This is a genomic window from Asticcacaulis solisilvae (assembly GCF_017875235.1).
Taxonomy (GTDB): Bacteria; Pseudomonadota; Alphaproteobacteria; order Caulobacterales; family Caulobacteraceae; genus Asticcacaulis; species Asticcacaulis solisilvae_A.
Genome location: NZ_JAGGMI010000020.1, coordinates 1 through 56583 on the forward strand (window position 1 = coordinate 1; position 56583 = coordinate 56583).

Genomic DNA, 56583 nt, shown 5'->3' on the forward strand with positions numbered 1-56583 from the left:
ATCGGTACTGGCCTCCTCCCAGCACCAAGTTTGAATCACTGTTCGGACGGAATGGGAATCCCCTATCGATTCAAACCGCTAGAAATCTGCTCTAGAAACCGTCCCATAGACGATTTTCCCGTGAAATTAATTGCACGGAACAATGCTCGAATCGTAGCCTGCACTTCAACTTAGAAGTCGAACTACGAAACTATCCGGGCTTTTTTCTTTTCAGAACGGCGTTTAGACCAACGGTGATTAGTACTGTCACTACGATTGCCGACAGTAACCACCCGCTTGAATCAATTAACAATCGCTCAGCCTCAGTTACATAGACGACCTCACCGCCCCGAGCCTTATATGCAAAAGCATATTCATGTATTGGAGACGCAGGTCGCTTGCTTATAATGTCGTTGACATAAAAAGTCGACCACATAATAAAAATCACTCCAATTACAGATACTGCATTGAAGAGATATTTTATATATCTGACCACGAAAACACCTCACTTTGTACACGCGTTTCCATGTTGGCAAGTCAATGGCACATTATTCAGTGCCCGATTCACCTCAGGATTATCGCGGGATTTTATTTCTGTCGTATTACTTGCACCAACACTTCCACCCGGTGTGCTTGGCGTGCCAACTCCAACCGTCACAGCCACGACGTTCTGTCCGTTACCGTTGGTGGCATGGGAAACGCCACCACTTGCTACACCAGCCCCGCCTTGAGCTACAGTAGCTTTCCCCATTTGGTCATCTACGCTTCCATTTGCAACAGACGCCACTACAGCGCCCTGTGCTCTAGCGCCCGTACTGTTTCCAACGGCGCCGGTTTTTGTTTCTAGAACCTTCACATTGCCCTTGCTATCTGCGGCAACGACGACTGTTTGCGAACCATTTACAGGTCCCGCATTTCCGCCGCCGGTCACGCCAACTGAAACTGTGGTGCCAGGTGCAAAGTTGTTCTTTTCTAAAGCTTTGTCTCCAGCTTCGCCGACGGCCTTTGCAGGCAATTTGTCATTAGACTTGTAGTCCTCTTTGTAAACAGCGCGCATGTTTTCCGTTCCCGTAGGATCGGTTCCATTGATCGGATCCCCACCAACATAGGCATACAGGTTCAGATCGTCCTCTGACCCAATCGGATCAGTCTGGAGGAACCGCCCATACGCGGGATCATAGGCCCGGGCCTTGTAGTAGTAGAGCTTGGCGTCAGGCAGGGTCACCTGGCCGGTGTAGCGGAAGCGCAAGCTGCTCCAGTTCTCGTTGTTGTTGACATCCTTCGGCTCGCCATATGGGCCGTACTTGAAGATCGTCCCCGGAGTGCCGGATTCTCCGGTGTAGGAGATCACGCTGCCCTGGTAGTTGGTGTAGAGCCAGCGCTTGTCGCTGGCGCCGGAGCCTTCGAACCACAGGAGCGGATTGTCGGTGCCCGTGCCATGGATATAGCGGCGCAGCGGCGTGGTGTTCGACCCCGCATATTCGGCGATCAGGTTGACGCCGTCATAGAGGAAGGTCGTCCAGGTCGAGCCGCCATCGGTGGAGTAGCGATAGAGCCGGCCTTCGGGATCGTAGTTCAGCCGCATGTTGGCGGTGGAACTGACCACGCTCAGCAGACGGTTCTCGAGGTCGTAGGTCATGGTCCGGCCGCCCGAGCCTTCATAGGTCAGGTTGCCCCGGGCATCATAGCCGCCGACAGAAACGATACCGGTATCGCGGTTCAGGCCGTCGTGGGTCTTGTTGACCGTGGAACTGGACAGTTCCTTGTAGTCATAGACCGTCGAGGTCGCGCTCGAGGTCTGGATCTGGCTTGCCGGATTGTAGCCGAAGGTCCAGGTCACATCGTAAGCGGTGCCGGCCAGATCGTTGGTCATCGAGGTCAGGCGGCCCACGCCGTCATAGCTGTAGGTCGTCGAGCCGCCGATCTTGCCGTGCCCCAGCAGACGGCCGAGGTTCTCATAGGATTGCGTCAACAGGCCCGAGGTCGCGTTCCAGCCAAGGGACGTCATGCGGTTGGCGTTATCCAGCCCATAGCCCACCGTGTTCAGGTCCGGATGGATCAGCGATATCCGTGCGCCAGCAGCATTATAGGCATAGCCCACCGTCCGGCCGTTCATGTCGGTCGTCGATACGATCCTTCCCAGGCCGTCATAGCTATAGGACACCTGACCGCCGCCGGTGAACGCCTTGGTGACCAGCCGTCCCAAGCCGTCGTAGGTCGTCGCCGTGTCGGCGATGGCGGAACCGCTGCGGGCAATCTGGCGGTTGAGGCTGTCATAGCCATAGTTGATGATGTTGCCGTCACGCCTGCGCCACGAAGTCTGGTTGCCGTTCGCGTCATACCAGTATTCCTCATAGTCGGTCGTGCTCGACTGCTCAACACCGACCGTCGTGACCGGGAAGCGCAGCTTCTTCAGCCGGTCGAAGCCATCATATTCGTAAGTCGTCTTGTTATGGTTGGCATCGATCTCGACCGTCTTCTGACCGTTCGGGCTATAGTCGTACCAGGCATATTGCCGGACGATCGGTGTGCCAACGGCCTGATAAACCGCCTTCAACCGGCCGACAGCGTCATAGATATTCTGAGTGATCCGGTCCGGTCCATGGGCGCCCTCCGTCCCAAGGGCGCAGGCATCAGTAGGCAGCCCGCCAAAGGCCGCCGGGTTCATGCGAGAAACAGTGCAAACGGGTTGGTCGCGGTAATTGTAGCTGACCTGCGTGACGCTGTGGACAGTCTCGGCGTGAGCTCCTGCTGCGCCCGTAAAGAACAGACCCACAATTGCCGTGGTAATTTTCAGTTTCGCTTTCATCTCCGCCCCCTTACGGCTGAACCTGTTCCGTCTTGATCAATCGGCCAAGCGTGTCGAAGGTCCGGCGCACGAAGCTTGTACGTGTCATTTCGTAACCTGGGCGGCAATCCGTCGTGCTCGATCCGAAGCCCGTATCGGTTTGGGCCTCCGTACTGTCAGGGTTGTAATTGTGCCTGATCATCGTCCGGACCAATGGACCAGCGCCATCGGGGTCGACTCCGATCTCACAGACCTTGCGGCGATCGGCGTCATAAGTTGCGTAAGAGACATCGACTGCCCCGGCTAAAGGCCCATCGACAGCAACGACGTTGCCGACATTGTCGTAAGTGTAAGCCGTAGTAGCTGAAAGACTTCCGGCGCCATCGGTTTGGGTGACACTAAACGGCAAAAAGGTTTTATAGGTCTTGGGCGCTGTGGTCGAATTACCGTAGTCGGTAACCGTTACCGACGTCGTTACGGCCGTCGGACACGCCGCCAAGCCAAGCTGACCTGAGTTAAGCCCGCAAGCCTCTGTACGTGTCAGACGATAGATGTAGCCGTTACCGGTATCAAACGGTGTATAGGTGTTGTAAGTTCGATGCCGCAGACCGTTCTGGTCGGCGGGAAGCGTGACTGTCAGCACGCCACCATGCGTAGGGTCGTAGACATAGTCCGTTTGATTGTTTTTTGCGTCCCTGGTCCAGTTCGGCTGGTTGCACATCTTCATGTTGGCGCAGGTTGCACTAAAGTCAGAAGCCGTAACGAGGGTCGCATCACCCGCCTTGTTCGTGTGCGTCTCGCTTACAACATTGAACCTGGCGTTATATCCGTATGTGATCTTGTTGCCCTCGGGTTTTGTGATCGTCCCGATCGCAAGCGCGCCGCCAACGTTGACATTTGTGTAAACCGTCAGTTGGTTCAGCTCGTTCTTCTCATTGCTGGGAAGCTGAGACGCCTTATGGAAGTTATAGACCCTGGCCGGCCCGCCACCGGGATTGGACGCTGTGGTCGTACGCCCGTCCGTGCTGTTGATCAGGTCCAGGTTCGTGTCTGAATAGCCATATCCCCACGTGCCCGCTGGCGTTGTCAGCGTCTTGATCCGGCCGAAATTGTCGTAGGTCGTCGTGAACTCCGCGCCAGTAGGCAGGCGAACATAGTTGAGAACGTCTATTTCTACATTTTCGAACGCGTTCAGAATGCCATACCGGTAGGTCCCGCCCGCTGGACGCGTGATGTCGACAACGAACATGTTGATGTGAGCGATGTTCAGTAAAGCGTCGTAGGACGAGCAGTTAAGCGGCGCGAATGTGCAGGTGGTCGTCGTGGTGTTGACTGCGTAGACTTTGCTGAGGTGGCGGCTATTAGAATACAGATATTCATACTTCAGGCCGTACCCCGTGTTGGTCACCACACTGTTGATGCGGTAGGGACAGCCGACCGTCAGGGCGCAAGAGCCCAACTCATCATAAGTAATGGTAATCTTGACGCCATTCGCGTTCTCGATTCGCTTCAAGCGCGCTATGGTTCCCGTATAGGGAGGATTAATGTTTCCCGTGAAAGCGTCAAAATAGAAAACGTCGCCGCTTGTGTTGGTGTAAATATACTCGCTGCCGGACTTAACCAGGGTAGAAGACCGGCTCAGCGAGTTTTTACAATCGGTCGAGCAGGCTCCACCGGTACCGCCGACTTTTAAAAACGAGTCCGAGCCCGACGAAACCGTGACCTTTGTCTTGCCGGAATCGACGTTGACGCTGTTGTCGAGCGTTATCTTGCCATTGTAAGTGTCGATAAACTCGGCGTCGCTTGTGTGTTGGCTGTAGCTCCAACGAAGTCCACCATTCGCGGCGTTTCCAATCGTAAGGTGTTCATCCGTTCGTGTGTAATGTCCGGATAGGAGGTCGACGTTATTCTGGTCAAGAATCGGACGCTCAATCGCGGTCTTGCTCATGCCGTCGATACCCTTCTTAGCAATGGCAAAAGCGGAACCAGCGGGCAAGGCCACGATTATCGCCGCGATCGACGCCGCATATGCAGCACGGCGCTTCGCCCCTGTCCGTTTGACCAAACCCTTCAATTTGACCTGTTGGTTTAGGCGTACCGAACGACTCATATTCCCCTCCCAGGTGCAAGACTGCCGCTGGGCAGACAATCATGGGATGCATTCGATGACAACGTGCCCCCGAACTTATCCACAGACATTGTTACGCGCGTCACTTGTGTTCGTATCCGGTTGGACTACGCTCGTGACTAAGCGAAGCGATGGGGAACGGCATGACGCACAAAAGCCTGACATCCAGATATATGGCCGCGGCCCTCAAGAGTGCTCTGATCATTGGAGCAGCGCTGTCCTTTGCGGGACAAGCGAATGCGGGCACGACGACGTATAAATACGATGCGCTTGGCCGGGTTGTAGAGGTTCTATATCCGGATGGCTCGAAGATCACCTACACCTATGACGCCGCCGGCAACCGTACCCAGGTCGTGCGCACCGCAGGGACCTGACCGGCGTCTCTTCACCCGGCAGCGGGACAATATGAATGACGCCTGACATGTTCATTAGTCCGGCCTCCGCAACCTTTGCGAGATTAGCCAAAATCGCACACTCTGCGTTTGGTGCGGCGCTGGCCTCGGCGTCCGCGTGTTTGAACCGCCTGCCCTTGCAGCGTCTGCCCAAACACCGGCGTCCCATCGCCATTGCGGTCTCTCTCGCGCTGCACGTTCTCTTTGCCGTAGCCCTCCTGCCCAACACCCCTTCCGGCTTTTCGACCGGCGGCCAGGGCGGCGCCTATCAGGGGGAAGACGAAGGCTTAAGCCTCGACCTGACGGCCATGGCCCTGCCGGAAGCCCAATCGCTAGAGATACGCGAACCCCAGCCCGAAAGCGTGTCGGAACTGGACGCGCTCGACGACCTGACGACTCTGGCCAGGACGGAAAGTTTCAGCGCCGCACTTCCCGCCATGCCCGCCGTGGAGGAGATGGACGCGGCCGAGACGACGGCCGCAAAATCCGCACTAAAGTCCGCCGCGCCCGAGGGCGGCGAAGGCCAAGGTGGAACCTCGTCCGGTGCATTGGACGACTTGTGGGCGGCCATTGCCCCGTGTTGGCGTCGCATTGCCGACACCAAAACCCTGCCGGTCAATCTGACCGTGACCTTCGCTGCAAATGGCATGCTGGCCAAGCCGCCGGAAATAGCGCGCAAGGCGGAGGACGCATCCAACCCCCAGGCCCTGCGTTCCGAAAGCCTGGCCATCACGGCGCTGGCCGAATGCGGCGCCTATCAGATGGCCGCCGGACGCGAGAGCGTGAACATCCACTTCCCGAAGCCGTGACGCGCCAGTCAATGCAATTAATTGCACTATAAACTCGAAATTAGCTGCCAGTCAGTCCAAACCTGTTTTGTTTGACCGTTTTCGTCGACCAGTATCAGTTGCTTGTATCCTGAGGCACTATCAACGCTGACAGCCTTCGTTCCCTCACTGACAAAGAAGCAGGACGTTTGGCTTTCAATCAAAGCACTATTTCCGTTCTGCCATAGCTGTATCGCCTTATCGACGTCCGTGAGGTAGGCGCAGACTGGGCCGCCATATGTAAAAACTGTGTCGTAATTTAGCGATTTCTCATCTGACACACACATTGCCGCTGCTTGATTTAACGTCAAAATCCCTTTCGGGTTGGTGCTTTTCGCGGCACTCATACATTTAAGTATTTCAGCTTCAGTCATTCTACTTTTGTCAGCTAGGGGCTGAACAAGACGTAAAATTGTCCCGTAACTATCTTCATTCAAAGGTTCTGCGAAGGCCGTGAGGGTCTCATTGACGATCTGCTCTGAGGCTTCGGGTGTCTCGGTACCACGAAAGGCCAACCTGATCTCTTTTAAAGCTGAAGGAGTGTCGTTCTTGGCTGCTTTAAGAGTTTCCTTCTCCGCCGCAGCCGCTGCCTGCGCTTTCGCAGCGGCCTTTGCGGCCCGTTCCTCGGCCCATCTGGCGCTATTCGCTGCCTTTTCTTCGGCCGGCGTGAAGACTTGGTATGCGATGGCCATTCCGACGAAGAGAACGAGCAAAAATGCGGGGACGCCAAGGACAATCCATAGCAGTGGCTTCAAGCCCGGATACTTCACTGGAGGCTTACCCGTAGAGTTACTTAAACCGCTATTGTCTACCCCAGCCATCACGTCCCCCCTGATATGTACGAGACTGAAGTCTACCAAGGGGCCGTCGTAAGGCAATATCCAATTTTTGAATATTTTGTCGTCGCCGCTAGCGGTTGGAAGCGTTCCTTTCCGACTGAGCAATGGCCAAAACCCTACATACACCTCAGCACAAGCGCATGGCCGACCTGCTGACCATTAGGCGGAAAGAGGCTGGTTTAACCCAGGTTCAGGTCGCGAGTGCCTTGGGTCGTCTACAGCCGTTTATCGCCAACATTGAGAACGGTGAGCGTCGCGTCGATTTGGTCGAATTGATTGCACTTTCAAAGATTATCGGCTTCGACCTTCATGAATTCGTAAGTGAAATCGAAAGCACGTTCTGACTGCACCGGCATCTGAATTAAAGAATGGCCCCTGCCGCATTGTTTATGAACAGGTCGCTGTCGCGGATATATCGCTCCAGCATCGCATCGGAAGCATGTCCTGTCTGGGCTCGGATTTTATGGCTCGCCACGCCTGATATAGCCGCGCTGGTTACGAAGCCCGCACGTAGGGAATGGCCGGAATATCCGTCCGATCTTCGGCCAATAGCGGTCAACCGCTCCCGGACGATTAATGAAACAGCTTCGCCCGACAGCCTGTCCCGAACATGGCCATGTCTGTTTATCGACCTGAAGATCGGCCCCTCGAGGTTACCCGCAAGATCGCACCAGTTCTCCAATGCCTTGACTGGACACCAACGGCCGCGCGCGAGCGGGATACCGATTTTTCGGCCCCTGGCCTCCTGATCGGTCTTTGACCGGCGCAAGGTCAAAACCACTCCCTCCCGAACGTGTTCAATATCGGAAATATCAAGACTGACCAATTCTGAACGCCGAAATCCACCTGCAAAACCGACTAGTAAAAGTGCTTTGTCGCGGACGTCTTTTGCCCCCTGCCCCATCGCGGCCAAAATTTCATACAGATCATCTCGCAGAAGGGGTTTGGCTTCCTGTTGCGCTGTCCCTTGCGTTCTTCGGATGCCCCGCACCGTAGCCTTGATGATTTCGGACTTCGTGGGATCGGGCCAGCCTTTCATGCGGTGCGCCTTGCCGATGGCACTTAGGCGGCGGGTTATGGTGGCTGGCTTATGCGTTTCGCTTAACGCTGCGAGGTACAAGGCCAGTTTGTCGGCGGTGGCTGGGATTGCCCCTCCAAATGCCTCATAATCAGCCAAATCCGCCTCGTAGGCGCGTTTGGTGGCGGTTGATATGGAATTGGATAGGAGATCGAGTAATTGGCTGGGAGGGCTTTGGCGGGGCGTGACGACAGCCGGAATATTGCAATTAATTGCACGGACGTCGTCGCCATTAAGCATGCAATTAATTGCAAAGGCTCCGTCTAAGTCGCTTGCGTCAAACAGGAACCTCTGAGCAGATTCCAATTCATTGCTCATGCTGCCCTCCGCTTGCCGTCGAACAGCTCTGCCCGAAGCGCGTTCAAGTGTTCCAATTGCTCATGAAAAACACGCAGCAAAGGACCGATCCCTCCACGATCGACACCAACAGACATTAGGTCAGCTTCAATACCTAAATTTTCTAAAGCCCCGTGTCCCTCCCAGGATATGCGCAGCGACACTGGCGAAGCATCAGTGTGAAAGGCTGCCATTGCGGCGGCTTCCAGTCCGCGATAGTCGGCAACATATTGCTCAAGACAGTCGCGGACGAGGCTGTTGTCTCTTGCAAGTCTACCAATCGCGGCTTTGCCGATGCGTGTGTGTTTATCAAAAGCATACGAAGGAACGCCCGAAGTAAACTGGGCGTCCGGCACCGCGCATCGTTCGGTTTTTGGAACGCCCTGCTTGTGCATCTCCTGCCATAGAAGCGGCACCATGACGCAAATTGGCTCTTTGGTCCGGTGTGCGGCTATGCGGGTGGCTACCAAAAGTTCATTGGGTACGCCGTCATTCTGGAAACGGTCGAGCAGCGCCCCTAAGTCACCTGAACCAATGCGACGCTCACCTCCCCATTCGATGCCCGAACAATACCAAGCTGCAACCGCACGCGTTGCGACCGGCACCGACATATCTCCCAGTATCCTGAGGCGGTCGTCCAGGCTCAGGCAACCCACCCGCTCCCTAATACTTTCGTATTCAGGGTGACTATGGGCGACGCAGATGAGGTGGTCCGGCGAGCGGTCTTTGGGCACATTTGCTAAGAAAGCGGCCAACATACACACGACGTCGAGGTCACTGCCCAACACCTTCCGCCACTGCGGGTCCAAGCCGGCACATGCAACTATCGCCAACGCGTCGAGAGACGCAACGCCGATGTCTTCAAACGCGATTACCATAAACCGGTGCCAAATGGCCCGCGGTCGCCACCGATAAAAAGTTGCGGCAGCACGCTGAGCAAGGCGGACTTCACCACGCCGGATCGCCTTTTGAAGTAGACTCGATGCCAACCAAGCATCGACTCTAGGCAATAGCTCAACGGGCACATCCCCGCTTGTATCGCCAAACAAAAGGCATTGAAGTTGAGTACGAAAAACCGGGTCGAACATTTGCTATAACCTGTCATGTGAAACATGCAGTTTATGTTAGCTTTTAGCGACCTAAATTACAGATTTAATTCAACTTTTTACTTCTTAAATTTCCGGCGCGTCGAGGGCATTCCGAAAGCCAATACTAACTTCCAAGTTCGTCGTCGTTGGCGTCGTTAGCGACATCGGTGCTCGTGCCCGTCGAAGTCAAAATTGTCACCAAATCAATTTCGAAAATCGCCTTGTCTATCGCATTCTTTTTCTGGCTTAAGCTTGGGCCTGAACCATAGGAGCCATGCACTGATTTATCACTATGCCCCATTATCGCACGGTTTATAGTTTCGGGAGTTTCAGCAGCCTCCATTGCATCTTTGAAACAATGGCGGAACGAATGGAACCTAGTCGAGCTATGATAAGCGCCAGTGATCTGAGTATAGCGAGTCCAGAATTTGGAAAAATTAGCACTATAGTATCCGTCTTTCGCACATTGGATTTCCTCGAAAAGCCTTTTGCGCTTACTCTTTTTTGCCTCTTCTAAATAAGCTTGAAATCCAAGTTTCATTAGAACGTCTGGAACAGGCACCTGCCGCTTACTTTCATCCGTTTTCAATCGCTTGTCTTTGTCCTCCGACGTGTTGATGTCGAAGTAAAGAATGCTCAGTTTCTCTCGCACGTCCGCAACGAGCAACTGGACGATTTCACCGAGTCTCATACCTGTCAGTAAGGCGATTATCGGTATCCAATAATATGCGTCCTTTAGAATTATTTTGCCTGGCCTGTTTCGTCTGGACGTCGAGAAGCTTCCTTGGAAAACCGGCGAAGTGAATATCTGGTGAAGTTGACCTTTGTTATAGGGATTGACGTCATTGCTAACGTTTTCCGCGCTGGACACGATAACCTTCAGATTTCCGCCTAGCTTTGCAGAAAGTAATTCCTCAGCATGGCACCAATTCAAAAATATATTGAAGAAATTTAGATATTTTTGCTGCGTGGCCGGCGATATTGGCATCGCATCATTGTTCGTCGCCAATACTTCGGAAAGCGACATTCCCTTAAATTGTTTGAGCTTTACCATCCCGTTGGGAACTTTTTCCAACGCGTCTCGAAAAGCCTTCACATCAACTTTTGTCAGGCTGGTCAACGGGCGTTCAGGCCCAACGATGTCAGCCACCCAGCCTAAAACTCGCCTAAAATCGGCCAGCGTCTTTTCAACAACGCCTGACTTAGCCTTGAATTCCAAAAACTGCTCAATGACAAAATCGAGACGTTTGCTGGTGGCTTCAACCTCCCCCTCCTCCTTAGTGTTGCTCACCTCCCACGGCTGAGAGTAGGGTTCATTAAAACCGGTCGGAAGCATGTTTACAAAGAGGGGATCGGAAACGACCATGCCTGCCGGATCGCCTGACAGAGACGCGATCAAATAGCGAATTTGGGCAAGTTTGGCCCTGACCACGCCGTCATAAGCTATGTCTCGAACGTCTAGGCCAATCTCCGTATCGGACGGCTTGAACGCTTCCAAGAGCCTGTTCACGTCCCCACGATCCCCGCTATCATAGGCCCGCGACACGAGCCTCTTACGGGTCGCAGCTTCAGCCGTTTTCAAACTCTCGATTTCATTTTCCAAATCGATTTGCGGATCTAGCGGGAGATCATGGGACAGCTCTAGAGCTTGGTTCAGACTGTGCTGGAAGTAGGTGCGCACGAAGCCGTGCACCTCGGGAACAGTTAGAAACTTCATTTGCCCAATTCGTGCAGATAGGACTTCAAAGGCGTTGCTTAGGCAACGGCACAGACGCTTAGCATACTGAAAATCTCCCGTCCTCAAGGAGATTTTCACCTCAGCTATCCCGAGAAAGCTATCACGAATTTCGGTCGGAACCCTGGCCCGGAAATAGTAGGCGGTTCCACGACGAACGAGGTGATTGACGGATATCCGACTCACAAAGGTGCCCCAGTGTACCAAGTTGGTGTACCACTCGGGCGATCCGCTAATTTGGGGGGACTCTTCGGGTCCTTATCCCGCAATGCTTTGCGAGATAAGGTGGCGGAGACGGTGGGATTCGAACCCACGGTACCCTTTTGGGGTACGCTCATTTAGCAAACGAGTACCTTCGGCCTCTCGGTCACGTCTCCGTTACGGGTTTGATTAGCCAATTCCGCTTTGAAACGCAACGCCGAAGGCAAAAATGTTCACAGACCCAATAGCTAACAGTACCCATCCCTAAGTCCCAAAGTCTCGCGGACACCGGTATGCCCCTGCGCGGCCGCCCAGACAAAGGCCACGACTTCATCGCGAATATCATCGGCATGACCGTCCGCGACACGATAGCGATCGACCTGCGCCTCAAAATAATCCGTCAGCCGGTCTTCGGCGTCGTCACCGAACAACTCTTCCGGCGCCAGGGCCAGAGTGATTCCGGTCAGCGCCTTGACGGCGTTCAGCCGGTCGATCGCCCCATGGCGATAGCGATCCAGAATACTATGGAGCGTCGGCGCGAAGGCCGGTTGGTCGTCCGTCCCGGTTGTGCTCATGAAAGCCCTGCGAAGCTGTTGACGTGAACGTAAGACTAGCCTCGCGATCATAAGAACGGCGTTCGGATCGCGGGTCATTTCCGAAAATTCCGTACCAAACCCCGGAAAAACCTTGTGCCGGCCATAAAAAAACCCGGCTGTTAACCGGCCCCTAAATGCATTCGGTTATGCTGGGCACAGGACAGAACGCCCTTAAGAGCAAAGCCAGAATGAACGCCGCCGTACCCCCCGACAGGCTCGCCCAAGCCATCCTCGCCGATTCCACCGCTGACGCCGTGCTGCCGAAGACCGGCCGCGACCGCCGCGGTCCCTTCCGTCCCGAAAAGCTTTTGTCGGCGCGTCAGCGCGGTGACGGCGACATGTATGTCCGCCTGTTCCGCGCCATTGATGGCCTGGCTGTGCTGGCCGCCACCGCCGTGTGCGCCGCAAGCGTTCTGCCCGAGGGTCTGCTGGCTGCGCCGCTCGGTAACGTCCTGCCGTTCGCAACGGGCGTGCTGGTCCTGGCCTGGGCCCTGCCGGCGCTCAGCCTCTATCGTTTCGGGCGTAAGGAAGGCTTGCCGGTCCACCTGGCGCGTCTGGCCGGCGCCTTCGCCGCCGCCTTTATCGCCGCATGGGTCGTCAGCTTTCTGGCGCCCGATCTGGGCCTGGCCGCTCTCCTGCCCGGCTGGGCCGGCCTGAGCCTGGCCGTCGTCGCCGGGCTGCACATCGTCTGGTGGAGCTTCATCCAGCGCTGGCGCCGTCTCGGCAAGCTCACGCCCTCCATCGTTATCGTCGGTGCGACCAAACATGCCCACAAGCTGATCGAAGCCGCCAAGGCCGAGGGTGACGTCAATGTGCTCGGCATCTTCGACGATCGCCTGGCGCGCAACCCGGATGCCGTGGCCGGCGTGCCGGTGCTGGGCGACGTTCAGTCGCTGCTCGGCCACAAGATCACCCCCTATGTCGACCAGATCGTGGTGGCGCTCGACACCACTGCCCGCACACGCGTCCGCGCCATCGTTGAAAAGCTGCGCGCCCTGCCCAACGAAGTCGCCCTCTTCGTTGACGTCGAGACCGAAAAGGACGTCAAGACCGCCTGGTCGCGCGTCGCCGACATGCCGTTGGCGCGCGTTTCCGGTGTCGCCAGCGACAGCCGCAAGGCCTTGGTCAAGCGCGCCGCCGACATCGTCATCGGCGCGCTGGCCCTCATCGCCTTCTCGCCGATCATGCTGGCGGTTGCCGTCATGATCAAACTCGACAGCCCCGGCCCGATCTTCTTCCGTCAGCGCCGCCACGGCTTCAACAACGAAGCCATCATGGTCTGGAAGTTCCGGTCGATGTACACCCACCTGACTGACCACACCGCTTCTCAGCAGGTGACCAAGGGCGACCCGCGCGTCACCAAAATCGGCCGCTTCATCCGCAAGACCTCGATCGACGAACTGCCGCAGCTGTTCAACGTGCTGATCGGCGAAATGTCGCTGGTCGGGCCCCGCCCCCACGCCATCGGCATGAAGACGGGTTCGGAGGAAAGCGCGCAACTGGTCGCCGAGTATGCCTGGCGCCACCGTATGAAGCCGGGCGTCACCGGCTGGGCCGCGATCCACGGCTCGCGCGGGCCGATGGACACGCCCGAAGACGTCAAGCGCCGCATCGCGCTGGATGTCGAATATATTGAGCGCCAGTCGCTGTGGCTTGACCTGCGCATCATGGCCATGACAATTCCCTGCCTGCTTGGCGACGCCAAGACGGTGCGCTGACCCCGTTGCAACCAGGAACCGCTTAGTACATGTTTTTCAGGGGTTTATGGGGATATCTTCCTGCGAATGTCCTGCAGGGTGTCGTCGGTTTCGCCACCCTCATGGTCTTTACGCGTCTGCTGACGCCTGAAGAGTATGGTCAGTATGCCCTCGCCTTCGGCATCACCACCCTGGCCCAGACCGTTTTCTTCACCTGGATCGAAGCCGCGATGGCGCGCTTCTACGTCGCGGAATCGCGCGACGATCCGGATGCCCCGCACCTCTATGGCACGCTGTGGCGACTCTATGCCTGGGTATTCGCGGGCTTCGCCGCGCTCTGCGCCGCCGGCCTGTGGCTGTGGCCGGGCAATGGCGCGCTCAAGGTCGCCATCGGCTTCGGCCTGGCGACGACCGTCTTCAAGTCCTTGATCAAGGCCGTGCAGGAACAACGCCGCGCCGAGGGCCGCGTCGGTCAGGCATCAATGATTGATATGGCGCAGACCGCTGGTGGTTTCGCCATCGGCGTCGTCTGCGCGCTTGCCGGCCTCGGCGGGGGTTCGCCGGTGCTCGGCGTCGGACTGATAGCGCTTTTGACCCTGCCGCTGTTCGCGCGCGAAGACCTGGGACGCGCTATCAAAGGCGTGTTCGATCCCGTCCGCGCCCGCGCCTACGCCCAGTACGGCATACCCGTGTCGTTGAGCCTGATCCTGACCCTGGCCCTTTATACCGTCGATCGCTTCCTGATCGCCGGCTTCCTCAACGAGGCCGAGGCTGGCGCCTATCACGCCGGCTACAGCCTGGCCTCGCGCATTCTCGACGTCCTGTTCATCTGGCTGGGCGCTGCCGGCGGCCCCGCCATGGTACATGCGTTAGAGACCGGCGGCACATCCGCGCTGCGCGACAATGCGCGGCAACAGTTCAAGACCATGGCCTTCATCATGTTCCCGGCCACAGCCGGCCTGATCATGGTCGCGCCGGCCTTCGGCACGCTGATGATCGGCGAAGCCCTGCGCCAGGACGCGCTCAGCGTCACTGCCCTGATCAGCCTCGGCGCCCTGTTCTCGGGGCTGAATACCTACTACTTCCTCCAGGCCTTTACTTTGGCCAAGACGACGCGCCTGCTGGTCGCGGCCATGGCCGTGCCGGCGGTCAGCAATATCGTGCTCAACCTGGCGCTCATACCGGCCATGGGGCTGACCGGCGCGGCCCTGGCCAGCACGCTCAGCTTCGCGCTCGGCATAGCGGCGTCGTGGCTGCTGGGCCGCAAGGCGCTGGCCCTGCCCATGCCTTGGCTCGACCTGTTCATGATGGCCGCCTGCGCCATCTTCATGATGGCCGTGGTTTCCCTGGTCCCCACCACCGGCCAGCCGATCGACCTGATTACCCAGGCCGCTTGCGGCGGCATCGTCTACGCGGGGCTGGCCTGGCTGCTTGATCTCAATGACGTTCGCGCCCTGACGGAACGCATCTATCAACGGTTGACAAAAAGGGTTGCGGCATGACCGAGGCTTTGCCCTTCCACAATCGTGCCTTCGAGACAGCGACGCCGCGGCTGTCGGTGCTGATCCCCTTCTACAACGAAAGTCCGCTTGCGCTGTTGCAAGCGCTCCGGACGCGCGATCCGCACGAGATCGAGGTCATACTGATCGATGACGGTTCGAACCGTCCGGACATCACGGCCGAGGTTCGCGCCTTCATCGCCGCCTCGCCGCTGGCCTGTGAACTGATCACGCTGATCCAGAACCAGGGCCGGTCGCGTGGCCGCAACCGCCTGACGGAAGCGGCGCGCGGGGCGCACTTTTTGTTCCTCGATTCGGACATGTTGCCAGATACGCCGGGCTTTCTCGACACCTGGCTGGCGACGGCCCGCAGAGACGCCGCCGTCGTGTTTGGCGGTTTCTCGCTCGATCAGGCGCCAGCCGATCCAGCCTTCGACGTCCATCGCGCACTTGCAGGCCATAGCGACTGCCTGAACGCCGCCGAGCGCAGCCTGATGCCTGAGAAATACGTCTTCACTTCCAACCTGCTGATCCGCCGCGACGTCTTCGCCGCTGAGGGGCTGGACCCGGAATTCACCGGCTGGGGCTGGGAGGACGTCGAATGGGCCATGCGCGTCGCCGCGCGCTTTTCCGTCGAGCATATCGACAATACCGCCACCCATATGGGGCTTGATCGTCCCGAAGCCCTGGCGCGCAAGTACGAACAGTCGGTCGGCAATTTTGCCCGCGTGATCCGGAAACATCCTCAAGTGGTTTCGCAATATGCAAGCTATAAAGCCGCGAAAGTACTTAAATTTGTGCCGCTGCTCTCAGTAGCGCGCGCGGTGCTGAAATCCGCCGCGCTCAATGCCGCCCTGCCCGCCCGCCTGCGCGCCGGGGCGCTTCGCATCTATCGCGCTGCCCTCTATGCCCAGGTGGTGTGATGGAACCCTATAGCGCCGACCGCTCGCTTTACGGCAAACTGCGCCGCCGCCTGGCCCGGCTGGTGGCGACCAAGCCCGCGCGCCTGTCCGGCCTGTCCCGCCCTCTTCTGACCATCAGTTTCGACGACGCGCCCGTGTCCGCCGCCCATGAGGGCGCAGCGATTCTGGAGCGCCATGGCGCGCGTGGCACCTATTTCATCTCGACAGGCCTCAGCGGCCAGGAAAGCCATCTTGGCCGCTATACAGACGCCGCCGACATCCGCGCGCTGCATGCCGCCGGCCACGAAATCGCCTGCCATACCTTGACGCATCTCGACTGCGGCCGCGCCAAAGGCACTGCGATCGCCGCCGAACTGGATGCGAATCACGACGCGCTAATCGCGCTCGGCGTCCCTGCTCCACGTACCTTTGCCTATCCGTACGGCGACGTGTCGCCGGCCTCCAAGGACGTGCTCAATACGCGGTTCACCGCATCGCGCGCCCTGCACCATGGCCTTGTCGTCACGGGCACCGACCTCAACCAGGCGCCGGCTGTCGGGATCGAAGGCGCCGACGGGGAAGATGTGGCGCGCCATTGGCTGGCGCGCGCGGCAGCGATGCCCGACAGCTGGCTGATTCTCTACACGCACGACGTCCGCGAAAAACCGTCGAGCTGGGGCTGCACGCCGCAGGTTCTGGAACGGCTGGTTTCTGAGGCGGTTGCAAAGGACTTTGAAATCGTCACCTTTGAAGACGGCACGCGCCGGGCCCTGGTCTCCGAGACGACCAAGGCCGCCTGACGGCCGGCGTTAAATACATTAGTATATGCACGTCGAAGTCGCGCGTAATATCGATTGCACCTCTGGCTACCCTTGTTAACATGGGGGCGAGTTGAGTTAGAGGGGGATTCCTCGCACATGGACAAACAGTCCGCCGTCGCGACACTATCAAAGCGTCAAAAGGAGATCCTGCGCCTGGCCGCCCGCCAGTACCAGGCGAAGGAAATCGCGCGCATCCTGAAAATCAGCGAGCATACCGTCAAGACGCACGTCGACGAAGCGCGGCGGCGGCTGAACGCGCCAAGCATGCGCGATGCCGCGCAAACCCTTGTGTCATATGAAGCTCAATTAGATCAGTCCCCTCAGGGGGGACCCCCGACGGAGGTGATAGCGGAGCCCGAAAAAACGGAGCAAATTCCGCCACATGACCGAGCAAACCTTATCGAACCAACACGTCATGATGATCAGCTGGAACCAACTGGAGACAGTCCTGAAAATGATGGCGGCCTCAGTAAAACAACCGCACGTGACGGACGCAGTCGCGGGGATACAGCACCATTACCGGACGGATGGACCCGAGAAGGCGCTGTTCAACCTCGTTACGGCCATAGCGTGGCTCACGGAAGATGGGACTGGGTCAGCAGACGGCTGAAAAGCCTGAGCGTTGTCCAATGCCTGGTTTTCATTTTGGGTGGCACCATTGCCTTAGGCTTCGCCGCCATCCTGATGATCCTCATGGCCATGACGATGGTCCAAGCCATTTACAATGTGACCGGCGAGCCCCTGGCCGTCGAGGAAAAGCGTTAGTCTACTTAAATCAGCAGGAAAGACAGACATGAAGCGAACGGAACTTGTGCTCCGCGGCGCGGAGCAACTGCGCGCAACCGAAAACATGATCGCCAGCGGCATCTGCGAGACCGCGAACCTGATGAGTATGCTCGAGCGAATGCGCATGGACTCGAAACTCTCGGCCGTGATAGGTCAGGAAGCAATGACCGAACTGGCGCAAACCCTGACAATTCTGGCCGGCGCGCGCGCATCCATTATCCGTGTGCACGGACATCTGGATGATGTTAAGACGCGCATCGGTTGCGGAACCTTCATGTCGGGGCAAACTGAGGAGAAACTCCCCCCCAAGCCCACCGGCCAGTTGCACGTTGTTGGGGACAATAAAGCGGCCTGATGGACTGGTACCTGGCGCATGTCATATGGGTAAACGCCGGCTGGCTGACGTTCGTCGCCTGCATGGTGCTGGCTATCTGGAAGGGCGGTCCTACCGAAAAGCGAGGCGCCGCCCTTATCGCCACCGGGTGCCTGCTTTCGCCAGTCCTCACCCGGTTCGACGGGCCGGGCCCCGGCCTGTATGTTCAGGCACTGGACACACTTCTTACTCTTGGCTTCGTCGCCCTTGCCTTGCAGTCGCGGCGCCTTTGGGTATTCGTCATCTGCATGTGCTCGCTGAACGGCCTCATCACCTATTTTGTAACGGGTTATGAGGCCTTCAGCATGTACGCCTTCGTCACAGCCACAGGGTTCTGGCTTGGCTATGCTTGGCAGCTCTGCCTGATCTTCGGCGTCATTGATTACCAGCGGACGTTAAGGCGCCAAAGCGATACGCCGAAACCTGCTTAGCGTTTCCGGCATATATCGGGCTCAATCCTGCTCCGGGAGCATCGAGCGTACCAGCGTGACCACGGCGCGGCGCCGGGCAGGCGTCAGCTTCGGAAACCACTGGGCCAGTTCGATGCCCTCGCCCGATTGCAGGAACTTGCCGACGCCGGCTTCCAGCGGACCGATATCCTCGGCCTCGGTCGCGACTTCCTCAAAGAAGTAGGCCGGCGGCATTTTGAGCGTCCGGGCAATTTCGAACAGCATCGATGCGCTGACGCGGTTGCTGCCCCGTTCGTATTTCTGCACCTGCTGGAATGTCAGGCCGATGGATTCGGCAAGATTTTGCTGGGTCAGGCCCATTTCCTTGCGACGCTTTCGGATATTGGCTCCGACCTTAATGTCCACAGGGTGGCTGTCTTCGGTACTCACACGCAACTCCTTCACTTATCGAGCGTTATAAATACGTCATATCTGGTCGTATTCCAAACGTTTGCAACCTCTGGCCGACATTTAACCAAACGTAACGTCAACCTTGGGTACTGTCCTTGTCTCCTGGCAATGAGAGTTTGACCAAAACCATCACGAACAGTGCCCAGCGCAGGTCGTTCCAGCCCAGCGCCATGCTTTCGGTGATGCTCGACAGGCTGTAGATGGCCAGCATGGGCAGGGCAAAATAGCCTGAGTCTCCCCGCCATGTCCGCCACAGGCCTTTCGCCCAGGCTTCGGCGAAGACGCAGGCCCACAGGACAAGCCCCACCCTGCCCAGGCCCAGCCAGACCTCGAACCAGCACGAGTGGGCGTGATAGGCCCTGAACCCCGCGACCTGGGTGATCTTGGCCAGCGGCGCATAGGCGCTCTCGTCCGTCCACACGACACCATAGCCGTAGCCCAGCAGGGGCCGCGCCCGGATCACGCGCTCTATGCCGTCCCAGATGAAGGTGCGCCCCGTGAGCGTCGGATCCTTGCCCAGCAAAAGGAATATCTTTTCCGGCGCGAACCACATGAATCCCGCCAGGCACAAAAGCACCGTCACCGCCAGCCAGGTCAGGAGGATGCCCAGCACGGGCCCGCGTTGGGTGAGATAGACGAAGACGATGCCCGCCCCGCCCAGCATCAGCGACACCAGCGCGGTCTTCGACTGCGACATGATCACCAGAAAGACCATGGCCGCGGCGATCCCCAACCAGAAGACGCGCCGCGACGGATTGTGCATCGACGCGGCCACCGAGGCACAAAAGCCGATGGCCATGATGGCGCCGAGATTGTTCTTTTCCAGCCAGACGCCGCGCCACGCCCCTGGAAACAGCTCCTGCATCCGGCCCATCTGCGGCACGAACACGGCCAGGAAATAGGACGCCGCCATGGCGATGGTGAAGGTGATGGCCAGGACTTCCGACAGGCGCTTCCAACTGAAGCGCGCGGCGATCGCATAGCCGCACAGGACGGTGACCAGCATGGCGACGCAGCGCCGGATGGTGCCCGACGGGTCGATCGACCACAATACCGAAACGCAGCACAGCGCCAGCAGCGTCATGAGCGTCGCCGTCCGCCAGGTGGCGTCGAGCAGCGGCCGCCAGCAGATGGCGCACAGGACAAAACCCAACAGGTAGAACGGGTAATAGAAATTGCGGATCAGCATCCCGGCTTCGGTATTGCCGGTCGTGTAGCCAAACAGGGGCGCCTGCCAGGCCTGGGAAAAGACGAGCAGGACGGCGACGGCGCAGAACAGCGACAACCAGTTGCCGCGCCAGTCGTCTATGAAACTCTTCACGACGCCCTTGCGCGGCTTGCCGGCCACGGCGGCGTCCAGCCCTTTTGGGGTCTGGCGCGGTTATAGACGATGCCCAGCACCTTGCCGCCGGCCTGTTCAAGATCGGCCTTGAGCGCCAGGCGGCTTTGCGTATCGCCCTCGCCTTCGCTGACCACCATGATCACGCCATCCATCAACCCGGCCAGTTGCAGGGCGTGCACCGAACGGTCCGCCGCCGGCGCATCGACGACGACGGTTCCGGCATGGCTCTTCAGCGCCGTCCAGTAGCCGGTCTGCTCGAACAGCTTGACCCTCTGGCCGGGCGCAAGCTTCTCGGCGCAGAAGCGCGTCACCCACAGGCGCTTGTCGAGGAAGGGCTGGGCCACCAGAAAGCGGTCGTCGCCGAGCGGCAGGCCCTGCGCATCGCGCGACGGCGGGACCAGGGTAAAAAAGGCCGATCCATCGGGCGACGCCTGGCTTAAAGGCCCCGGCGGCCCGAACCGTCCGGGCTCGCGGACCAGCGCGTCCATCTGCGACTGTTCGCGCAGGTCGGCGTCGATCAGCCAGACCGGCTTGGCGGCAAAGGCCGCCTCACAACGGGCATATTCGCGCGCGACCGTCGATACGCCTTCGCCGGACAGGGCCGACACGAACATCAGCGCGCGGCCCCGCCCCGCCGGCCGTCCCAGCGCCGACATCAGCTCAGCCATTTCGCGGGTCAGGTCGATCATCAGGCGGTCTTGTTCTCGGCGCGCGCCAGCACCGGCAGGCCCAAAGATCGCCCGGCCATGTCGGCATCGACAAAGCCCCGGCGCGTCACCGCGCGCAGCAGGCCGGCGCACAGGGCAGTGAAGGCGGCGAACAGGAAGGCCATGATCATGACGATGCGTTTCAGGCTCTTGGGCTTGTCGGGCAGGGACGCCATTTCGACGACGCGCACGGCTTCGTCGCTGTTCTTGGTCATCTGGCGCTGGGCTTCATTTTCCTGGATGCGTTGGGTAAAGTTGCGGATATTGGTCTGCAGCGCGTCGCGCTCGCTCGACAGGGTGGTGAAGCGCGCCTCGATGCCCGTCAGTTCCTGCATCTTGCGCGTCGCTTCGTCGGCCTGCGCCTGCAACTGGGCGGCGCGCGCCGACAGCGAGGCGGTTTCGGCGTCGAGGTTGAGGCGCTGGGTGACCAGGTCCTGGTAGATCGGGTTGACGCCGATGCGGTGATCCTTCTCGCCGACGCCGGCGCCCGACTTCATCAGGGCCTGCAGCGAGGCGATCTGCTGGTCGATGTCGCGGATCGGCTGCGATTCGGGCAGGTAGCGCGCCAGCATCTCCTGCCGCTGCTGCTGGAGCGCCAAAATGCGTGTCGGCACCGACAGGTCGAGATTGCGCTCGACGCTCATTTCGGGGCTCAGGCGTTTCAGGTTGGCGCTGACCTCGGCCAGCTTGGCGCGGTTGGTCGCCATCTGAGAGCGCGTGGCATAAAGGTCGCCGACCACCTGGTCGTAGATCTTGGACCAGGTCGCCTTTGCGGTGGCGAAATCGCCGACGCCGTGCTGGGTCAGAAAGTTCTGATAGGCCATGTCGGTATCGGCCAGCTTCTGGTCGAAGTCGGCCTTCTGTTTCTGCAAGGCCGGGCCGATGGTGTCCGGATAGACCTCAAGCCGGTAGACCTGGTACTCGTCAATGATCGCATTGAGGATCAGCGCCGCCGACATGGCGTCGGAATGCTTGAACAGCAGGCGGACGACGTTGTTGTCGGGCGCGGTCTGGGCTTCGAAGCCGCCCTGCAGGACCTTGAGCGCCGCGGCATCGGCGGCGCGGACCTGGGCGTCGCCCTTGGGCGTCCACATTTCCGGCGCCTCCGGCAGGACGGTGCGGTAGCCGACCTTGGCGATGACACGCTTTTTCAGTTCGTTGGAATTGAGGATTTCGACTTCGGACTGGACGACCTGGTCGATATCAGCGATGGCGCCGCGCGCCGCGTCGCCGGCCAGGGGGTCGTAGACATAGTCCTTGCTGACCTGCATCAAGAGGCTGGCGTTGGCGGTATAGGTCGACGGCATGGAAAAGGCGACGGCCAACCCCAGGCCTAACAGGACGATGAAAACAAGCAGCATCAGCCATACCTCGCGCCTCAGGCGCGGGAGGATATCGGCCGGTTCAAGCCGCAGCTGTCGCTTTACGCTCGCCATACGCTTCCTTGGGCCCTCCTCTCTTTTGTGAGATGCAGTGAGTCTGGGGCCTTGCCAATCGCTTCACCGTCGTTTCCGGCGGCATCGTTAACCTTATCTTGGCCGCGATTAATGAATCTTTACCACTTTACCGGTTTAGCATTCCGACCAAGCAATTTTGCTTTTCCGATCGAACAACTGGGATTAGCTTCCCGCCATGCTGACGCGCCGCACCCTTATGTCCTTCGTGACCGCCATGGCCTTGGCGCCGGCGGTGGCGCGCGCCGCTCAGCGCCAAGCCGAGGCGCCGTTGATCGAATTTTCGGAGTGGCAGGACGACGAGCCGCTCTATCTCTTCTTTCCCGGCGACAAGCTGGAGGTCAGCGTGACCTCGGCGCCGGAACTCAATCGCCAGACCCAGGTCGGCGCTGACGGGCGCATCACCCTGCCCCAGATCGGCCAGGTGATGGCGGCCTACAAGTCCGTACCGCAGCTTCAGGAAGAGATTTCGGGACGATACGCGCGGGTGCTACGCTATCCGGAGGTGACGGTGTTTCCGGGCGACACGGCGCCGACGCGCGTCCTGGTCGGCGGCGAGGTACGCACGCCCGGCTGGGTCGAAATCCAGGGCGACATGGACGCCCTGCAGGCCATCATGGCCGCGGGCGGTTTCCTGCCGTCGGCAAGGTCGAAGAAGGTGGTGATTATCCGGCGCGGCCATGATGGCCGGGCCATGCGCCGCACGATCGACCTGAAGTCGATCCTGTCCGGCGAGCGCAGCCAGATGACGGCGCTGCGCCGTTTCGATATCCTGTTCGTGCCGCGCAGCAGCATCGCCGAAGCCGGCCTGTTCGTCGACCAATGGGTCAACCAGCTGATTCCGGGCGGAATCCTGAACTATTTTATGTACCGCACGTTTAACTAGTTTTCCCGCGACATCGTGAGCTTTAACCACGGACAGACGACGAGCCCCAGCCTAAGTCCGGTCGCGCGCAGATAATTCAAGAGCTGCGCCTTGTGCTCCTGTACGATCGAAGGCGAAGCCTTCAATTCCAGTATGATCTTATCAAAGCAGACAAAGTCGGGCTTGTACGCCTGATCAAGACGCTCGCCCTTGTAGCTCAGGTTCAATGGCCTGTGCGCGGCATATGGAATCTTGGCTCTGTTAAATTCACGGGCCAGGCATTCCTGGTACACGGCTTCGAGAAAACCAGTCCCCATCTCACGATCGACTTCAAAGATCGCGCCTCGAATACGGAAGACTTCGTCTTCGTATAGCAGGTCCGCCATCTTCAGTGCCTTTCCGTGTCAACATTCGCGTCAGCGAATGTCTTTCCGTGACTTCCGTGGTCAAATCAACAGAAGCCGCACATTGGACCCTGGAATTAGGCAGCTAACCCGATACGGCCCGCGTCGATCCACTGGCGGGCGGCCTTCTGCGCTTCGGCGATGTCTTCGCGGTCCATTTCACGCGACAGTTCACGGCGATAGACGCTGGCTTCCATCGAGCCACGCATGGCCGCCAGGTTGAACATCATGTGCGCCGAGATCATGTCCAAAGGCGCGCCGCCCTGGCCGGTCGAGTACATCATGCCCAGACGGAAAAGCTCGTCGCCCGACATATCAGGGGTCGGCAGGGGAAGGGTCGTGACTTCAGTCGTATTCATCGTTTTGATGCCGCGCTGTTCTGGCGCGTCTCCACAAGAGTTGATAACGACGATTTCAACACCCGCTCGTGAAATTAAAGTTAATATCAAAATTTACGCTGAATTTTTTATGTAAACGACGAATTAATATTAAAAATCATGTTAACCAGTCCACCTATGTTCGTTATTTGTCTATAAATTTATAAGTATAATTTACTTATCAAACATCAATAATTTGGTTATTACACACACAACCCCTTCCAATCCAATTAAAACTGTCGTTAACAGTTCAGTTGAATCACTCCCGACATCAGCAGACCACCTGAAATCAACGCTTGTTTAACCGCCGAAAACCGGCCGCAATCCGTTCAGGTTCGGTTCACATCGAAAGAGTCATAAAAGTCCTCAAGACGATAATGGTTATCGCCCAGCGTCCCAGGTACGCGTATAACCGGCAAAAACCGGTGACCTGGCTGGACAATGAGGAAACCTATGAACGCTAAAAAGGCTAAACTGGCCGTGCCCGGACTGGCAGCCATCCTTTTGATGAGCCTGGCCGTCCCCCCATCCTACAGCTTCGCGCAGGAACGCGAACGCCGGCCGCATGGTGGACAGGGCTCCCCCCGACGCAGCGACAACACCGCACGATCCCAGCCATCGCAACCAGCGCAGCCCTCGCAGCCCAGTTCCAGCGGCAATTCCGGCGGACGGTGGAGCGGCGGCGACCGACCGTCGCGTGGCTCGGACTCAGGTAACCGCCCCTCGCGGGGCGACAATAGTGGCGGAAGCCGTGGCGGCTGGCAGGGCAATCGCGACGGCGGAGGCGGAGGTCGTGGCGGCGATAGTGGCGGCGGCTGGCGTGGCAATCGCGGCAACGACAATACTCCGCCGGTGGTTACGCCTGCGCCAGGCGGCAATACAGGCGCCAACAACAGCGGAGGCCGCGACCGCAACAATGACGGCCGTCCCGATGGTGGCTGGCGCGGCAATCGCGGCGACAACGACAACCGTGGCAATACTGGCGGCCGCGGAAACAATTATGGTGGCCGCGATCGTGACAATGACGGGCGCCCCGACGGTCGGCCCAATGGCGGCTGGCAAGGCAACCGCGGCGACAATGATGGCCGCGGGAACAATGACGGCCGTGGCAACAACGGCGGACGCGGCGACAACGACCGTGACCGGCGCGACAACGATGGCCGCCGCGACTATGACCGGGACCGGCGCGACAATGACGGCCGCCGCGGCAACGACGGCTGGAACCGCGACCGTGATCGCGGCGGCTGGAGTGGCGGCAACCGGGGCGGACGCCGCTTCGATTACCGCAACGACAATCGCTGGCGTTCGTACACCGGCATCCGCCTGGGCTTCTACTTCTTCCCGGGCCGTGGCTATTACCGCGTGCCGGACAGCTATTACAACTACCGCTGGGCGCGCGGCGAGGTCCTGCCGAGCTACTTCTACAGCTACCGCATCTATGACTGGGATCTCTATGGCCTTCCCGCCCCACCCTATGGCTGCGGATGGTTCTTCGTCGGCCAGGATGCCGTCCTGATCGACCTGAGGTCCGGCGAGATACTCGACATCATTTACGATGTCTGGTGATTGCCAAGCCCTTTAACACCCTTAAGCCCCGGCGTTACCAGCGCCGGGGCTTTTCTTTACCCGGATTTTGTCTCGTCCGCCGTGATGCGGCTTAACTCTTTATCCGCGACCGAACAGACTGCGACCACTCCTGCTGGCAAAGGCGGGCGGTGTAGAGTCCCGGCTGGCAAGCCGCCATCACGGGCAGATTGTGAGTTTTTCTTTTGTCGCGCAGCCCTCCCCTTGGGCGCCAATGTTCGCTGCGGCGTCCCGACTGCGCATAATAGAGGTAAGATCATGTTCAAGACCAAACTGATGACGGCCGCTGCCGTACTGACCCTGACCACCGGCTTTGCCGGCCTGGCCCACGCGCAAACCAGCACCAACAGCCTCGGCACCGCCGACCAGTCGGCGCCGCCGGCCGGCCAGGTCGTTGACGGCACCGCGCCGGGTACGGCGACGACGGCCGAAACCGATACCTCCGCCGCCGCCGAACCGGCCCAGGCGAATACCGGCATTACCTCGGTGGCCTCCGCCGATGAGCCGATGGCACCGGTGCGCAGCAAGGCGGAAAACAACCGCATGAGCCGCAAGGCCGAAAACAAGCTTACAGCCGAGTTGAACCAGCAACAGCTGCAAGGCCTGCCGTCGAGCAGCCTGGCCGCCTCGAGCGATACGGGCCTGCGCACGACCGACAACAGCTCGGTCGCCGCCGGCTCGGTCTCTTCGCCAACGCCGTCGACGGCTACGGGCGATACGGTCGCGCCGACCGACGATTCGACCATGCCGCCTTCGCAGACTGAAACCCCGACCCTGCCGAACAGCACGGTCGACTCGGTCCCCGAAGAAGGCAAGCCCGGTACGAACTCCAATCCGACCGACGCCGCCGACAAGCCGGAAGTCCAGTAGCTTCCAGCTTAGCGAGCCGAAAAGCCTCCCGCGCCCTGCGGGAGGCTTTTTTGTTGTAGCGGATCACGTCATCGATGTCATAGCATGGCGCTTTCTTCTTAGGTGTACCATGCTGCGCCCTGCCCTGACTGCCCTCCTGATCATCCTTGCGGCGGCGCCCGCCCAGGCCGCCAACCCCGCCTTGGAGGGCTGGTACGCCGATCCGGAAATCCGCATCTTCGCCGGCAAGTACTGGATTTATCCTACCTATTCCGATCATTCCGGCACGCCCCGCGCTTCGAAGTCACTGACCGCCGGCCAGAAATGGCAGCGGACCCAGGACATCTATCCGCCCTTCCTGCCCCAGACCTTTCTCGACGCCTTCTCAAGCGACGATCTCGTTCACTGGCGGCGCCACGATTTCGTACTGGATGTGAAGGACGTGTCGTGGGCGGCCTATGCCGTTTGGGCGCCGTCGGCCATCGCACATAACGGCAAGTACTATCTTTTCTTCGGCGCCAACGACATCAAGACCAACAACCAGTTGGGCGGTATCGGCGTGGCGGTCAGCGACACACCCGGCGGCCCGTTTAAAGATGCGTTGGGCCGGCCCTTGATCGGGCAGATCCACAACGGCGCCCAGCCGATCGATCAGATGGTCTTCAAGGACGACGACGGCGAAATCTACATGTATTACGGCGGCTGGAAGCACGCCAATGTCGTGCGCCTGGCGCCCGACCTGCTCAACGTCGTCCCGTTTCCCGACGGCGAAACCTATAAGGAAATCACGCCCGACCCGGCCTATGTCGAAGGCTCCTTTATGGTCAAGCGCAAGGGCATCTACTACTTCATGTGGTCGGAAGGCGAATGGACGGGGCCTGATTACAAGGTCGCCTACGCCATGAGCCCGTCACCATTCGGCCCGTTCAAGCGGATCGGTACAATCCTGGAGCAGGATACGCATATCGCCCGGGGCGCCGGCCATCACTCGGTCGTCAACATCCCCGGCACCGACGACTGGTACATCGCCTATCATCGCCGCCCACTTGGAACCGACAACGGCAACCACCGCGAAGTCGCGATCGAACACCTCTATTTCAACGCCGACGGCACGATCAAGCCGGTGGTGATGACAAAGGAAGGCGTCGCACCGAGGCCGTTCCCCCGGCACTAGATTGTTATGATTTCGTTTGAAGCATCGACTTTCTTCTGCCTCCCCAAATCTAATGGATTTGGGGAGGCAGAAAAACCATTACCGCTTCCGAATGAAATCTAGACCTCGCGCTTGCCCAGCCCCAGCAGGTTGCCCCACGACAGCTTGGCGCCCGACAGCGCACCGTGGCGGAAGGCGCGGCGGCCCATATTGATCATGAACAACCCGACGACGCCCATGCCGGCCAGCGTCGCGGCGATTTCCCACCACGGCAGGGGCTGGCTCAAGCGCAGCGGCATCAGGAAGGGCGTGAACAGCGGAAACCACGACATGTATTTCAGCATGGGCAGGTCCGGCGAGGTAAAGGCGACCTGCATCGTCATCATCGGAATCATCAGCACAATGGTCACTGGCCCGATGATCGCCTGGGCATCCTTCTGCGTCTCACAGAAGGCGCCGACGGCCGCGAAGAAGACACCGAACATCAGGTAGCCGCCACAGAAATAGGCCAGCAGCAGGGCGATGTGCGCCGGCGAGAACAAGCCAGTCAGCACCGCCTGGACCTCCTTCGCCGTTTCCGGCGGCATGACGCTGAACCCGTAGTAACTCAGTGTCGTCGCCGTCGCTGCCCACAGCGCCGCCACCGTCAGCATGACGCCGGCCACGCCCAGCACCTTGCCCAGCAGAATCGATTCGGCCGACGCCGACGACAACAGGACCTCGAGCACCTTGCTCGACTTTTCCTCGATGACCGAACCCAGCAGGATCATCGACGACGAAAAGATCGAAATCCAGGTGATGTAGCTGAAGGCAATACCGATGAACTTTCCGCCATTGTCACGGAAACCTTCGGCGAAACCATCCCGTTTGGGCTCGGCGGCGCTTTGCGGCGTCAGGCTGACCAATCCAGCGCGCGATTCGCGCATGTCATGCGCCAGCTTCGGATCGATGCCGTTCATCCGCGCCAGCTTGTAATATTGCAGGCCGTGCAGGTCCCATTGCAGCATGTCCTGAACGCTGCCCTTGCGGGCGCTGACCGACCAGATGCGGAAATCGAGCTTCCCACCATTGTCGGTGGCGATCATGACGGTGTCGGCGCGGCCCGACGCCAGGACCTGAGGCATCTTCGCTTCGGCTTCGGCAAGCGAGGTGACACCGTTCAGTTCCGGCGGCGTGGCGACCAGCTTGAGGCCGCCACTGTCGAACATGCCGCGGTCCTTGCCCTTAGGCGCGCGGGCGCGGATGAGGCTTTCCATGTCGCTGCGGATATTGTCGCCGCTCAGGTCGAGCACGGCCACGGTCTGCACCGGCTCGGACTGGCGCATCATCATCGGAATGAAGATGCTGGCGGCGAAGATGGTCGGCAGGGTGAACAGCGACAGCCAGAAGCCGACCGTGCGGACAAAGGCCAGGTATTCGCGCCGGGCGATCAGGAATGTCTTAGACATGGCTGCCTCCGGTCAAGACGATAAAGGCGTCGTGCAGGCTGGGTTCGCGCGCTTCGAAGCGGGTGATGTCGAGCCCTTTCTGGAAGGCGGCCTTCAGCGCCGCGTGGGGACTGGCCCCCGGTTCCAGTTCGCAGTGCCAGAGCGTGGCCCCCGCCTCGCCGGGTCCGGCGGCCTCGACGTGTTTGATACCAGGAAGCGCGCGGACATCCGCCTCCGTGACGTGACCTTCCAGCTCCAGCGACCGGGGCGCCGCCGCGCGCGCCTGTTTCAGCGTGCCGTCGAACACCTTGCGCCCCTTCGACAGCATGACGACGTCCTGGCACAGGCGCTCGGCGTGGGCCATGACGTGGGTGGAAAACAGCACCGTCCCACCGCGTTTGGCGATATCGCGGATGACGTCTTCCAGGCTTTGCTGGTTGACCGGATCCAGGCCCGAAAACGGCTCATCGAGGATGACCAGTTCGGGCTCGTGCACCAGGCATGAGATCAGTTGCACCTTTTGCGACATGCCCTTCGACAGGGCGCTGATCTTCTTGTTGATCGCGTCACCCAGGCCGTGCTGCGTCAGCATGTCCTTGCCGCGACGGCGCGCCACCGAAGCCTTGACGCCCTTCAGCCCCGCCAGAAAGACGATGACATCGATTGCGGTCATTTTCCGGTACAGGCCGCGTTCTTCCGGCAGGAAGCCGATGCGGTCGAGCATCTTTTCGCCTGATCCGCCGAGGACGGTGATCTTGCCGGCCGTCGGCGCCGACATGCCGAGAATCATCCGCACGCTGGACGTCTTGCCGGCGCCGTTCGGCCCCAGGAAACCGCAGATCGAACCTTTTCTGACGGAAAAGCTAAGGTCCCGTACGGCGTGAAAATCGCCATAGGCTTTCGAAACCCCTTCGAGCACGAGGGCCGCATCGCTGGACATGTACACTTCCCCCCTCAGCCGTCTGGTGGGGGCATCTTATCCGCCAACCCGCCCCAGGGGAATCGGAAAATAAGGCAAGGACGAAGCAAGCGATTAACGGGAAAACCGCGATTTGGCCGCGACGACAACACAAAACGGCCCCATTTCAGATAACACAGCTGTAGCGAATTGTATTAATAAGCAAAATTCAAATGTAAAAATGTAATTATGATTGTGCGATGCACCAAAAGCCGCCGCCTTTTGGCCTTCAAGCTTGTCGTTAATGGGAACGCGACTGCAGCGGTACATCTCCGGGCCGCTTAAGCCGCCAGTATCCCAGAGTATCCTGACTTATTCCTCCTCAACTCCATAGGGATTGCCAAATGAACAAGCGCTTTACCGAAATCGCCGTCACGGCCGCCGCTGTTGCTGCTATCGCAGCCGTTGCCGCCACGCCGGTTCTGTCTTCGGCTCTGGAAGACGCCAAGGCTCCGCAAACGGCTGAAGAGCTCGCCGTCGATGCGGGCGCCAGCGTCTCGGCTTCTGAATCGGTGTCGGCTTCTGCAGAGCCCGCCCCCGCCCAGTAAGCCTATCCAGACTGCCTGAAGCAAATGCCCCCGGACTTGCCTCCGGGGGCATTTGACTTATGCAAGTTTGCATGTGGTTTGTCCGGGGTTTTCCCCCGTGAGGCGTAAAGATCCGATGTGAAACGGCTTTCCAGCCACTTTTGCGCCCAGATCGGCGGCAGAATGGCCCACGCACCCAAAGCGATATGGCGAAAAGCGTGAAGCGGTTTTGCCTTAAATATCGCGACAAAGCAAAAACTTAGAATACCTCACGAAAGGATTTTGCCATGAAGCCCATCTTACCGATCGCCGCCGCTGCCGCTTTTGTATTTGCCGCTGCCGCCGCGCCTGTTCTGTCGCAGTCGACCACCGCCGAGACCGACGCTGAAATCTGCGTCGCCGCCGATACCCAGTCGTCCTGGGCCGCCGGCAATGCGTCTTCGCGCATCGCCCAGCCCAACAAGACGGTCGCTGACCAGCAGGCCTATTGCGCGGGCCTTAAGGCGGCCGCCGGCACGAATGCCGGCACAACCGCCACGACGGACAACCGTGGCTCGGTTGGCGACAATTCCGGCGCGACCGGCGCCAAGACGCCTGACGCGGCCGATACCGATACCGCCGCCGGCATGACCACGACGATGGACCCGAACGCCAAGCCGGGCGATTAAACCACGCTATCGTCCAACAAAAAGCCCCGCAGTCGCCTGCGGGGCTTTTTGTTTAATCCCCTCTCCCCGCTTGCGGGGAGAGGGTTAGGGTGAGGGGCATGCGTCGCCGCCGCAAGGGCGCTCTCTTACCGCTTAAACACCCAGCTTGCTCTTCAGCAGATCATTGACCGTCGCGGGATTGGCCTTGCCCTGGGTCGCCTTCATGACCTGGCCGACAAACCAGCCCAAGGCCTGCGGCTTGGCGGCCACTTCGGCAGCCTTGTCTGGATTGGCGGCGATAATCTCATCGACGGCCTTCTCGATAGCGCCCGTGTCAGTCACCTGCTTCAGGCCATGCTTCTCGACGATCTCGGCGGGGCTCAGTATGCCCTTCTCGTCCCACATATGCTCGAACACGGTCTTGGCGATCTTCGACGAGATGGTGCCGTTCTCGATCAGCTCGACCAGGCCCGAGATATGCTCGGGCGGAATCGGTGATTCATCGATCTCCTGGCCGTCCTTCGACAGGCGCGCCAGAAGTTCGTTGGTCACCCAGTTGGCGACGAGCTTGGCGTCACGGCCTTTCGCCGCCGCTTCATAATAGTCAGCGCGCGCCTGGTCGCTGATCAGCACCCCGGCGTCATAGGACGACAAACCGTAGGCGCTCTGGAAACGCGCCTTCTTGTCGTCGGGCAGTTCAACCAGGTGCTTACGGATATCCTCGATCCACGCCTCTTCGATCTCCAGCGGCAGCAGGTCGGGATCAGGGAAATAGCGATAGTCGTGCGCCTCTTCCTTGGAGCGCATGGAGCGCGTCTCAACCTTGACGGCGTCGAACAGGCGGGTCTCCTGCACGATCTTGCCGCCGTCCTCCAGAATCTCGATCTGGCGGCGCGCTTCGAACTCGATGGCCTGCTGCATGAAGCGGAACGAGTTGACGTTCTTGATCTCGCAGCGCGTGCCCAGAGGCTCGCCCGGACGGCGGACGCTGACGTTGCAGTCGGCGCGCATATTGCCCTTTTCCATGTCGCCGTCGCAGGTCCCCAGATAAACCAGGATGGTGCGCAGCTTCTTGAAATAGGCGACGGCCTCGTCGGACGAGCGAATGTCGGGCTTGGAGACGATCTCCATCAGCGCCGTGCCGGCGCGGTTCAGGTCGACATAGGTCGCATTGGGATCGAGGTCGTGGATCGACTTGCCGGCGTCCTGTTCCAAATGCAGGCGCTCGATGCGCACGACGATCGGGTCGGCGTCCTTGTCGGCCTCGACAAGCACCTCGCCCTCGCCCACGATGGGGTAGAAGAGCTGCGATATCTGATAGCCCTGCGGCAGGTCGGGATAGAAGTAGTTCTTGCGGTCGAAGCGCGAGAAGCGGTTGATGCGTGCTTTAAGGCCAAGTCCGGTCTTGACCGCCTGCTCGACGCAGAAACGGTTCAGCACGGGCAGCATGCCGGGCATGGCGGCATCGACGAGCGAGACCTGCTCGTTCGGCCCCGCGCCAAAGCCGACCTTGGCGCCGGAAAACAGCTTGGTGTTGGAAGCGACCTGGGCGTGGACTTCCAGCCCGATGATCAATTCCCACGGCCCGGTCCGGCCCTGGATAAATTTGGAAGGGTCGGCGGGGCGAATGTCGAGATCGTTTGTCATAGGGAGGGGTATAGCGGCGGCGGAGGCACGAGGAAAGGTCAAAACACTACCCAATACCACTACAATTACCCAACTTTCGAAGACTGAAATTTCTCGGCTATTTTTTCCATCAACTGTTTCCGCAAATCCGGCCCCTTAGCGAGCTGGTCACTAGAGCCCGAGGAACTCATTTCTTCATAGACTTTCCAGACTTCATCTGTTGCAGCTTCAACAGCGCTATCGTTAATATCAGTGACTTTAATGTTTGCAATATCATGCGCTTTAGGAGACGATTTGCCTGTTAACGCAGATGAAAGCCACAAGAGGACATAAAATCTCAGATTAGTACGGTCACGTGCTGTTAGCTCAGATCTATTCTTTAACACTCTATCAACTGTCCTAATCATAGTAGCAGCATATAGATACAAAGATATAGGATATGCCTCAGAAAAAACTTGAGAATAAACAGAATTCTCTTTAATAAGTGATGATGGCCTCGCTCTTGCGGTGTCAGGCTTTGACAATATCATAGACATAACGGCCTGAGCCATTAAAGGAATACTTATTATTTTGTCTGCCGGCTTTCCTTCATTTTTGTAAAAATTCTTTCTACGATCATAGAACAGGCCGGATACCTTCAAAGTCTCCTCTATATCCCGTTGTATTTTATCCGTAGCACGGAGTGTGGAAGGCTGTATTCCATTTTGACTATTTGTAGCCTTAATAATTTTATCTCTCGTTTCTTCATTTTCAGAAGAAACGATTTTCACCATAACATTTCTAGCGTCTTCCCCCTCTGCCCCTCCAAAATGACGAGCAATTTGTGTAGACGTCTGCAAACCATTTACGATCTGAGGGTTTTCAACAGTTATTAAATCACCATTTAGTGTGGCCCTGCTTGCCAGAATAGTTACGCCATTGTTCATCCACCAAAAATCAACAATCTTCTCATCTCGCAGAGTATTACCTATTTCATCGTTGACCGGCGTGCTGCCCTGAAAATCTCGAACATTTGACTCAAATAGCTGAGTCTTAACTTTACCATCCACACCTCTGAGAAATTTATTGTAATCTCCTAGTGAGGCTAAAATGATATACCCATTTTCGCCGCTCAAACTTTTCCGAACTTTTAGTTCATATGTAGTTTTTGGCCTACGCCTAGCGAGCTCCAATAGCTTTCTAGCTCCCAAAAACTCAACTTCGACATAAGCCTCAGGAAATAAAGCTAATCCTGCTTCCTTAAGTTCATTTGCCTTTAGCTGCAGATTATCGTGTATAGAAGAATCAGCCTTCTTAGATGCATAGTAATAACATATTTTCAACGTAGGAAATTTTGAAGCAAGCTTTCTATATATAGACCTAAAATTATCAACTGAATTTTTTACAGCAGAGTTATACTGAGGAAGAGCATCATAATCCGCATCCAACTTCAATAAATGTCTAGTTACAGATATAAGCTTATTTAAAGGAACCTCACTAAATCCTCCAGATGTTTTTGACTGGATGATGTGTAGTTCAATTTGGACATCTTTTTTAAAGGGAGAGGTATCAAAATCTTCGTATATTAGCTCACCATTGACAAACGCGTAGACAGAATCGACACCTCCGTCATGCTCCCCATCAACTATACCCGACTCTATCTCATCATATGAGAGGTCAAAATCCTTTAGGATTTGCTCTGCACAGAATATTTCGAAATAATCTTGGTCAGATACCTCCGGTACAAACTCTTGCCTTTGCTGAGCCAGAACATCATTTAATATCTGTTGAGAATTGTCGTTCATTGCGCACCCGCCTACGATTCGCCCTAGAGTGGAGACTATTCATATCTCGCGCCCATGCCAAGACAGATTTTGCATCCTCGTTTCTGGATAACCTTATCTAAGGGCGGCATACTTTTATACGCATTTTCAATAACTTATGCGCCAATTGTTTACTTAAGCCGCCTTCTCGTTCATTGCGTCGAGCAGCTTGAACACGGCGTCGTCGAGGCTCAGGTCGGCGTATTTGGCGCGCGTGAGGATGCATTCGACAAAGTCCGCGGCCCGCTGGGCGTTTTGCGGCGTCCAGAAGTCGGTGAAGCGCGAGAGAAGATCGGCCTTGGCCTCGGTCACCGACAGCTCACCGGCTATGAAACGCTCCAGTACACATCTGATCCAGTCCTGCATGGTCATGCCCTCGGATTATTTTGTTCACATTTTGTTCTTATTTTGAGTGAGAGTCAAGTAGGGGCTCCCTCCTCCCTGTTTGCGCAGCAAATGGGGAGGTGTCAGCGAGCGAAGCGAAGGTGACGGAGGGGGGCGACTCTGGCGGAAGGTCACCTGCAAAGTCCTGGGAATATTGGACTGCCTGCGCATTACCCCTCCACCGCCTATAGCGGCCCTCCTCCCCATCGCTACGCGACAGGGAGGAGATATGGAGCCCCTTCTCCCGCCCCAGAGAAAGCAATTTCGATCAAAAATAATCAATTTCAATCTGAAATCTCTTTTCTTTTGCGCGGTCGGGATTACAGATGAGAACAAGCCGTTTACAATAATTAATTTGTCTGACAATATGCATGAAACAGCCCAAAAAGGGCACATCTGCAGGGAACCCAACCATGTCCATCCGTCTTTCGGGCGTCGCCGCCGCCAGTGTCATCGCCCTCGCCTCAGCTTTCGGCGCCCATGCGCAAACCGCCGCCCAGCCGCCGGTCACACAACTGTCGATCGGCACCAAGTTCGTCGAAGGCTTCTGCCTCGATATCCGCCAGGCCGACGGCCAGGCCGTCATCAACAAGTGCAACGCACAAGCCTCCCAAGCCATCAATTACGACGAAAACACCGGCCAGATACTGCAGAACGGCAAGTGCGTCGCCGCCCCCACCAAGGGCCAGCCGCTGGCCTTGCGCGCCTGCGCCAACGGCAAGGATGAGTTGTGGACCTTCGAAGCCGACGGCACGCTGAAGACAGACACCGGCCTGTGCGCCGACGTGCTCAACTACCAACGCGATCCGGGTACGGCCGTCATCGCGTGGGACTGCACGGCGACCGACAACCAGAAATTCTTCCTGACCAATATCCGCAAAGCCGCCAGTTCGACCGCCGCGCCGCCGGAGGTCGCGGCCGCGCCGCTCAAGGGCCAGCCGGTCATTGCCTCCTACTTCGTCCATGGCCAGTGCCTGGCCGTGAAGGGTAATGGCGAGATCGAAACCGCCACGTGCGACCGCAAGGACGGGCAGACGCTCAACTTCGCGTCCGACAGCTCGGGCGCCATCGTCCAGGGCGGCAAGTGCCTGACCGCCAAGGAGAACGGCTCGGCCCTGGTCATGGCGGCCTGCGCCAAGACCCCGCAACAGGACTGGGCCTTCACCAGCGAAGGCACACTGCGCAACCGCGCAGGCTCTTGCGCCGACATCCTGAAATTCGATCCGCGCGCCGGTGCGCAGGTCATCGCCTGGGACTGTACGGCGACCGATAACCAGAAGTTCTACCCGGCGCTTGCCGTCCAGTCGGGCACGGCCAGCCTGGGGGCGCAACTGTCGGCCGCGCTGAAAACCGCCAATGTTACGACCCTGACCGTGCTGGCGGGCTATTCGCCGTTCAATGTCACAGCCTCGGCCGACGGCAAGCTGGGCGCCGACGACAAGGGCAATATCACCTCGACGACACACGACACGGTCGTTTTCGGCGGGGCGGGCGTCATGACCGTGAACTTCCCCAACGGCCTGGCCAGCGGCGAGATCAAGGCGCAGACCGGCAAGGTCAGCGTTTTGCCGACCGACTGGTCGTTCTTCTCGGGCGCAACCGCCGGTACGATGAAGCTGAAATAAGGAGACTAGGACTGAAGCCTGAGGATCGTCGGTTCCTCGGGCTCGGCCACCACGCCCAGATAGGCCCGTGTCGCCTCCCCGCTCATCGGCTTGGCGAAGTAATAGCCCTGCACGAAGGTCGCGCCGAGGCTGCTCAGCAGTTCGAGTTGCTCGCCGGTTTCCACGCCCTCGACGATGCAGGTCAGGCCCATGTCGGCGCATAGGGCGGTCAGCGACTTGACGATCTTGAAGCTGGCCGGATTGGTGCAGATATCGGTGACGAAGCTGCGGTCGATCTTCAGCTTGTCGAGCGGCAGGCTGTGCAGGTGGCTGAGCGACGAGAAACCGGTGCCGAAATCGTCGAGCGAAATACCGACGCCCAGGGCCTTGAAGGTGTCGACGGCGGCGCGCGCCGCTTCGGCGTCCTGCGACACGGCCGTTTCGGTGATTTCCAGGTCGATGCGGGCGGGCGCGACGCGGCTGCCGTTGATGGCCGCCAGGATCGAAATGACGCTTTCCGACGAGCTCAGGTCATAGGCCGACAGGTTGAACGACAGGCGCACCTCTTCCGGCCACAGCGCCGCTTCGGCCAATGCCTTGCGCAGCAGAGTGCGGGTCAGTGTGACGATCAGGCCGATGCGTTCGGCGGCCGGGATAAAGATGCCGGGCGACACGTGGCCGAGCGTCGGGCTATTCCAGCGCGCCAAGGCCTCCATGCCGACGACGCGCTGGCTGCCCAGTTCGACGATCGGCTGGAAGACGACTGACAGTTCGCGTTCGAAATCGGCGGCCTTCAGCGCCTGTTCGATGCTGCTGTCGTCGCGGATCTGGGCCTCGTGCTCGGCCGAGAACAGGACGGTGCCGCCGCGCTGGTGGCGTTTGGCGTAATATAGGGCGTAGTCGGCGCGTTCGAACAGCATGTCGGGCGTGCCGGCATTGTCGGGATAGAGGGCGAAGCCGATGGACGAGCCGATCTGGGCCTTCGCGGCGCCGATCTGGTACGGCAGGCGCAGGGTCGAAGCGATGCGGCGGCCGAGACTCTTCAGGCCATCCGTCGACACCTGACCCGTGACCAGGATGGCGAATTCGTCGCCGCCCAGGCGCGCCAGGCTGATGCCATCGCCGCAGATGCCCTGCAGGCGCTTGCCGACCTCGACCAGCAGGCGGTCGCCCGTGGCGTGACCATAGGTGTCGTTGACCGGCTTGAAGCCGTCCAGGTCGATAATGCCGACGGCCAGACGCGCTTCCTCGCCCCGGAAGAAGCCGGAATGGGCGCGCTGATGCAGGCTGGCCAGGGTGTCGAAGAACCAGCGGCGGTTGGGCAACTGGGTCAGTGTATCGAGATTGGCGATGCGGAAATTTTCGTCGGACAGCCGCCGCGTTTCGGTCTGCGACGCCACAAGCTTGGCGAAGTCACGGTTGTAAGTCAGCAGGACCACCACCATGGAAAACGACACGAGGGCGAGATTGGTCGCGAGCGCCCATAGAGTCTGTTCCGGCCGTGACAGAAAGTACGCGACAAACGGCACGTTGGCGATGAAAATGACCGACATGGCCGCGGCCCGCAAATGCATCAGGCAAACCGCGCCGCCGATGACATTCATGGAAATGAAAAACACCATCTGTCCACGGGCGTAAGGATCGCCATACTGGAAGAGGAATAGCCCCCAAAGCGTAAAGGACAGGGTCAGGAGCCCGCAGAGCTTTGTCGTAACGCGCATCAGGCGCACGACCTCCGCATCGCTGAACGTCTTGTTGCGGTTCCTGATAAACCAGACGGCGCGCACGACGCAGACGGCGCATATGGCCAGCGGCACCCAGACCGCTATCCACGCCGGCGCCTGTTGCGCGAACGTAAAAATGCCTGACAGGGTATTGGTAACGAGGATAAAGTACAGCAGCGGAATTTGCCGCGAAAAGGCGGCATACTGCGCGCGTACAAGCGTCATGTCCTCGGTATCAACCTTGAACAAATTCCAAAAACGCTGGAAGGCAGTAGGTAGCAAAGGGTTTTCCGCAGGCTTTGAGCGAATTCTATCGCAGGCCTGTCAGGCTAACCTTTTCCTCTGAATTTTTGGTTTAAACCGCTTACTTTTCCGGGACGTGCGCCCAAAACTCGATTTCCACCGTGGCGCCATAGGCCAGGCCGCTGACGCCTAAAGCCGTGCGGACCGGCAGGCGGCTGGGGTGGAAGTACGGCTTATAGAGGCGGTTGAAGTCGCTCCACTTCGACGCGTCGGTCAGCATGACCGTGGCCTTGAAGACGTGCTCCAGGCCTAAGCCGTAGCGCTTCAGGATTTCGGCCGTGTTGGTCATGATGTACTTGACTTCGTTGTCGAAGCCTTCGGCCAGCTTGCCGTTTTCATCGAGGCCGATCATGGCGGAGAGATAGAGGACGTTACCAACCTGGACCGCTTCGGAAAAGGGCGAACGCGGATGAGGGTGCAGGTAGTAGGTGATGCCTTCGGCGGGCATCGGCTTGATCTTGGGCAGGTCTTCGGTATTCGACATGGTCTTAAGTCCGGTGTGCTTGCGCTATGGCGCAGCTATTAAACCCGTTTGCGGCAAACGGAAAGACAGAGAATGGTGAGGAGCGCCGGTTCGCTTCAACAAAGCGAACCGGATGAAATCAGTACTAAATGTACTGATTTCCGCGACGAACGCCCGGAGCTATGCGAAGGGCTCGGGGCCCGGTACATATCAGCTTTCCGTCTCGACCTTTTTCGCCTGACCAGCGGCCCACAGGTACAGCCCGACAACAATAACCGTCGCCATGACAAAGGCGATGATCGTGCCGGCATGTTCCTCGACCGCCGGCATAAAGGCGAGCGGCGCATCCTTGCGCGTCACGACGATCAGCAGGGCGTGCAGGACGTTGAACAGGCTTTCGCCGACAATATAGCCCGACGCCACCAGGATACCGAGCCGCTTGGCGATCTCCCCCCACGACAGCTTGCCGACCGAACGGTCATAGAGCCAGCCGGCGACAGCCCCGACGATCACCGGCGCCGTCACGGCCGACGGCAGGTAGATGGCCAGGCTGACGCCCAGCGGCGGCAGGGTCAGCTTGCCCTTGCTGCCGCCCTTGATGATCATGTCGGCGATGATCAGGCCCGCGCCGATCAGACCGCCGATCCCCAGCAGATTCCAGTCGAGGTCGCCGCCGATCACGCCCTTGGCCAGGGTCGCGATCAGCGTCGCCTGCGGCGCGTTCAACGGCTGGTCGGTAATCGCCACGCGGTTCGGATCGTCCGGGAAGCCATAGGCCTGGTTGAGCAGGTCCAGAACCGGCGGAATGACGATCGAGCCGGCCAGCACACCGACAACCAGCGCCACCTGCTGCTTCCACGGCGTCGCGCCAACCAGTTGGCCTGTCTTGAGGTCCTGGAGGTTGTCGTTACCTACCACCGCCACAGCCATGACGATGGTCGTAACAAACAGGATAAAGGCGATCAGGGCCTGCTGCTCATTCGGGCCCGTCAGGCCGCGGCCGATAATACCGACCAGCAGCGAGGCCGAGAGGACGGTCAAAATACCAAGACCCGACACGGGCGAGTTGGACGACCCGATCAGGCCGGCCATGTAACCACAGACTGCCGCGGCAATCAGGCCGGCGATCAGGACGAACAGGATACCCGCGCCAACCAGCGGCAGGGTCAGGGCGCCCAGGACACCGCCGGCAGTAATAAAGTGCGCCAGAAGCCAGCCGACCGGCACCATGCAGAGCAGGATGACGATCCCGACGGTATTGACGGGCAGGTCGCGGTCGGTGCGGGCGATCTCGCCCTCCCCGCGCCTGGCGGCCGCGTTCGATTCCAGCGCCGACATCAGCCCCATCCACACCGGCACGATCAGCTTGCCCAGCGTCCACAGCGCGGCGACGGCAATGGCACCCGCGCCCAACAGGCGCACTTTACTGCGGAAAACGGCGCCGGCGTGTTCGGCCACCGTGGCGTCCGGCATAGGCGTGATCGAGGTCAGGATCGGCAGGGCAATGCCCGATGAGATAAACAGACCGACCGCCATGGCGATACCAACCGTAATCCCCATCAGGTGACCCGCGCCGACCAGGGCCAGCGAACTGCCGCCGATGATGCTGGTCGCCCCGATCTGGCCGTTCAGCGCCTTGACCTTGAAGAAGCCCGCGACCTCGCCTGGTATAACCTTGATGGCCGCCATAAGCGCGACAAAGGCCGAGGCCAGCGTGCCCCAGATCACCGCCCACAGGCCGGCCTTGCCCTCCTTGGCGCCTTCGCGCGTCGAGGTCCCAACCTTCAGCACCTCAGCGGCAGCGACGCCTTCCGGGTAAGGCAGGCTGGATTGCACGACCAGGGCGCGGCGCAGAGGCATGGTGTACATGACGCCCAAGGTCCCGCCGACCGCACAGGCAGCAAAGGTCAGCAGGAACGGCACATTCGACCACCAGCCGATGATGATCAGGCCCGGTAGGACAAAGATGACCGAAGCCAGGGTCCCGGCCGCCGACGCGATGGTCTGGACGATATTGTTTTCCTGGATGGTCGCCGACCGAAATGCCTGAAGCAGCGCCATCGAGATGACGGCGGCCGGAATTGAGGTCGCGAAGGTCAGGCCGACCTTCAGCCCCAGATAGACCTGCGCGGCCGTAAATATCACGGTGATGATGATACCGAGAATTATACCGCGTACGGTAAACTCGACAGGGTTGGCGCTTTTCATGGCGGCGTGGCTCCAGGGTACTTTCTTATGCGCGGCGCTTAATCGCGCTTAACAATTGATTACCCGCATTACTGCCGCATTACGCCGCTTTGGCAAGAGGTCGATACAAATTCAACGAAAATTTCCGCGCACGTCAGCCTCCGGAGCGATATGCCAACAAGTGTGCAGCGGTTTTTGGCGAAATATCGCGATCAAGCAAAAACGAGAGCATGATCGCGGCTCGCCCAAAGGCATCACGCTCTCGGCTGTGAGATATCCTTTAAGGTATCGCGCAGCTGGGCGTCCAGCGCCTTGGCCGTGTCCTGGCGGATGCGGCCGTCGACGAAGATCTTTTCGACAACGTCCTTATAGTCGCGATAGTTGCGCAGCTCATAGGCCGCCGCCATTTTCGACGCGGTTTCGCTGTCGGAGCGGCTCAACTGTTCCATGATGGCGTAGAAGCGCTTGTAGCGCTCGTGGCGGTTGCGTTCGGCGTGGATCAGCACGAACCACACCGAGGCCCACGCGATGACGATCAGCGGCAGGACCAGAAGTCCCCAAGCCACCATGTCCTGAACCGTCTTCAGCATTCGCCGTATCCTCCGCGCGTCCTGCGCCGTCCCAGGCCCCGCCCGCGTCTTAGTTTACGCGGGCGAAGTCTGAAAACACAAGGCTTTCGCGCGCGGGGAGAACGGTTTCCCCGCTATTCCCTTTAGGTTACCACCAGCGGTCCGGGCGCGCCGTGAAACCGGCGGCCTTTTCGAGCGCGTAACCGGCCTTGAGCACCGAACCTTCGTCCAATGCCTTGCCGATAACCTGAAGCCCCAGCGGCAGGCCACTCGAATCGAGGCCCGCCGGCACCGACATGCCGGGCAGGCCGGCCAGGTTGGTCGTGACGGTGAAGACGTCGTTCAGGTACATCGCCACCGGATCTGCGGCCTTCTGCGCGTCGCCCAGTTGGAAGGCGGCCGACGGCGTCGCCGGCGTCAGGATAACGTCACAGCTGTTCCAGGCATTGGTGAAGTCCTCGGCGATACGGCGGCGGACCTTCAAAGCCTTGACGTAGTAAGCGTCGTAGAAGCCGGCCGACAGCACATAGGTGCCGATCATGATGCGGCGCTTGACCTCCTTGCCGAAGCCCTCGGAGCGCGACAGCTCATAGACGTCGGTCAGGGATTGCGCCTTGTCGGTGCGGTGTCCGAAACGCATGCCGTCATAGCGCGCCAGGTTCGAAGAGGCCTCGGCCGGGGCGATGATGTAGTAGCACGGCAGGGCATACTTGGTGTGCGGCAGGCTGATGCGGACGATCTCGGCGCCGGCGTCCTTCAGCCAGGCAATCCCCTGCTCCCACAGGGCGTCAATCTCGGCCGGAATGCCGTCGAGGCGATATTCGTCCGGGATGCCGACGCGCAGGCCTTTCAGCGATTGCCCCAGGAAGCTGGAGAAGTCCGGCACGGGGACGTCGAGCGACGTCGAGTCCTTGGCGTCATGGCTGCACATGGATTGTAGCATGAGGGCCGAATCCTCGACCGTCTTGGTGATAGGGCCGGCCTGGTCGAGCGACGAGGCAAACGCGACCATGCCGTAACGCGAGCAGCGGCCATAGGTCGGCTTGATGCCGACCGTGCCGGTGAACGCCGCCGGTTGGCGGATCGAGCCGCCGGTATCCGAAGCGGTCGCGGCCAGGCAAAGGTCGGCGGCGACGGCCGACGCCGAACCGCCCGACGATCCACCCGGCGTCAGCGCAGCGTTCGAGCCACGCGACTTCCACGGATTGGTGACGGCACCCCAGTACGAGGTTTCGTTGGACGAGCCCATGGCGAATTCGTCCATGTTCAGCTTGCCCAGCATGACCGCGCCGTCGCGCCACAGATTGGCGGTGACGGTCGATTCGTAGGTCGGCACGAAGTTGGCGAGAATTCCTGAGCACGCCGTGGTGCGCACACCTTCGGTGCAGTAGAGATCCTTGATGCCTAATGGCGCGCCTTCCAGCGCCCCGCCCTCGCCCCTGGCCAGCTTTGCATCGGAGGCGGCGGCCTGCTGGCGCGCCTTGTCGAAGGTCAGCTCTACATAGGCGTTCAGCGCTGGATTGGCGGTCTCGATCGCGCCGATAAAGGCGTCGGTCAGCTCGGCCGAGGAAAATTGCTTAGCTTTCAGGCCATCGACGGCGGCCTTGAGCGTCATTTTGGTCAAATCGCTCATTTATTCCACCACCTTCGGCACGATGAAGAAGCCGTCGACCGACTTCGGTGCGTTGGCGGTGACGTCACGGACCTTGTCGCCGTCACTTATGACATCGTCGCGCAGCGGCGTGCCAGTTTCGACGGCCGTCGTCATCGGCTCGGCGTTCGCGACATCGACCTCGTTCAACTGTTCGATCCAGCCCAGGATGCCGTTCAATTCACCGGCCAGCGCCTCCAGGCGCTCGTCGCTCTCCCTGAGGCGCGACAGGCTCGCCACTTTTTTGACGGTCGCCACATCAATGGCCATCATCGAACTCCTTTATTCCGAAGGAGCCGGGTTAGCCATTGCAAGCGGTTTTGGCAAGTCCCGCTTGTCAAGAAAAGGGCCGCGCCGTCAGGATCGGCGCGGCAAGTTTAATTCCGGACGGGAGGTAGACCGGAAGGATAAATCACCAGGTCCTTTGCCGGCGCGCGTCGGCAAACTGCTGTGCATCGCCCGAGCGTTCGACATGAAGCTCGGTCAGGCGGGATTGTTTCAGGTCGGCGACCGCGCCGTCGACGGCGCGTGCGCGGCACTCGGCATTGTCCTCACGCACCTGGATGCTGTCGCCGGCAATGTCGCACACCTTGTGCGAAGCCTTTTCCAGGCGCCCGTAGAAGGCCTTGACGTCCTTGGGGTTGTTGAAATCGACACCGTCCGTGCGGACATTGGTCGTTTCGCCGACCTCTTCCCACGCCATGGCGGGGGCAGCGGTGGCGGCAAGCAGCAGGCACAGAGCCGCGGATGCAAAAAGGCGTTGCATGATGGTCTCCTTGAACGGGCCATTCTCACAGGCCCTGAGGTGTCGGGATATGCGGTACTAAAATACTTTATGGCGGGCATAAAAATGGGCCGCCCCGCGATCATTCGCGCGCGGCCCACTTTCTTCCTCTGACAGGCTCTCCGGGTGTCAGCGGGAAGCTTCGTTCCAAGCCAGTTGCGTGCCGCGTTCGCCGGTGGCCTTTTCGTGATGCATGCTCAGTTGCGGCTGGTTGACCTGGCGCACAGCGTCGCTGAGCGCCTCGGCCTGGCAAATATGTTCCGACTGGTCGTTCATGCAGACGCGGACGGCGGCGTAACGCAGCTTCTTGTAGAAGGCGCGGACTTCGGACGGCTTATTGAAATCGACGTCCTGCGACTTCAGGGTTTCGGACTTGCCTTCGGCGGCCAGCCAGTTGGATTCGGCCAGGGTTGGCGAAGCGGCGATGGCAGCGGTGCAAACGATCAGAGCGGCAACGGTACGGAACATTGGAGAACTCCCTTTGGGCGGCCCTTGCGGGCGAAATTGGATGTGGTCAGGCACTGACGATTGAATACTCCAACGCGATTTGTTTTTTAAGTTAAATCGGCGTCATTTTATTACACTTACTTCAGACATTACATTTTGGTAATTTATGACACTTATGTAATGCAAAGTAATGTGCCGGCAATTGATACGGTTACACATGACACTTTCTTAATGAATGCAGTTGAAACTATCCCGCGTTGACTTGAAGCCCATCTGCGGCCATTGCATGCGGATGGCCGTCATAGACATTACAGAACTCAAGGGCGCATTGCCGCCGCGTCATGGATTGCTGGGGCTGGACCTCGGCGAAAAAACCATCGGCGTCGCCGTGTCCGACATTTCGCTGACCCTGGCGTCACCGCTGGAGCTGATCCGCAAGAGCAAGTTTACGCTCGAGGCCGAGCACCTGTTCAGGCTGATGGCCAAGCGCGAAGCCGCCGGCATCGTCATCGGTCTCCCCTTCAATATGGACGGCACCGAGGGCCCGCGCGCCCAGTCGTGTCGAGCCTTCGCGCGCAACCTGCTGCGTCTGCGCGATATTCCAATCGCCTTCTGGGACGAACGCTGGTCCTCATCCGTGATGAACCGCTTCCTGATCGAAGAAGCCGACCTCAGCCGCGCCAAACGCGCCGAGGTCATCGATAAAAACGCTGCCGCCTACATCCTCCAGGGCGCGCTCGACCGTATGCGCGATGCTGCGAATGAGTAGGCGATGTTATTCTTCGCCCTCCCCATTTATGGGGAGGGGGGACCATGAGCGGAGCGAATGGTGGGCGGGGCTGCTTCGCGTTCTCCATACGCTGACAGCGTCTGCGGTATCGATAATGGGCCCCGCCCACCGCCTCCCGGCGGTCCCCCCTCCCCATAAATGGGGAGGGCGAAATGCGTTCTCGCTCCATTTCTCCCTATGAGCTTTGACACCATTCTCAACGGTATCGTCCCGGTCTTCCTGCTGATCGCCCTGGGCTATGGGCTGAAGAAGTCGGGCTTCCTGCCCCTGCCCGTCTGGCCGCCGATCGAGAAGTTCGCCGTCTATGTCCTTTATCCGGGCTTTCTGATCCCGACGATCTGGCATGCCAATCTGACCGGATTTTCCACGGGGCCGGTATCGTTGGGCGTGCTGGGCGCGGTCGCCGTTGCCAGCGCCGTAGGCTTTACGCTGAAACCCATTTTACGCCTGCCAGGGCCGACCTTTACCAGCGTCTTTCAGGGGTTGATGCGCTTCAACTCGTTCGTCTTCATTCCGGTGGCGGCAGGGATTTTCGGCGATGCCGCCATGACATTGGCGGCCATTGCCGTCAGCGCGCTGATCCCGGCCTCCAACATGATCTGTATCCTGGTCCTGGCGCAGTGGGGCGAACCCGAAGGCGATATCAAACCCGACAAGTCGCCGCTGGGCATGGCCAAAACCCTGCTGACCAATCCAATCTTCGCCTCGTGCCTGATCGGGCTCAGTTTCAATTTCCTGAACGTACCGTCGATCCCGTTCGCCGAGAAATCCCTGCGCATGCTGGGCGAAGCCGCCATTCCCACCGGCCTGATCCTGGCCGGCGCCGGCTTAAGCTTTGCCTATGTCTATCGCCAGCCGGTCCTGGTCGGCGCCGTGTCGCTGTTCAAGGTGCTGGTCATGCCGATCCTGGCCTGGCTGATCTGCCGATCCCTGGGCGGCGACCTGATGGCGCAGGGCGTGGCGCTGGCGTGCGGGGCGGCGCCCTGCGCGGCCGCGGCCTACGTCCAGGCGCGCCACATGGGCGGAGATGCGCCACTGATGGCCGGCATCGTCGCCATAACGACGTGTTTAAGTGCCGTCTGCCTGCCGCTTCTGCTCTGGGTCTTCCATCTCGTGTGAAATTTGTCCACAGGAACACGGGGCCGATGCCTCGCGCGATGTGAAAGCGCTTCCCATATGCGCATCGCCTTCCGGCAATCCTCCCCAAATAAAAAGAGATCTGCGCCATGACACTCGCCAAAGCCTGGGCCGCGCTCGCGCCCAATGAAAAGCTGCAGCCTTTTACCTTCGAACGCCGCGCGCCGAATGAAGACGATGTGGTGATCGACATCCTTTATTCCGGTGTCTGCCACTCCGACATCCACCAGGTGAACAATGACTGGTTTCCCGGCCTCTTTCCGATGGTGCCGGGCCACGAGATCGTCGGCCGCGTCCGCGAAGTCGGTTCAAAAGTCAGCCGTTTCAAGGAAGGCGACACGGTCGGCGTCGGCTGCTTCGTCGATTCCTGCCTGAAGTGCCAGCAGCGCGACATCGATCGCGAGCAATACATGATGGACCAGATCGCCTACACCTATAACGGCACGGACCGCGATGGCACGCCGACCTATGGCGGCTATTCCGACCATATCGTTGTCAGGGAAGGCTATGTCCTGTCGGTGCCCGACAACCTGCCGCTTGATGCGGCCGCACCGCTCCTGTGCGCCGGCATCACCCTCTATTCGCCGCTGAAGCACTGGAACGCCGGCCCCGGCAAGTCGGTTGCCATTGTCGGCCTGGGCGGTCTCGGCCATATGGGCGTCAAGTTCGCCCGTGCGCTTGGCGCCGAAGTCACGGTCATCAGCCAGTCGCTGTCCAAGAAGGATGACGCCCTGGCCATGGGTGCCGACCACTATTACGCCTCAAGCGATCCGGAAACCTTCGCGAAGCTGGCCGGCAGCTTCGACCTGATCATCAATACGGTCAGCGCCACCATCGACTGGAACGCCTATCTCAACATGCTGAAGATCGATGGCGCCATGGTGCTGGTCGGCATTCCGGACAACCCCGTGCCGGTCGATGCCTTCGCGCTGGTCGGCGGCCGGCGCTCCTTGAGCGGTTCGTCGATCGGCTCGATCAAGGAAACGCAGGAAATGCTCGACTTCTGCGGCGCGCACAACATCGTCTCCGATATCGAAGTCATTGGAATCGACCAGATCAACGAAGCCTGGGAGCGCGTCGTCAAGTCCGATGTCCGCTACCGCTTCGTCATCGACATGGCGTCACTGAAGGACGCATAAGGTCATCGCCCTCCAGCTCCGGTTGGAGGGCTTCTTTATTTCGCGGCGCCGGCGTCCAGCATCGCGTTGTGTTCACCACCGCTGATCAGGTCAGCGATATAGCCAAAGCTTTCATCCTTCGCCGCGTGGGCAAACGCTGTCATGGCCGCCGAATGCAGCCAGCTTCCCAGGGACACGCGCCGCACGCCCAAACCCGCCAGTTCGCTGATCGACAGCGGCTTGGGGCCGATCCCGCCCAGCACATTGACCGGCCGATCGACTTCGCGGCAGACGGCGGAGATATCGGCGACCGTCGACAGGCCCGGCGCATAGAGCACGTCGGCTCCGGCTTCCTGATAGGCCTGCAGGCGCGCAATCGTATCCTTCAGGTCGCGGCGGCCGTGCAGGTAGTTTTCCGCGCGCCCGACCAGCATGAATTTGAACGGCAGGGCCTTTGCGGCTTCGGCAGCGGCGCGGATGCGGTCGGCCGCTTCGGCGATGTCGTAGATGACGCGGTCGTCGCCCGTCGAATCCTCGATCGAGCCGCCAACCAACCCGGCCTCTGCGCCTAAGCGAATCGTTTCGGCGCAGTCTTCGGGCGCGTGGCCGAAACCGTTCTCCAGGTCGGCCGCCAGCGGCAAGTCCGTCGCATCGGCCAGGTCGCGGATATGACTGAGCACGTGGTCGCGTCCGGCATTGTAGTCCGGCAGGCCCAGCGAGCGCGCATAACCCGCACTGGTCGTTGTCAGCGCCTTGAACCCCATGGCGGCAAGCATTCGCGCCGTACCGCGATCCCACGGATTGGGGATGACAAAGCAACCGCGGTCGTGGAGCGCGGCAAAATCCGCTGCCTTTTCCGCCTGGGTTTTCATCAAAACGGTCCTTCCTGCTTGTGCTTTGCAGCGTTCTCCGCCACAAACCGGCCAAATCGTGTCAGCATGCACGCCTGCACCTAACCTCTCCATGGCCCTCATGACCACTGACGTCAATGACCTGATCCGCACGCGCCTTCTGCCCTTCCCCAAGCGGCATTTCCTGGGCGCGCAGGACCTCGATCCGCCCGATATCATGAACCTGCTCGACCTGGCCGACGTCTTCGTCGACCTGAACCGGCAGACGACCAAGAAGCTGGACCTGCTTAAGGGCCGCACCCTGGTCAACATGTTCTTCGAGAACTCGACGCGGACGCAGTCGAGCTTCGAGCTGGCCGGGAAGCGACTGGGCGCCGACACCGTAAACATGAGCATGAAGACGTCGTCGGTCGCCAAGGGCGAAACCCTGATCGACACGGCGGTGACGCTCAACGCCATGAAGCCGGACCTTCTGGTCGTGCGCCATTCGGCGTCGGGCGCGGCGGCGCTTTTGTCGCAGAAGGTCGGCTGCTCGGTCATCAATGCCGGCGACGGCCAGCATCAGCACCCGACCCAGGCCCTGCTCGACATGCTGTCGATCAGGCGGGCGTTTGGTCACGTCGACGGGCTGACGATTGCCATCTGCGGTGACGTTTCGCACTCCCGCGTGGCGCGTTCGAATGTCATCCTGCTCAACGCCATGGGCGCCAATGTCCGCCTGGTCGGACCGCCGACGCTCATCCCCGGCGATGCCGACGAATGGGGCACCGAGGTCTATCACAATATGCGCGAAGGCATTGCCGGCGCCAATGTCGTCATGATGCTGCGCCTTCAGCTTGAGCGCATGGACGGGGCCTTCATCCCGTCTACGCGCGAATACTACCGCTTCTTCGGCCTCGACCGTGAAAAGCTGGCCGTTGCCGCCAAGGATGTCCGCGTCATGCACCCCGGCCCGATGAACCGCGGCGTCGAGATCGATTCGGACATCGCCGACGACCTGTCCGTCTCGCTGATCCAGGACCAGGTCGAAATGGGCGTCGCCGCGCGCATGGCCGTGCTGGCGTCGCTGGCCGCACGGCTGGAGAATTAAGTGATGTTCGGCGAAAGCGCTATATTCTTCGCCTCCCCCATTCATGGGGGAGGTGGATTTGACGGCGATCAGCCGTCAAAGACGGAAGGGGCCCTATCGACATTGGCCCCGCCCACCATCTGCTCCGCAGATGGTCCCCCCTCCCCATTAATGGGGAGGGCGAAAAAATCGCTCGGGTATCCAGCATGACTCAATCTTCCACCGCTCTCGCCTTCGTCAATGCCCGCCTGATCGATCCGGCCAGCGAATATGACGGCCCCGGCTCGGTCATCGTCGTCGAAGGCGTCATTGCCGACGTCATCCACGGTCACGCCGTGCCGTCCGGCCACACCGGCATCAAGGTCATCGACTGCGATGAAAACGCCCTGATGCCCGGGTTGATCGACATGCGCGTTCGCACCGGCGAGCCCGGCTCCGAGCCCAAGGAAACCCTGAAATCCGCCTGCCTGGCCGCGGCCGCCGGCGGCGTGACCTCCTTCGTCGTCCAGCCCGACACCGATCCGGTGATCGATGAGCCGGCCATGGTCGACTTTATCCTGAGACGGGCGCGTGACATCGAGCTGGTCCACGTCTACCCGGCCGGCGCCGCCACCAAGGAAAACAAGGGCCAGAAGATGGCTGAGATCGGCCTGATGGCCGAGATGGGCGCACTCTATTTCACCGATGCCGACCAGCCGATCGTCAATTCGAAGATTCTGTCGCGCGTCCTCAGCTACGCCAACGGCTTCAACGCCCTGATCGCCCACCGTCCCAAGGAGCCGTGGCTGTCCGAAGGCGCGGTGGCCACCTCCGGCGAGATGGCGGCGCGCATGGGCCTGGCCGGCGTGTCGGCGCTTTCCGAACGCATCATGATGGAGCGCGACCTGGCGCTGGTCGAGCTGACCGGCGCGCGTTTCCTGGTCGACCAGGTCTCGACCGCCGAGGGCCTGTCGTCGCTGGAACGCGCCAAGACCAAGGGACTCGATGTCTACGCTTCGGCCAGCATCAACCACCTGGTGTTCAACGAGATCGATATCGGCGACTATCGCACCTTCTATCGCCTGGATCCGCCGTTACGCGCCGAACGCGACCGGCTGGCCTGTGTGGATGCCCTGGCCAATGGCCTGATCGATGTCGTGGTGTCGAACCATTCGCCCGCGCCGGCCGAAGACAAGCGCCTGCCTTTCTCCGAAGCCGCGCCGGGCGCCATCGGCCTGCAGACGCTGCTGCCGGCGCTGATCGGCCTGCATCTGGAAAACGATATCCCGCTGATCGATATCCTGAGGGCCGTCACCCAGAATCCGGCGCAACTGCTGGGCCTGGAAGCCGGCCGCATCGCCAAGGGCGCCCCGGCCGACCTCATACTGGTCGATATCGAAGCGCCGTTTGCGTTGCGCGAGCGCGACATCCTGTCGAAATCGAAGAACTCACCCTTTGAAAACCGGACGCTACAGGGCAAGGTGCTGAAAACCCTGGTCGACGGCCGAATCGTCTATCAGGCATAGTTCCTTCTCCCCGTTTTGCCTGCCGGCGAGGCCGGGGAGAAGGTGGTCCGAAGGACCGGATGAGGGGCATTTTCACCGTCCGGACTTGCTGAAATTTGCGTTGCCCCTCACCCTAACCCTCTCCCCGCAAGCGGGGAGAGGGGATTTGAACAAAGGCAACCGCAGTGAACGTTTTTCCAGCCCCAGCTATCTATACCCTGGCCGTCATCGGCGGGTACCTTCTGGGCTCGATCCCGTTTGGGGTGCTGGCGACGCGCATGGCCGGCATCGACATCCGCTCCATTGGCTCGGGCAATATCGGCGCGACTAATGTGTTGAGAACCGGCCGCAAGGACCTGGCGCTGATGACCTTTGTCGGCGACACCGGCAAGGGCGCCGCCGCCGTCGGCCTGGCCTTCGCACTCCTTTTGGCGGCCGACATAGAAACGCGCCGTATCGCCATGGCGCTGGCAGGGGCCGCCGCCTTCCTGGGCCACCTCTTTCCGGTCTGGCTCAAGTTCAAGGGCGGCAAGGGCGTCGCGACCTTCTTAGGCACACTGTTCGCCGCCTGCTGGCCCATGGGACTGGTCGCCGGCGGCCTGTGGCTGCTGACCGCCTTCACCTTCCGCATCAGCTCGCTGTCTGCGCTGGTCGCAGCCGCCCTGGTCGTGCCGGTCAGCCTGCTGGTTCCCTATATCGATCCGCCGTACGCCTTTTGTGGCATGGCGCTGTTTATGGCCGTGCTGATCTATATCCGCCACGCCGACAACATCAAACGCCTGCTGAAGGCCGAAGAGCCGAAGATCGGCAAGAAAAAAGACGCCGAGCCTACGGCCTAATCTCCTCTTTTTTCGCTTTGACAAAGCGACATCCTGACGCAGCGGCGGGCGGTCGCATATGCGCGCGCAAATTTCCATAGTATTTCCATGGGTATTCGGTTCAACCCGTTGCGTACCAAGGAGGGTACCATGTATTCCGAGCCCACCATCGACCTGACCGTCCACCACAAGCCGGTCAACCTGTCCGACCGCTTCGCGCTCGGCTTCACCAAGCTGCTGCGCTTCTGCGCCGACACCTTCTTCGCCAAGCGCTACGGCCATCGCGCCATCGTGCTTGAGACGGTCGCGGCCGTGCCGGGCATGGTCGGCGCCACGCTCAACCACCTGAAGTGCCTGCGCCGCATGCAGGACGACCGCGGCTGGATCCGGACGCTGATGGAGGAAGCCGAAAACGAGCGCATGCACCTGATGACCTTTATCGAGGTCGCCAAGCCAACCCTGTTCGAACGCCTGGTCATTGTCGGCGTGCAGTGGGTCTTCTATATCGCCTTCTTCCTGCTCTACGTCGTGACGCCCCGGACCGCCCACCGCATCGTCGGCTATTTCGAGGAAGAGGCCGTGATCAGCTACAGCCATTACCTGGCCGAGATCGATGAGGGCCGCAGCCCCAATGTCCCGGCGCCCGAGATCGCCAAGCGCTACTGGAAGCTGCCCGACACCGCCACCCTGCGCGACGTCGTCCTGGTCGTGCGGGCGGATGAGGCCCACCACCGCGACGTCAACCATGCCTTTTCTAATGAGCTGAATGGCGTGGCGATCGACCACCAAGCCATCGCCCCCTGCCCGGTTCATGACGAAAGCGTGTGCATCCAGAAGCTGGCGGCGTAATCCCCTCATTAGAGTTGCAAACGAAAGGCGGAAGATATCGTCTTCCGCCTTTTTTACGCGCTTGAGGCGCTCCTGGGGACCTGCTAACGTCCCGGTAGAGGGACCTCAATGGCATTCGATCGCATCACCACGGCCACCACCGACGCCGAACGCTTCGCGCGTTTGCGGCTGGCGCGCACCGAGCGCGTGGGGCCGGTCAATTTCGCCAACCTGATGCGCCGCTTCGGCAATGCCATAACCGCGCTCCACGCCCTGCCCGCCGTCATCGGCCGGTCCGGCGGCAAGTTCACCGCCGCACCGGAAGCGAAGGTCCATGAGGAACTGAATCGCGGGGAAGCCATTGGCGCCCGTCTGCTGATGGCGGGCGACCGCGATTACCCTTCCCTGCTCGCCCAGATCGACGCCGCCCCGCCGGTGCTGTGGAGCCTTGGGCCCGGTCTGCCGGTCAAGCGCCGCGCGGCGGCGATCGTCGGCGCGCGCAATGCCTCCGGCGCCGGCCAGACCATGGCGCAGAACCTGGCGCGGGACTTAAGCGAAGCCGGTTTCACCATCGTCTCCGGCCTGGCGCGCGGCATTGACACCCGCGCCCACGCAGTCGCGCTCAAGTCCGGTACGGTCGCCGTCCTCGGCGGCGGCGTCGACGACATCTATCCACCGGAAAACGCCGAACTTTACAGGGCGATCGCCGAGCAGGGCCTGATCCTGTCGGAAAGCCCTGTCGGCTACACGGCGCAGGCGCGCGACTTTCCGCGCCGCAACCGTATCATCTCGGGTCTGAGCCTCGCCACCATCGTGGTCGAGGCCGAACTGCGCTCGGGCTCGCTGATCACGGCGCGGCTGGCTGCGGAACAGAATCGCGAAGTCTTCGCCGTGCCCGGCTCGCCGCTCGATCCGCGCGCCCGCGGCTGCAACGACCTTCTGCGCCAGGGCGCCCATATCTGCGAAAACGGCGAAGATGTCATTCGCGCCCTGGATACTCATATCGGCTTCGAGGCGCCGGCATCGCGCTTCAGCCATGACGGGTCTACCTCGGGTGACATCGAGCTCGAGATCGCGAAGGCCGCAAAAGCCCTGCTACAACTGGTGAGCCCGGTGCCCATCGGGCGCGACGAACTGATCCGGTTATCGGGTTTTCCGGCATTTGTCGCCCTGTGTGCCTTAAGCGAGTTGGAAATCGCCGGACGGATCGATTCCGTCCCCGGCGGCGGCTATGTCCGCGCCTGAATCGCAGCCTTCATGTGATCGAGGGCGCGAATGCCGGCCATGCGAAGGGCCTGGCTGAGTTCATCGGCCTCGATCTTTTCCGCAAGCGCCGCCAATTCCAGGGACATGTGCGCGATATAGTCCAGCATTTCGCGCGTCTCATCGTTGGAAAGTCTTGTGTCGCCTGAGGTTTGATCGGTCATGAAACGAATCCGTTTTTTACCGAAGACAATCATATTCAAGCGAGCATTTCAATATTTACATACCCAAAGTTGCGCGCATCCTTCAGCAAAGCCGTTGACATAGGCGGAATCGATTAGCATGTATGCGGGGCTCCGAAACCAACGCGCCGCGGATGCGCCCCGCCGGTTTTGCCTCCCCCACGAATGTTTCGTGTCGAGCTTTGAACGTTTGTGTTCGCCTGCCAAGAGATTTCATGACCGTCGTTATTGTCGAAAGCCCTGCCAAGGCCAAAACCATCAACAAGTATCTCGGCAAGGGTTACACCGTGCTGGCCAGCTTCGGCCACGTGCGCGACCTGCCGTCCAAGGACGGCTCGGTGAAGCCCGATGAGGACTTCGCCATGACGTGGGAGGTCGACGCCAAGGCGAACAAACGGTTGAGCGACATCGCCGACGCGGTCAAAGGCTCCGACCGTGTGATTCTCGCGACCGACCCGGATCGCGAAGGCGAGGCCATTTCCTGGCACGTCCTGGAGGTGCTCAACAAGAAGCGCGTGCTCAAAGAAAAGCAGATCGAGCGCGTCACCTTCAACGCCATCACCAAGTCGGCGGTTCAGGAAGCCATGGCCGCGCCGCGCCAGCTCGACATGGAACTGGTCGAGGCCTATCTGGCCCGCCGCGCGCTCGACTATCTCGTCGGTTTTACCCTGTCGCCCGTCCTGTGGCGCAAGCTGCCGGGCGCGCGTTCGGCCGGCCGTGTCCAGTCGGTGGCGCTGAAGATCGTCGTCGACCGTGAAATCGAGATCGAGAAGTTCAAGACCGAGGAATACTGGACGGTCGACACCCAGGTGTCGTCATCGACCGCCCCGTTTACCGCCAAGCTGTTCCAGCTGAACGGCAAGAAGCTGGCCAAGTTCGACCTGCCGAACGAAGCCGCCGCCTTTGCCGCGCGCGACACCATCCAGAAATCGACCTTCGCCATCGAGGACGTCGAACAGAAGCCCGGCCGCAAGACGCCGCCGCCGCCGTTTACGACCTCGACGCTTCAACAGGAAGCGGCGCGCAAGCTCGGCTTCTCGGCCACCCGCACCATGCAGACGGCGCAAAAGCTTTACGAAGGCGTCGATATCGGCGGCGAGACGACCGGCCTGATCACCTATATGCGGACGGACGGCGTCTATGTCGAACCGGGCGCCATCAGCGAAATGCGCAAGGCGATCGGTGAGCGCTTCGGGTCGTCTTACGTCCCGTCCGAACCGCGCTTCTACAAGGCCAAGGCCAAGAACGCCCAGGAAGCCCACGAAGCCATCCGCCCGACCTCGATCTATCGCCGACCCGAGACGCTGCGCCTTGAAGGCGACATGGCGCGCCTCTACGAGCTGATCTGGAAGCGCACCATCGCTTCCCAGATGGAAGCCGCGCGCGTCGAAAACACCGTCATCAACATTCTGTCGTCCGACAAGCAGACGGGGCTGCGCGCCACCGGCCAGGTCGTGACCTTCGACGGTTATCTGGCCGTCTACGAAGAAGGCAAGGACGACGACAACGACGACGAAGGCGGTCGCCTGCCCGCCGTCAAGGCCGGTGCGGCCGCGCAGGTCCACGAGATCAAGCCAGCCCAGCACTTCACCGAGCCGCCGCCCCGCTATTCGGAAGCGACCCTCGTCAAGAAGATGGAAGAGCTGGGTATCGGCCGTCCCTCGACCTATGCTTCGATCCTCAGCGTGCTGCGCGACCGCGCCTATGTGCGCATGGACAAGAACCGCTTCATCCCGGAAGACAAGGGCCGCCTGGTTACGGCCTTCCTCGACCAGTTCTTCCAGAAGTATGTGCAGTACGACTTCACCGCCGACCTTGAGGAAAAGCTCGACCTGGTGTCGGACGGCAAGCTGGACTGGAAGGCATTGCTTCGGGATTTCTGGAAGGATTTCCACGCCGCCGCCGACGGCATGACCGAGCTTCGCGTTTCACAGGTTCTGGATACGTTGAACGAGGCCCTGGGTCCGCACATCTTCCCGGACAAGGGCGACGGCACAAATCCACGCGCCTGCCCAACCTGCGGCAACGGCATGCTCAGCCTGAAGACGTCGCGCTTCGGCGCCTTTATCGGCTGCTCGAACTACCCGGAATGCAAGTACACGCGCCCGGTCGGTTCGCCCGATGCCGAGGCTGAAAATGGCGTGACCGGTGACAAGGAACTCGGTACCGATCCGGAAACCGGAAAGGTCGTCGCCATGAAGATCGGCCGCTTCGGGCCGTATGTGCAACTGGGTGAAGCCGAATCGAAGGATGACAAACCGAAGCGCGCTTCGCTGCCCA

At 59.9% G+C, this 56583-nt stretch carries 54 protein-coding genes and 1 tRNA gene (1 of these 55 only partly in view); 26 read left to right on the plus strand and 29 right to left on the minus strand.

Annotated elements, in window-relative coordinates:
• Positions 1-484 precede the first annotated feature (484 nt).
• Entirely contained in the window at positions 485-2788 is a 2304-nt protein-coding gene (locus tag J2X24_RS21000; RefSeq protein WP_209725830.1) for an RHS repeat-associated core domain-containing protein, read from the minus strand.
• Positions 2789-2798: 10 nt separating this feature from the next.
• Entirely contained in the window at positions 2799-4877 is a 2079-nt protein-coding gene (locus J2X24_RS21005) for a hypothetical protein (protein WP_209725832.1), read from the minus strand.
• A gap of 161 nt (positions 4878-5038) precedes the next feature.
• Between J2X24_RS21005 and J2X24_RS21010 the strand changes: the two genes are divergently transcribed.
• Together J2X24_RS21010 and J2X24_RS21015 are read left to right on the plus strand one after the other, a co-directional pair.
• The gene (locus J2X24_RS21010) at positions 5039-5269 is read left to right on the plus strand and encodes an RHS repeat domain-containing protein (protein WP_245345011.1); all 231 of its coding nucleotides are present in this window, start codon (positions 5039-5041) and stop codon (positions 5267-5269) included.
• A 140-nt stretch (positions 5270-5409) separates the two neighbouring features.
• On the plus strand, positions 5410-6096 hold the full coding sequence (locus tag J2X24_RS21015; RefSeq protein WP_209725834.1) for a hypothetical protein: 687 nt from the start codon (positions 5410-5412) through the stop codon (positions 6094-6096).
• A 26-nt stretch (positions 6097-6122) separates the two neighbouring features.
• Here J2X24_RS21015 and J2X24_RS21020 read toward each other — a convergent pair whose 3' ends face one another.
• Entirely contained in the window at positions 6123-6935 is an 813-nt protein-coding gene (locus J2X24_RS21020) for a hypothetical protein (protein ID WP_209725836.1), read from the minus strand.
• Between the two features lie 158 nt (positions 6936-7093).
• Here J2X24_RS21020 and J2X24_RS21025 point away from each other — a divergent pair, with 158 nt between their 5' ends.
• The gene (locus tag J2X24_RS21025; RefSeq protein WP_209725838.1) at positions 7094-7297 is read left to right on the plus strand and encodes a helix-turn-helix domain-containing protein; all 204 of its coding nucleotides are present in this window, start codon (positions 7094-7096) and stop codon (positions 7295-7297) included.
• Between the two features lie 17 nt (positions 7298-7314).
• Here the strand turns inward: J2X24_RS21025 and J2X24_RS21030 are convergent, their stop codons facing one another.
• From J2X24_RS21030 to J2X24_RS21050, 5 genes are all read right to left on the minus strand, one after another.
• Positions 7315-8349: a tyrosine-type recombinase/integrase gene (locus J2X24_RS21030; protein WP_209725840.1), complete on the minus strand. Its 1035-nt coding sequence runs from the start codon at positions 8347-8349 to the stop codon at positions 7315-7317.
• Positions 8346-9455 (minus strand): hypothetical protein, encoded by a 1110-nt coding sequence (locus J2X24_RS21035; protein WP_209725842.1) that lies wholly within the window; start codon positions 9453-9455, stop codon positions 8346-8348. Before J2X24_RS21035 ends, J2X24_RS21030 begins: the two co-directional genes overlap by 4 nt.
• A 124-nt stretch (positions 9456-9579) precedes the next feature.
• Positions 9580-11376: a DUF6538 domain-containing protein gene (locus J2X24_RS22885; protein ID WP_310005249.1), complete on the minus strand. Its 1797-nt coding sequence runs from the start codon at positions 11374-11376 to the stop codon at positions 9580-9582.
• Positions 11377-11476: 100 nt separating this feature from the next.
• Positions 11477-11567, minus strand: a tRNA-Ser gene (locus tag J2X24_RS21045).
• A gap of 72 nt (positions 11568-11639) precedes the next feature.
• Positions 11640-11966: a hypothetical protein gene (locus J2X24_RS21050; protein ID WP_209725846.1), complete on the minus strand. Its 327-nt coding sequence runs from the start codon at positions 11964-11966 to the stop codon at positions 11640-11642.
• 209 nt (positions 11967-12175) lie between these two features.
• Here J2X24_RS21050 and J2X24_RS21055 point away from each other — a divergent pair, with 209 nt between their 5' ends.
• From J2X24_RS21055 to J2X24_RS21085, 7 genes are all read left to right on the plus strand, one after another.
• Positions 12176-13705, plus strand: a complete 1530-nt coding sequence (locus J2X24_RS21055; protein WP_209725848.1) for an undecaprenyl-phosphate glucose phosphotransferase — start codon at positions 12176-12178, stop codon at positions 13703-13705.
• 29 nt (positions 13706-13734) lie between these two features.
• Positions 13735-15186, plus strand: a complete 1452-nt coding sequence (locus tag J2X24_RS21060) for a lipopolysaccharide biosynthesis protein (protein ID WP_209725850.1) — start codon at positions 13735-13737, stop codon at positions 15184-15186.
• The gene (locus J2X24_RS21065) at positions 15183-16106 is read left to right on the plus strand and encodes a glycosyltransferase family 2 protein (protein ID WP_209725852.1); all 924 of its coding nucleotides are present in this window, start codon (positions 15183-15185) and stop codon (positions 16104-16106) included. The genes J2X24_RS21060 and J2X24_RS21065 overlap by 4 nt, the downstream gene beginning before the upstream one ends.
• Positions 16106-16885 (plus strand): polysaccharide deacetylase family protein, encoded by a 780-nt coding sequence (locus J2X24_RS21070; RefSeq protein ID WP_209725854.1) that lies wholly within the window; start codon positions 16106-16108, stop codon positions 16883-16885. The genes J2X24_RS21065 and J2X24_RS21070 overlap by 1 nt, the downstream gene beginning before the upstream one ends.
• 117 nt (positions 16886-17002) lie before the next feature.
• Positions 17003-17671: a helix-turn-helix domain-containing protein gene (locus J2X24_RS21075; protein WP_209725856.1), complete on the plus strand. Its 669-nt coding sequence runs from the start codon at positions 17003-17005 to the stop codon at positions 17669-17671.
• Between the two features lie 28 nt (positions 17672-17699).
• Positions 17700-18047, plus strand: coding sequence for a hypothetical protein (locus J2X24_RS21080; protein ID WP_209725858.1), 348 nt, complete (start codon positions 17700-17702; stop codon positions 18045-18047).
• Positions 18047-18496: a hypothetical protein gene (locus J2X24_RS21085; protein WP_209725860.1), complete on the plus strand. Its 450-nt coding sequence runs from the start codon at positions 18047-18049 to the stop codon at positions 18494-18496. The genes J2X24_RS21080 and J2X24_RS21085 overlap by 1 nt, the downstream gene beginning before the upstream one ends.
• A gap of 21 nt (positions 18497-18517) precedes the next feature.
• Here the strand turns inward: J2X24_RS21085 and J2X24_RS21090 are convergent, their stop codons facing one another.
• The 4 genes from J2X24_RS21090 to J2X24_RS21105 all read right to left on the minus strand — a co-directional run bounded on the left by J2X24_RS21090 (position 18518) and on the right by J2X24_RS21105 (position 22410).
• On the minus strand, positions 18518-18904 hold the full coding sequence (locus J2X24_RS21090) for a helix-turn-helix domain-containing protein (RefSeq protein ID WP_209725862.1): 387 nt from the start codon (positions 18902-18904) through the stop codon (positions 18518-18520).
• 97 nt (positions 18905-19001) lie between these two features.
• Positions 19002-20273: an O-antigen ligase family protein gene (locus J2X24_RS21095; RefSeq protein WP_310005241.1), complete on the minus strand. Its 1272-nt coding sequence runs from the start codon at positions 20271-20273 to the stop codon at positions 19002-19004.
• A complete protein-coding gene (locus J2X24_RS21100) occupies positions 20243-20956 on the minus strand; it encodes a P-loop NTPase family protein (protein WP_209725864.1) in 714 nt (237 codons plus the stop codon). Before J2X24_RS21100 ends, J2X24_RS21095 begins: the two co-directional genes overlap by 31 nt.
• The gene (locus tag J2X24_RS21105; protein ID WP_245345012.1) at positions 20956-22410 is read right to left on the minus strand and encodes a GumC family protein; all 1455 of its coding nucleotides are present in this window, start codon (positions 22408-22410) and stop codon (positions 20956-20958) included. Before J2X24_RS21105 ends, J2X24_RS21100 begins: the two co-directional genes overlap by 1 nt.
• 196 nt (positions 22411-22606) lie before the next feature.
• On the opposite strand from J2X24_RS21105, the gene J2X24_RS21110 reads away from it, so the two are divergent.
• Complete coding sequence (locus tag J2X24_RS21110; protein WP_209725866.1) at positions 22607-23314, plus strand: polysaccharide biosynthesis/export family protein; 708 nt, start codon at positions 22607-22609, stop codon at positions 23312-23314.
• Here J2X24_RS21110 and J2X24_RS21115 read toward each other — a convergent pair.
• Both J2X24_RS21115 and J2X24_RS21120 read right to left on the minus strand, forming a co-directional pair.
• On the minus strand, positions 23311-23679 hold the full coding sequence (locus tag J2X24_RS21115; RefSeq protein ID WP_209725868.1) for a GxxExxY protein: 369 nt from the start codon (positions 23677-23679) through the stop codon (positions 23311-23313). The two genes, J2X24_RS21110 and J2X24_RS21115, sit on opposite strands and share 4 nt — an antisense overlap.
• Before the next feature lie 95 nt (positions 23680-23774).
• Entirely contained in the window at positions 23775-24056 is a 282-nt protein-coding gene (locus tag J2X24_RS21120) for a sel1 repeat family protein (protein WP_209725870.1), read from the minus strand.
• A 471-nt stretch (positions 24057-24527) separates the two neighbouring features.
• Here J2X24_RS21120 and J2X24_RS21125 point away from each other — a divergent pair, with 471 nt between their 5' ends.
• From J2X24_RS21125 to J2X24_RS21135, 3 genes are all read left to right on the plus strand, one after another.
• Positions 24528-25640, plus strand: a complete 1113-nt coding sequence (locus J2X24_RS21125) for an RcnB family protein (protein ID WP_209725872.1) — start codon at positions 24528-24530, stop codon at positions 25638-25640.
• A gap of 276 nt (positions 25641-25916) precedes the next feature.
• Entirely contained in the window at positions 25917-26528 is a 612-nt protein-coding gene (locus J2X24_RS21130) for a hypothetical protein (RefSeq protein ID WP_209725874.1), read from the plus strand.
• A gap of 109 nt (positions 26529-26637) precedes the next feature.
• The gene (locus tag J2X24_RS21135) at positions 26638-27681 is read left to right on the plus strand and encodes a glycoside hydrolase family 43 protein (protein WP_209725876.1); all 1044 of its coding nucleotides are present in this window, start codon (positions 26638-26640) and stop codon (positions 27679-27681) included.
• 98 nt (positions 27682-27779) lie between these two features.
• Here the strand turns inward: J2X24_RS21135 and J2X24_RS21140 are convergent, their stop codons facing one another.
• Entirely contained in the window at positions 27780-29108 is a 1329-nt protein-coding gene (locus J2X24_RS21140) for an ABC transporter permease (RefSeq protein ID WP_209725878.1), read from the minus strand.
• Positions 29101-30027 (minus strand): ABC transporter ATP-binding protein, encoded by a 927-nt coding sequence (locus J2X24_RS21145; protein WP_209725880.1) that lies wholly within the window; start codon positions 30025-30027, stop codon positions 29101-29103. Before J2X24_RS21145 ends, J2X24_RS21140 begins: the two co-directional genes overlap by 8 nt.
• A 362-nt stretch (positions 30028-30389) precedes the next feature.
• On the opposite strand from J2X24_RS21145, the gene J2X24_RS21150 reads away from it, so the two are divergent.
• Positions 30390-30593 (plus strand): hypothetical protein, encoded by a 204-nt coding sequence (locus J2X24_RS21150; RefSeq protein WP_209725882.1) that lies wholly within the window; start codon positions 30390-30392, stop codon positions 30591-30593.
• A 266-nt stretch (positions 30594-30859) separates the two neighbouring features.
• Positions 30860-31240 carry a hypothetical protein gene (locus J2X24_RS21155; protein ID WP_209725884.1) on the plus strand — a complete coding sequence of 127 codons (381 nt, stop codon included), beginning with the start codon at positions 30860-30862 and terminating at the stop codon, positions 31238-31240.
• Between the two features lie 132 nt (positions 31241-31372).
• On the opposite strand, the gene gatB is transcribed toward J2X24_RS21155, so the two are convergent.
• From gatB to J2X24_RS21170, 3 genes are all read right to left on the minus strand, one after another.
• Entirely contained in the window at positions 31373-32866 is a 1494-nt protein-coding gene (gene gatB / locus J2X24_RS21160; protein ID WP_209725886.1) for an Asp-tRNA(Asn)/Glu-tRNA(Gln) amidotransferase subunit GatB, read from the minus strand.
• A gap of 65 nt (positions 32867-32931) precedes the next feature.
• Complete coding sequence (locus tag J2X24_RS21165) at positions 32932-34629, minus strand: AIPR family protein (RefSeq protein ID WP_209725889.1); 1698 nt, start codon at positions 34627-34629, stop codon at positions 32932-32934.
• Positions 34630-34782: 153 nt separating this feature from the next.
• The gene (locus J2X24_RS21170; RefSeq protein ID WP_209725890.1) at positions 34783-35013 is read right to left on the minus strand and encodes a hypothetical protein; all 231 of its coding nucleotides are present in this window, start codon (positions 35011-35013) and stop codon (positions 34783-34785) included.
• 431 nt (positions 35014-35444) lie between these two features.
• On the opposite strand from J2X24_RS21170, the gene J2X24_RS21175 reads away from it, so the two are divergent.
• Positions 35445-36656 carry a ricin-type beta-trefoil lectin domain protein gene (locus J2X24_RS21175; protein ID WP_209725892.1) on the plus strand — a complete coding sequence of 404 codons (1212 nt, stop codon included), beginning with the start codon at positions 35445-35447 and terminating at the stop codon, positions 36654-36656.
• Positions 36657-36661: 5 nt separating this feature from the next.
• Here J2X24_RS21175 and J2X24_RS21180 read toward each other — a convergent pair whose 3' ends face one another.
• The 8 genes from J2X24_RS21180 to J2X24_RS21215 form a co-directional block, all read right to left on the minus strand.
• On the minus strand, positions 36662-38584 hold the full coding sequence (locus J2X24_RS21180; RefSeq protein ID WP_209725894.1) for a putative bifunctional diguanylate cyclase/phosphodiesterase: 1923 nt from the start codon (positions 38582-38584) through the stop codon (positions 36662-36664).
• A gap of 139 nt (positions 38585-38723) precedes the next feature.
• Positions 38724-39146 (minus strand): RidA family protein, encoded by a 423-nt coding sequence (locus J2X24_RS21185; RefSeq protein WP_209725896.1) that lies wholly within the window; start codon positions 39144-39146, stop codon positions 38724-38726.
• Positions 39147-39335: 189 nt separating this feature from the next.
• Entirely contained in the window at positions 39336-41333 is a 1998-nt protein-coding gene (locus tag J2X24_RS21190; RefSeq protein ID WP_209725898.1) for an OPT family oligopeptide transporter, read from the minus strand.
• A gap of 233 nt (positions 41334-41566) precedes the next feature.
• Positions 41567-41902, minus strand: a complete 336-nt coding sequence (locus J2X24_RS21195) for a hypothetical protein (RefSeq protein WP_209725900.1) — start codon at positions 41900-41902, stop codon at positions 41567-41569.
• 127 nt (positions 41903-42029) lie between these two features.
• Positions 42030-43514 (minus strand): Asp-tRNA(Asn)/Glu-tRNA(Gln) amidotransferase subunit GatA, encoded by a 1485-nt coding sequence (gatA, locus tag J2X24_RS21200; RefSeq protein ID WP_209725902.1) that lies wholly within the window; start codon positions 43512-43514, stop codon positions 42030-42032.
• On the minus strand, positions 43515-43802 hold the full coding sequence (gatC, locus tag J2X24_RS21205; protein ID WP_209725955.1) for an Asp-tRNA(Asn)/Glu-tRNA(Gln) amidotransferase subunit GatC: 288 nt from the start codon (positions 43800-43802) through the stop codon (positions 43515-43517). It lies immediately after the preceding gene.
• 142 nt (positions 43803-43944) lie between these two features.
• A complete protein-coding gene (locus tag J2X24_RS21210; RefSeq protein ID WP_209725904.1) occupies positions 43945-44298 on the minus strand; it encodes a UrcA family protein in 354 nt (117 codons plus the stop codon).
• A 147-nt stretch (positions 44299-44445) separates the two neighbouring features.
• Positions 44446-44784: a UrcA family protein gene (locus J2X24_RS21215; protein ID WP_209725905.1), complete on the minus strand. Its 339-nt coding sequence runs from the start codon at positions 44782-44784 to the stop codon at positions 44446-44448.
• A 271-nt stretch (positions 44785-45055) separates the two neighbouring features.
• Here J2X24_RS21215 and ruvX point away from each other — a divergent pair, with 271 nt between their 5' ends.
• From ruvX to J2X24_RS21230, 3 genes are all read left to right on the plus strand, one after another.
• Entirely contained in the window at positions 45056-45532 is a 477-nt protein-coding gene (gene ruvX, locus J2X24_RS21220; protein ID WP_209725957.1) for a Holliday junction resolvase RuvX, read from the plus strand.
• Positions 45533-45730: 198 nt separating this feature from the next.
• Complete coding sequence (locus tag J2X24_RS21225; protein ID WP_209725908.1) at positions 45731-46672, plus strand: AEC family transporter; 942 nt, start codon at positions 45731-45733, stop codon at positions 46670-46672.
• 107 nt (positions 46673-46779) lie between these two features.
• Entirely contained in the window at positions 46780-47829 is a 1050-nt protein-coding gene (locus J2X24_RS21230; protein ID WP_209725909.1) for an NAD(P)-dependent alcohol dehydrogenase, read from the plus strand.
• Between the two features lie 35 nt (positions 47830-47864).
• Here J2X24_RS21230 and J2X24_RS21235 read toward each other — a convergent pair whose 3' ends face one another.
• On the minus strand, positions 47865-48680 hold the full coding sequence (locus J2X24_RS21235; protein ID WP_209725911.1) for an isocitrate lyase/PEP mutase family protein: 816 nt from the start codon (positions 48678-48680) through the stop codon (positions 47865-47867).
• A 91-nt stretch (positions 48681-48771) separates the two neighbouring features.
• Between J2X24_RS21235 and J2X24_RS21240 the strand changes: the two genes are divergently transcribed.
• From J2X24_RS21240 to dprA, 5 genes are all read left to right on the plus strand, one after another.
• Positions 48772-49749 carry an aspartate carbamoyltransferase catalytic subunit gene (locus J2X24_RS21240; RefSeq protein WP_209725913.1) on the plus strand — a complete coding sequence of 326 codons (978 nt, stop codon included), beginning with the start codon at positions 48772-48774 and terminating at the stop codon, positions 49747-49749.
• 185 nt (positions 49750-49934) lie between these two features.
• Entirely contained in the window at positions 49935-51233 is a 1299-nt protein-coding gene (gene pyrC, locus J2X24_RS21245) for a dihydroorotase (RefSeq protein ID WP_209725915.1), read from the plus strand.
• 164 nt (positions 51234-51397) lie between these two features.
• The gene (gene plsY / locus J2X24_RS21250; RefSeq protein WP_209725917.1) at positions 51398-52051 is read left to right on the plus strand and encodes a glycerol-3-phosphate 1-O-acyltransferase PlsY; all 654 of its coding nucleotides are present in this window, start codon (positions 51398-51400) and stop codon (positions 52049-52051) included.
• A gap of 129 nt (positions 52052-52180) precedes the next feature.
• On the plus strand, positions 52181-52879 hold the full coding sequence (locus J2X24_RS21255) for an alternative oxidase (protein WP_209725919.1): 699 nt from the start codon (positions 52181-52183) through the stop codon (positions 52877-52879).
• A 108-nt stretch (positions 52880-52987) separates the two neighbouring features.
• Positions 52988-54103 (plus strand): DNA-processing protein DprA, encoded by a 1116-nt coding sequence (gene dprA, locus J2X24_RS21260; RefSeq protein WP_209725921.1) that lies wholly within the window; start codon positions 52988-52990, stop codon positions 54101-54103.
• Here dprA and J2X24_RS21265 read toward each other — a convergent pair.
• Positions 54088-54285, minus strand: coding sequence for a hypothetical protein (locus J2X24_RS21265; RefSeq protein ID WP_209725923.1), 198 nt, complete (start codon positions 54283-54285; stop codon positions 54088-54090). The two genes, dprA and J2X24_RS21265, sit on opposite strands and share 16 nt — an antisense overlap.
• Positions 54286-54518: 233 nt before the next feature.
• Between J2X24_RS21265 and topA the strand changes: the two genes are divergently transcribed.
• Positions 54519-56583 carry the 5' portion of a type I DNA topoisomerase gene (topA, locus tag J2X24_RS21270; protein ID WP_209725925.1) on the plus strand. Its footprint extends 551 nt past the window's final position, so only the first 2065 of its 2616 coding nucleotides appear in the window; its start codon is at positions 54519-54521; its stop codon lies off the right edge, out of view.

Coding starts and splice junctions, on each gene's coding strand:
- J2X24_RS21255 (WP_209725919.1), top strand. CDS start 52,181: ATGTATTCCGAGCCCACCATCGACCTGACCGTCCACCACAAGCCGGTC.
- J2X24_RS21025 (WP_209725838.1), top strand. CDS start 7,094: ATGGCCGACCTGCTGACCATTAGGCGGAAAGAGGCTGGTTTAACCCAG.
- gatB (WP_209725886.1), bottom strand. CDS start 32,866: ATGACAAACGATCTCGACATTCGCCCCGCCGACCCTTCCAAATTTATC.
- J2X24_RS21185 (WP_209725896.1), bottom strand. CDS start 39,146: ATGTCGAATACCGAAGACCTGCCCAAGATCAAGCCGATGCCCGCCGAA.
- J2X24_RS21195 (WP_209725900.1), bottom strand. CDS start 41,902: ATGCTGAAGACGGTTCAGGACATGGTGGCTTGGGGACTTCTGGTCCTG.
- J2X24_RS21215 (WP_209725905.1), bottom strand. CDS start 44,784: ATGTTCCGTACCGTTGCCGCTCTGATCGTTTGCACCGCTGCCATCGCC.
- J2X24_RS21000 (WP_209725830.1), bottom strand. CDS start 2,788: ATGAAAGCGAAACTGAAAATTACCACGGCAATTGTGGGTCTGTTCTTT.
- J2X24_RS21100 (WP_209725864.1), bottom strand. CDS start 20,956: ATGATCGACCTGACCCGCGAAATGGCTGAGCTGATGTCGGCGCTGGGA.
- J2X24_RS21110 (WP_209725866.1), top strand. CDS start 22,607: ATGCTGACGCGCCGCACCCTTATGTCCTTCGTGACCGCCATGGCCTTG.
- ruvX (WP_209725957.1), top strand. CDS start 45,056: ATGGCCGTCATAGACATTACAGAACTCAAGGGCGCATTGCCGCCGCGT.
- J2X24_RS21075 (WP_209725856.1), top strand. CDS start 17,003: ATGGACAAACAGTCCGCCGTCGCGACACTATCAAAGCGTCAAAAGGAG.
- J2X24_RS21125 (WP_209725872.1), top strand. CDS start 24,528: ATGAACGCTAAAAAGGCTAAACTGGCCGTGCCCGGACTGGCAGCCATC.
- J2X24_RS21230 (WP_209725909.1), top strand. CDS start 46,780: ATGACACTCGCCAAAGCCTGGGCCGCGCTCGCGCCCAATGAAAAGCTG.
- gatC (WP_209725955.1), bottom strand. CDS start 43,802: ATGGCCATTGATGTGGCGACCGTCAAAAAAGTGGCGAGCCTGTCGCGC.
- J2X24_RS21080 (WP_209725858.1), top strand. CDS start 17,700: ATGAAGCGAACGGAACTTGTGCTCCGCGGCGCGGAGCAACTGCGCGCA.
- J2X24_RS21030 (WP_209725840.1), bottom strand. CDS start 8,349: ATGAGCAATGAATTGGAATCTGCTCAGAGGTTCCTGTTTGACGCAAGC.
- J2X24_RS21145 (WP_209725880.1), bottom strand. CDS start 30,027: ATGTCCAGCGATGCGGCCCTCGTGCTCGAAGGGGTTTCGAAAGCCTAT.
- J2X24_RS21135 (WP_209725876.1), top strand. CDS start 26,638: ATGCTGCGCCCTGCCCTGACTGCCCTCCTGATCATCCTTGCGGCGGCG.
- J2X24_RS21005 (WP_209725832.1), bottom strand. CDS start 4,877: ATGAGTCGTTCGGTACGCCTAAACCAACAGGTCAAATTGAAGGGTTTG.
- J2X24_RS21265 (WP_209725923.1), bottom strand. CDS start 54,285: ATGACCGATCAAACCTCAGGCGACACAAGACTTTCCAACGATGAGACG.
- J2X24_RS21210 (WP_209725904.1), bottom strand. CDS start 44,298: ATGCAACGCCTTTTTGCATCCGCGGCTCTGTGCCTGCTGCTTGCCGCC.
- J2X24_RS21060 (WP_209725850.1), top strand. CDS start 13,735: ATGTTTTTCAGGGGTTTATGGGGATATCTTCCTGCGAATGTCCTGCAG.
- J2X24_RS21175 (WP_209725892.1), top strand. CDS start 35,445: ATGTCCATCCGTCTTTCGGGCGTCGCCGCCGCCAGTGTCATCGCCCTC.
- J2X24_RS21065 (WP_209725852.1), top strand. CDS start 15,183: ATGACCGAGGCTTTGCCCTTCCACAATCGTGCCTTCGAGACAGCGACG.
- J2X24_RS21085 (WP_209725860.1), top strand. CDS start 18,047: ATGGACTGGTACCTGGCGCATGTCATATGGGTAAACGCCGGCTGGCTG.
- J2X24_RS21235 (WP_209725911.1), bottom strand. CDS start 48,680: ATGAAAACCCAGGCGGAAAAGGCAGCGGATTTTGCCGCGCTCCACGAC.
- pyrC (WP_209725915.1), top strand. CDS start 49,935: ATGACTCAATCTTCCACCGCTCTCGCCTTCGTCAATGCCCGCCTGATC.
- J2X24_RS21115 (WP_209725868.1), bottom strand. CDS start 23,679: ATGGCGGACCTGCTATACGAAGACGAAGTCTTCCGTATTCGAGGCGCG.
- J2X24_RS21170 (WP_209725890.1), bottom strand. CDS start 35,013: ATGCAGGACTGGATCAGATGTGTACTGGAGCGTTTCATAGCCGGTGAG.
- J2X24_RS21240 (WP_209725913.1), top strand. CDS start 48,772: ATGGCCCTCATGACCACTGACGTCAATGACCTGATCCGCACGCGCCTT.
- J2X24_RS21150 (WP_209725882.1), top strand. CDS start 30,390: ATGAACAAGCGCTTTACCGAAATCGCCGTCACGGCCGCCGCTGTTGCT.
- J2X24_RS21055 (WP_209725848.1), top strand. CDS start 12,176: ATGAACGCCGCCGTACCCCCCGACAGGCTCGCCCAAGCCATCCTCGCC.
- J2X24_RS21180 (WP_209725894.1), bottom strand. CDS start 38,584: ATGACGCTTGTACGCGCGCAGTATGCCGCCTTTTCGCGGCAAATTCCG.
- dprA (WP_209725921.1), top strand. CDS start 52,988: ATGGCATTCGATCGCATCACCACGGCCACCACCGACGCCGAACGCTTC.
- J2X24_RS21070 (WP_209725854.1), top strand. CDS start 16,106: ATGGAACCCTATAGCGCCGACCGCTCGCTTTACGGCAAACTGCGCCGC.
- J2X24_RS21130 (WP_209725874.1), top strand. CDS start 25,917: ATGTTCAAGACCAAACTGATGACGGCCGCTGCCGTACTGACCCTGACC.
- J2X24_RS21010 (WP_245345011.1), top strand. CDS start 5,039: ATGACGCACAAAAGCCTGACATCCAGATATATGGCCGCGGCCCTCAAG.
- J2X24_RS21020 (WP_209725836.1), bottom strand. CDS start 6,935: ATGGCTGGGGTAGACAATAGCGGTTTAAGTAACTCTACGGGTAAGCCT.
- J2X24_RS21050 (WP_209725846.1), bottom strand. CDS start 11,966: ATGAGCACAACCGGGACGGACGACCAACCGGCCTTCGCGCCGACGCTC.
- J2X24_RS21120 (WP_209725870.1), bottom strand. CDS start 24,056: ATGAATACGACTGAAGTCACGACCCTTCCCCTGCCGACCCCTGATATG.
- J2X24_RS21225 (WP_209725908.1), top strand. CDS start 45,731: ATGAGCTTTGACACCATTCTCAACGGTATCGTCCCGGTCTTCCTGCTG.
- gatA (WP_209725902.1), bottom strand. CDS start 43,514: ATGAGCGATTTGACCAAAATGACGCTCAAGGCCGCCGTCGATGGCCTG.
- J2X24_RS21035 (WP_209725842.1), bottom strand. CDS start 9,455: ATGTTCGACCCGGTTTTTCGTACTCAACTTCAATGCCTTTTGTTTGGC.
- J2X24_RS21190 (WP_209725898.1), bottom strand. CDS start 41,333: ATGAAAAGCGCCAACCCTGTCGAGTTTACCGTACGCGGTATAATTCTC.
- J2X24_RS21105 (WP_245345012.1), bottom strand. CDS start 22,410: ATGGCGAGCGTAAAGCGACAGCTGCGGCTTGAACCGGCCGATATCCTC.
- J2X24_RS21140 (WP_209725878.1), bottom strand. CDS start 29,108: ATGTCTAAGACATTCCTGATCGCCCGGCGCGAATACCTGGCCTTTGTC.
- J2X24_RS21155 (WP_209725884.1), top strand. CDS start 30,860: ATGAAGCCCATCTTACCGATCGCCGCCGCTGCCGCTTTTGTATTTGCC.
- J2X24_RS21165 (WP_209725889.1), bottom strand. CDS start 34,629: ATGAACGACAATTCTCAACAGATATTAAATGATGTTCTGGCTCAGCAA.